Source organism: Streptomyces sp. NPDC059010 (genome assembly GCF_042740355.1).
Classification (GTDB): Bacteria; Actinomycetota; Actinomycetes; order Streptomycetales; family Streptomycetaceae; genus Streptomyces.
The window spans coordinates 1-40429 of sequence record NZ_JBHYJA010000056.1 but is presented as its reverse complement, the minus strand read 5'-3'; the positions used below and the strand labels follow the sequence as shown (position 1 = coordinate 40429).

31 protein-coding genes are annotated in these 40429 nt (G+C 67.3%); 12 read left to right on the top strand and 19 right to left on the bottom strand.

Features of this window, described 5'->3' with window-relative positions:
- Positions 1 to 170: 170 nt before the first annotated feature.
- Positions 171 to 566: a hypothetical protein gene (locus tag ACFWYS_RS40360; protein WP_384780683.1), complete on the bottom strand. Its 396-nt coding sequence runs from the start codon at positions 564 to 566 to the stop codon at positions 171 to 173.
- A 39-nt stretch (positions 567 to 605) separates the two neighbouring features.
- Between ACFWYS_RS40360 and ACFWYS_RS40355 the strand changes: the two genes are divergently transcribed.
- From ACFWYS_RS40355 to ACFWYS_RS40340, 4 genes are all read left to right on the top strand, one after another.
- Positions 606 to 1259 carry a hypothetical protein gene (locus ACFWYS_RS40355; protein ID WP_384780680.1) on the top strand — a complete coding sequence of 218 codons (654 nt, stop codon included), beginning with the start codon at positions 606 to 608 and terminating at the stop codon, positions 1257 to 1259.
- A gap of 198 nt (positions 1260 to 1457) precedes the next feature.
- On the top strand, positions 1458 to 5849 hold the full coding sequence (locus ACFWYS_RS40350) for a toxin glutamine deamidase domain-containing protein (RefSeq protein WP_384780677.1): 4392 nt from the start codon (positions 1458 to 1460) through the stop codon (positions 5847 to 5849).
- A 269-nt stretch (positions 5850 to 6118) separates the two neighbouring features.
- Positions 6119 to 8137 carry an SUKH-4 family immunity protein gene (locus ACFWYS_RS40345; protein ID WP_384780674.1) on the top strand — a complete coding sequence of 673 codons (2019 nt, stop codon included), beginning with the start codon at positions 6119 to 6121 and terminating at the stop codon, positions 8135 to 8137.
- Between the two features lie 305 nt (positions 8138 to 8442).
- The gene (locus ACFWYS_RS40340) at positions 8443 to 10686 is read left to right on the top strand and encodes an SUKH-4 family immunity protein (protein WP_384780671.1); all 2244 of its coding nucleotides are present in this window, start codon (positions 8443 to 8445) and stop codon (positions 10684 to 10686) included.
- A 48-nt stretch (positions 10687 to 10734) separates the two neighbouring features.
- Here ACFWYS_RS40340 and ACFWYS_RS40335 read toward each other — a convergent pair whose 3' ends face one another.
- On the bottom strand, positions 10735 to 11328 hold the full coding sequence (locus ACFWYS_RS40335; protein WP_384780668.1) for a hypothetical protein: 594 nt from the start codon (positions 11326 to 11328) through the stop codon (positions 10735 to 10737).
- A gap of 116 nt (positions 11329 to 11444) precedes the next feature.
- Here ACFWYS_RS40335 and ACFWYS_RS40330 point away from each other — a divergent pair, with 116 nt between their 5' ends.
- Together ACFWYS_RS40330 and ACFWYS_RS40325 are read left to right on the top strand one after the other, a co-directional pair.
- Positions 11445 to 13004, top strand: a complete 1560-nt coding sequence (locus ACFWYS_RS40330) for a hypothetical protein (protein WP_384780665.1) — start codon at positions 11445 to 11447, stop codon at positions 13002 to 13004.
- 273 nt (positions 13005 to 13277) lie between these two features.
- Positions 13278 to 13835 carry a hypothetical protein gene (locus ACFWYS_RS40325; protein WP_384780662.1) on the top strand — a complete coding sequence of 186 codons (558 nt, stop codon included), beginning with the start codon at positions 13278 to 13280 and terminating at the stop codon, positions 13833 to 13835.
- A 70-nt stretch (positions 13836 to 13905) separates the two neighbouring features.
- On the opposite strand, the gene ACFWYS_RS40320 is transcribed toward ACFWYS_RS40325, so the two are convergent.
- Positions 13906 to 14355 (bottom strand): hypothetical protein, encoded by a 450-nt coding sequence (locus ACFWYS_RS40320; RefSeq protein WP_384780658.1) that lies wholly within the window; start codon positions 14353 to 14355, stop codon positions 13906 to 13908.
- An 80-nt stretch (positions 14356 to 14435) separates the two neighbouring features.
- On the opposite strand from ACFWYS_RS40320, the gene ACFWYS_RS40315 reads away from it, so the two are divergent.
- Complete coding sequence (locus ACFWYS_RS40315; RefSeq protein ID WP_384780655.1) at positions 14436 to 15101, top strand: hypothetical protein; 666 nt, start codon at positions 14436 to 14438, stop codon at positions 15099 to 15101.
- Positions 15102 to 15171: 70 nt separating this feature from the next.
- Here ACFWYS_RS40315 and ACFWYS_RS40310 read toward each other — a convergent pair whose 3' ends face one another.
- Genes ACFWYS_RS40310 through ACFWYS_RS40300 form a run of 3 tightly spaced genes read right to left on the bottom strand, consistent with a single transcriptional unit; the run spans position 15172 to position 17172 of the window.
- Positions 15172 to 15561: a hypothetical protein gene (locus ACFWYS_RS40310; protein WP_384780653.1), complete on the bottom strand. Its 390-nt coding sequence runs from the start codon at positions 15559 to 15561 to the stop codon at positions 15172 to 15174.
- 56 nt (positions 15562 to 15617) lie between these two features.
- Positions 15618 to 16805: a PE-PGRS family protein gene (locus ACFWYS_RS40305; protein ID WP_384780650.1), complete on the bottom strand. Its 1188-nt coding sequence runs from the start codon at positions 16803 to 16805 to the stop codon at positions 15618 to 15620.
- A gap of 40 nt (positions 16806 to 16845) precedes the next feature.
- The gene (locus ACFWYS_RS40300) at positions 16846 to 17172 is read right to left on the bottom strand and encodes a hypothetical protein (RefSeq protein ID WP_384780647.1); all 327 of its coding nucleotides are present in this window, start codon (positions 17170 to 17172) and stop codon (positions 16846 to 16848) included.
- 174 nt (positions 17173 to 17346) lie between these two features.
- On the opposite strand from ACFWYS_RS40300, the gene ACFWYS_RS40295 reads away from it, so the two are divergent.
- Both ACFWYS_RS40295 and ACFWYS_RS40290 read left to right on the top strand, forming a co-directional pair.
- Positions 17347 to 17883, top strand: a complete 537-nt coding sequence (locus ACFWYS_RS40295) for a hypothetical protein (RefSeq protein ID WP_384780644.1) — start codon at positions 17347 to 17349, stop codon at positions 17881 to 17883.
- A 51-nt stretch (positions 17884 to 17934) separates the two neighbouring features.
- A complete protein-coding gene (locus ACFWYS_RS40290) occupies positions 17935 to 18519 on the top strand; it encodes a hypothetical protein (protein ID WP_384780640.1) in 585 nt (194 codons plus the stop codon).
- Positions 18520 to 18643: 124 nt separating this feature from the next.
- Here the strand turns inward: ACFWYS_RS40290 and ACFWYS_RS40285 are convergent, their stop codons facing one another.
- From ACFWYS_RS40285 to eccB, 13 genes are all read right to left on the bottom strand, one after another.
- Positions 18644 to 20236 carry a PQQ-binding-like beta-propeller repeat protein gene (locus tag ACFWYS_RS40285; protein WP_384780637.1) on the bottom strand — a complete coding sequence of 531 codons (1593 nt, stop codon included), beginning with the start codon at positions 20234 to 20236 and terminating at the stop codon, positions 18644 to 18646.
- Positions 20236 to 21720 carry a hypothetical protein gene (locus ACFWYS_RS40280; protein ID WP_384780634.1) on the bottom strand — a complete coding sequence of 495 codons (1485 nt, stop codon included), beginning with the start codon at positions 21718 to 21720 and terminating at the stop codon, positions 20236 to 20238. Before ACFWYS_RS40280 ends, ACFWYS_RS40285 begins: the two co-directional genes overlap by 1 nt.
- A gap of 1420 nt (positions 21721 to 23140) precedes the next feature.
- On the bottom strand, positions 23141 to 24142 hold the full coding sequence (locus ACFWYS_RS40275) for a hypothetical protein (protein ID WP_384780631.1): 1002 nt from the start codon (positions 24140 to 24142) through the stop codon (positions 23141 to 23143).
- A gap of 341 nt (positions 24143 to 24483) precedes the next feature.
- Positions 24484 to 25647: a WXG100 family type VII secretion target gene (locus tag ACFWYS_RS40270; RefSeq protein ID WP_384780628.1), complete on the bottom strand. Its 1164-nt coding sequence runs from the start codon at positions 25645 to 25647 to the stop codon at positions 24484 to 24486.
- A complete protein-coding gene (locus ACFWYS_RS40265; RefSeq protein ID WP_384780625.1) occupies positions 25644 to 25979 on the bottom strand; it encodes a hypothetical protein in 336 nt (111 codons plus the stop codon). The genes ACFWYS_RS40270 and ACFWYS_RS40265 overlap by 4 nt, the downstream gene beginning before the upstream one ends.
- A 542-nt stretch (positions 25980 to 26521) precedes the next feature.
- Positions 26522 to 26827: a hypothetical protein gene (locus tag ACFWYS_RS40260; RefSeq protein ID WP_384780622.1), complete on the bottom strand. Its 306-nt coding sequence runs from the start codon at positions 26825 to 26827 to the stop codon at positions 26522 to 26524.
- A gap of 24 nt (positions 26828 to 26851) precedes the next feature.
- Positions 26852 to 28228 (bottom strand): type VII secretion-associated serine protease mycosin, encoded by a 1377-nt coding sequence (gene mycP / locus ACFWYS_RS40255; RefSeq protein WP_384780618.1) that lies wholly within the window; start codon positions 28226 to 28228, stop codon positions 26852 to 26854.
- Positions 28229 to 28300: 72 nt separating this feature from the next.
- Entirely contained in the window at positions 28301 to 29863 is a 1563-nt protein-coding gene (locus ACFWYS_RS40250; RefSeq protein WP_384780615.1) for a hypothetical protein, read from the bottom strand.
- Between the two features lie 44 nt (positions 29864 to 29907).
- On the bottom strand, positions 29908 to 30267 hold the full coding sequence (locus ACFWYS_RS40245; protein ID WP_384780612.1) for a hypothetical protein: 360 nt from the start codon (positions 30265 to 30267) through the stop codon (positions 29908 to 29910).
- A gap of 86 nt (positions 30268 to 30353) precedes the next feature.
- Positions 30354 to 31586: a type VII secretion-associated serine protease mycosin gene (mycP, locus tag ACFWYS_RS40240; protein WP_384780608.1), complete on the bottom strand. Its 1233-nt coding sequence runs from the start codon at positions 31584 to 31586 to the stop codon at positions 30354 to 30356.
- Between the two features lie 315 nt (positions 31587 to 31901).
- Positions 31902 to 32192, bottom strand: coding sequence for a WXG100 family type VII secretion target (locus tag ACFWYS_RS40235; RefSeq protein WP_384780605.1), 291 nt, complete (start codon positions 32190 to 32192; stop codon positions 31902 to 31904).
- 141 nt (positions 32193 to 32333) lie between these two features.
- Positions 32334 to 32645 carry a WXG100 family type VII secretion target gene (locus ACFWYS_RS40230; protein WP_272123247.1) on the bottom strand — a complete coding sequence of 104 codons (312 nt, stop codon included), beginning with the start codon at positions 32643 to 32645 and terminating at the stop codon, positions 32334 to 32336.
- Positions 32646 to 32862: 217 nt separating this feature from the next.
- On the bottom strand, positions 32863 to 34443 hold the full coding sequence (gene eccB, locus ACFWYS_RS40225; protein ID WP_384780602.1) for a type VII secretion protein EccB: 1581 nt from the start codon (positions 34441 to 34443) through the stop codon (positions 32863 to 32865).
- 397 nt (positions 34444 to 34840) lie between these two features.
- On the opposite strand from eccB, the gene eccE reads away from it, so the two are divergent.
- The 3 genes from eccE (at position 34841) to ACFWYS_RS40210 (ending at position 40401) form a co-directional block, all read left to right on the top strand.
- Positions 34841 to 36160: a type VII secretion protein EccE gene (eccE, locus tag ACFWYS_RS40220; RefSeq protein WP_384780599.1), complete on the top strand. Its 1320-nt coding sequence runs from the start codon at positions 34841 to 34843 to the stop codon at positions 36158 to 36160.
- Complete coding sequence (locus tag ACFWYS_RS40215; RefSeq protein WP_384780596.1) at positions 36160 to 37002, top strand: hypothetical protein; 843 nt, start codon at positions 36160 to 36162, stop codon at positions 37000 to 37002. The genes eccE and ACFWYS_RS40215 overlap by 1 nt, the downstream gene beginning before the upstream one ends.
- Positions 37003 to 37236: 234 nt before the next feature.
- Positions 37237 to 40401 carry an SCO5717 family growth-regulating ATPase gene (locus tag ACFWYS_RS40210; protein WP_384780593.1) on the top strand — a complete coding sequence of 1055 codons (3165 nt, stop codon included), beginning with the start codon at positions 37237 to 37239 and terminating at the stop codon, positions 40399 to 40401.
- The last annotated feature ends 28 nt before the right edge of the window (positions 40402 to 40429 follow it).

Below are 40429 nucleotides of genomic sequence, written 5' to 3'. Positions count from 1 at the left end.
CCCCAATCTAGGGTGTTACTCACCCTGTCTTCACTACCGTCTTGGGGCGCGGGCCCCCTGGCTCCCGCTCCCGCCGGGGCGAGCACGCGCTGGGGGGGCCCCCCCCCCCCGCTTCTGTCTCAAGTTCTCTCTCAAGCGGACAGAAACGGTCCAGAGAACGGCCCAGAGGGTCAGGGCAGCGCGTCCGCCAGCGACGCGCCGGCCGCCGCGAGAATGATCGCCACCATGGCCCAGCGGGTGCGGGCGCGCCGTGCCCACTCCACGCTGAGACCGGCGAGGACGAAGGCCAGGCCGTACACCACGGTCCCCACGCCGGCCGGCGTACCGCTGTTGAGTCCTGCCACCATCGCGAAGAGGCAGACGAGCGCCACCAACGCCCCTACGACCATGAGGCTGCCGCGAGCGCTCCGCGCCTGCTGTGACCGCTGTCTCGCGAACCCCGGGTCCGCTTGCTCTGCGAAACTCACCCTGAGTTCATCCACGCCGGGCTGGGTCGGCTCGCCCTCGCCGTCTCGCATCTGCATCTCTACCTGTTCCCCGCCGAGTTCCCGGCCGTGCGTAGTCATGACGAGGCAGCGTAGGTGAATTCGCTAGGCTCACGCACCATGTTGCCATCGCACACGCCCTCCCCCGCGCCGGACGCCACGGTCATACGTACCGGCCGCCGAGGTGCCACGGTCGGACTCCCCTGTTCCGTCCTCCTCATCGCGATGGGTGCCGTCGGCGTCTTCGGTGCCGTCGTCATTGCCACCGGGAACCAGAAGGGCCAGTCCACCCCGGGCGGGTACGCGGGCCTGGTGTTCATGCTGGCGCTGGGTGTGCTCGGCGTGTTCCTCTTCATCGCAAACTGGGCGAACCGCAAGTCGCGGATCCTCGTCGACAGCACCGGCCTGTGGCTCGACGGCGGGAGGCTGCGGAACGTCATCCCCTGGCAGAGCCTCGCCGGGGTCGGCCTCTACTGGAGCAAGCTCGGCCAGCGCCAGAAGCTCTACTCCCTGGAGCTGTTCCCCACCGGCCCCATCGACCGGGACGACCCGGTCCTGTGGACGCTGGTCCGCGACGAGGAGCCGCTCCATCCCGGCCTGCCCCGCCTGCACTACCGCGTCCCCTTCCCCAGCGGCTGCCAACAGCAGGTGGTAGCGGCGGTCCAGCAGTACGCCCCCCACATCTGGCTCGGTGAGTCGGAGCGCGCGCAGGGCCACATCGGCCGACCGGACGTCAAGGGACACAAGGAGCGGACCCGGGGCCGTACGCAGTGACACGGCTGCTCGTACGGGTCGAGTGGCGCCGGGCGCAACGACCCTGCCCTGGAACGAATTTGTGACAGCAACACTCTGAAGTCGCCTGCGGATGAGTCCGTAAGCTATGGGCACGGCTGTACATCTGTGTGGTTTCCCTCGGCTGGTGAGGGAGTTGTGCGGCCGTGCTGTCTGACGGGGGTGCTTTCTGCTGTGGCGATGATGTTGCCGGACGAGCTCGAATGGGTTCTCGAAATGCTGGGCTACAAGTGGCCCACGGCGAACGAGGACAAGCTCAGGGACTGCGCCACCGTGTGGCGGGAGTTCGGCGAGAAGGTCAACGAGTTCCACACCAAGGCGAACACCAGCGCGCGTCAGGTCACGGCCCACAACGCCGGTGAATCGATCGACAAGTTCACCAAGACCTACGAGAAGTTCGACGGTGGCGGCGGCAACGACGGCTACCTCCGCAGCGCCGCCGAGGCCGCCTTCCTCATCGCGAACGTGCTGGAGGCCTGCGCCTACCTCGTCGAGTTCGCCAAGTGGGCGGTGATCGCCCAGCTCATCGCCCTGGCGATCGAGATCGTCGCCGCCCACGCCGCCGCGCCCTTCACCTTCGGCCTGTCCGAGGTCGCCGGCCTCGGCGCCACCCAGGTCACGCGCCTGATCGTCCGACGCCTCCTCGACGAGCTCAAGAAAGCCATGATCGAGGCGCTCATCGAGACGCTGAAGGAGCCCGCGATCTCGGCGGTCGAGGCGATGGTCTCCGATCTCATCCGGCAGACGGTGAACGTCGGCTTCGGCGCCCAGGAGGGCTACAACGTCGGTGCCACCCTCAAGGCCGGCGGCGAGGCAGGCCTCGACGCCCTCAGGCAGAGCCCGCAGACCTTCGCCGAAGGCGTGCGCGACAGCCTGGGCCAGAAGGCGGGCAGCCGAGCCCGGCACGCGGTCGACAGCCGGATCGACGGGTACGACTTCGGTTCGGGGCCGTCGGGGGGCGACGTCGGCAGCGACTCCGGGGCGGGGAATTCCAACTCCTCGTCCTCTTCGTCCTCGGATTCCTCGTCCTCGGATTCGTCCTCCACGGACTCGTCGTCCTCCGACTCCTCTTCCTCCAACTCGTCGTCCTCCGACTCAAGTTCGTCAGGGTCGGACTCCTCCAACTCGACGCGCTCGGGCAACGGCAACATCCCCGGGGCGAACATAGGCAGCGGCATATCCGCCGACACAGGCGGCGCCGACATCCCCGCACCCAATATCGGCGCGGGCCCCGACTCCGGCTCCGGACCGGGATCCGACTCCGGGAATCCGTCCTCATCGGACAGCCCGTACTCCAGGCCGACGCCGTCCACAGGGCCGTCCCTGTCCGACTTCGACGACCCCTCGTCCGGCGGTCCGTCGTCCGGCAGTCCCTCGTCAAACGGCTCCGACTCCAACGGTTCGTCCAGTACACCGAGCACGTCCGGCCCCTCGCACTCCGGCGGCGGCTCCCCCGTGTCCGGTCTGTCGTCCCCGAGCCTGCAGTCCACGCCCACTCCCGGGCCCGCGTCGTCCGGCGGTACGTCGTCCTCGCCGGGGGGCGGCTCGCTCGGCACCCAGATCGACGGCCTGGCCGCCAGTGCGCCCACGCAGTCCAACGCGGCGCCGACGCCGACGGCCGACTCGTCTCCCTCCAGTACCGGCGGCCGTTCGGACAGTGGCGGCTCGGCCATGCCGACGTCGCCCACGGCGCCTTCGACTGGGGGGCCGGCTCCGGGTGGGCACCACAGCACGGGCGCTTCCGGCGGCGCCGGCACGCCGTCCGCGACGAGCCCGAATCCCAACTCAAGTCCGGCGAGGAACCCTTCCACCGGTACGCCGTCCACCACGGGGACCGGCCCGGCATCCACGCCGAGCCCCACGTCGCCGACGACGCCTCGCAGTACGCCGACACCGACGCCGGACGGCCGGACACCCGGTACGACGGATGGGCGTACGCCAGGGACCCAGGGCACGCCGGACGGTCGAATACCGACCCAGCGCCCCGGGGCTACGACCCCGGGGGACGGCAGCACGCCGCGGAACACTCCGGGTACGACGCCGGGCGACCGCACTCCGCCGCGCAACAGCCCGGGGACCGCCACGCCGGGTGACGGCACCCCACCCCGCAACACCGGGGACTCGTCCGGCGGCACCCGTACCAACACACCGGGCCAGAACCCGAGTACGACCACCCCGAACCAGACTCCGGGCCAGTCGACTTCCCCCAGGGCCGCTTCGCCGTCCACCAGCACCCCCGCGCCGACGCCCTCCACCTCGACCGGTACCGGATCCGGCCACACGTCGACACCGAGCAGCAGTACGCCGAGTTCCTCGACCCCGGGCAACGCTGCGCCGGGCTCCTCGACACCGAGCAACAGCACCCCGAACGCCTCGACCCAGCCCGGCCCCGCCACTCAGGGCACACCCGGCACCCCGAACCAGCCGAGCGGCGGCCAGTCCCCCACCAGGCCACCCCAGCAGCCCTCGGGCAACACGCCAAACACTCCGAACACCCCGAACCAGCCGGGCTCGCAGCCCACCACCCAGCAGCCCCCGGCAAACACTCCGAACCAACAGCAGCAGCCTCAGGTCGTCCCGGTCCCGGTCCACCACGTGACCACGGTGCCGAACAACCAGCCTGGGCAGTCCATCCCACGGAACCCGGACTCCGCCCCTCACCACGCCAACCAGCAGGACTCCTCGGACAACCCGAAGCCGAAGGAGACCCCGACCCCGGCCTCACAGACCCGCAACACCAACCCCCCGGGCGGCGTCACCGACCCCACCCGCGCCGAGCAGGACGCCCTGGAGAACTCGGTCCCACGGGACGAGAACGGCGACCCGACCCGACCGCCGAACCCGGCGGACGGCCGTTGGGTCGAGCGCATCAACGGCGAAGGCCGGGACGCCCCCGGCCGCAACAACAACTGTGTCGACGTGGCCCTGTCCACGGTGGACACCTACGCGGGCAACCCCACGGCAGCGGCCAGCCGTACGCCCGACCTGGACGCGGACGGCAACCCCTCTGACCGCGGCGAGAAGGGCGGCCGCGACCGCATCGAGAACACCCTCGGCGCCCGCTTCAACGACATGGGCAACGGGTCCGACGCCTTCAACCGCCTGGAGAACACCCTCCGCGACAGCGGCCACGGCTCCCAGGCCGTGATCATCACGCAGGACGCCAACGGACGGGCGCACGCGTGGAACGCCGTCAACCACAACGGCGAGATCACCTACATCGACGCCCAGACAGGGCAGCAGAGCTCGAAGCCGCTGCACAGCGGGGACAACGGGGTCTTCGCGATTCCGCTGGACTCTGACCGGCAGCCGGTGACGCCCAACCGGCCCGGTGCCTCGGACTCCAACAGCCCTGATACCAACCGCAGCAACCCTCGAATCACCCCGGAATCATCTGCCGACACAGCGCGGAGACCAGCTGCCGAACCGGCCGGCCAGCCAACCGCCGGCCAGAACGCAGACGGCAAGGATCCGAACGACAAGGACGACAGCGGCGACAAGGACGGCAAGGACAAGAAGGCCGGACTCGAACCACACCCCGACGACTCTCATCCACGTCTGGACCGCGAGTTCGGCGACAAGAAGGAGCAACAGGGCAACCTGGACCCGGACGATTCCCAGCAGCGTGTCCGCCAGACCAATCCTGTTTTCCGCCTACAGCAGGGCCACGTCGACCAACAGTTGCGGGACTGGGCCCAGAACGGTGAGCTCGCTCATGTCCTGAATGTGGCTGCGGGTTCCGAGTCGGACTCGAATGCCTCCGCGGACCGACCCCGTACCTTCACATCCGATGGGTTGAACAAGGCCCTGCCCGGATTCGAGTCCCTCAACCGGGGCGAGAAGATGCTGGTCATCTCCACATTGGCCCGTCTCAGCCAATCGGCTCATGAGCAGTACGGCGTGAACAGCAATCCGATGGACACCGATAAGGAGTCGGAAGGCGCCGCCAAGCACAAGACACCCGGCGAACGCGTCAGAAAGTTGATGACGAAGCTCGGAGTTCCGGAGACACACACTCCGGACCTGACTCAACGAAACTTCGCAGTAGTCGAGTTGCAGCGGGACGACGGCACCATCGAATACGTGACGGACTCATCGTTCCCAAGCCGGTCAGGGGTTACCGGTCTGCATTCGGAACGACACATCGCCGACTGGATCGACGACGTCAACAAGGCCAATGAGGGCACTGGGCGCAACTACACGATCACCGCCCTGTACACCGAACGCGAGCCGTGTGGCGACAAGAAGGGCGGACTCGGGAGTTCCAACTGCTCAAATCTGCTGGGTGAACGTCTGGCCGGTGCGCCTGTTTACTACAGCACCACGTACCGGGCCGACCCAGCAGATCAGCAGCGATCCGAACTCACCAGGGAACTCCAGAAACAGCGCCGGGCAGAGCTCGGGTTGGACCCAAGAGCCGCTCTTCCCGATGACGAGAAGAAAAAGATCACGGCTGAGGTCAAGAAGAAATTCCCGGTTACGGCCAATGAGAAGGCCCGCGACCGCGAGATGGTCAGACATGTCAGAAAGGTCGAAGCCCTCTGGAAGGGGATCGCACCGCAGCTAAAGTAGCCCCCTAGCCCGTCCCTGCGTGAACACACCGAAAGTCAGCAGATTCAGCGATGAGCCGTCAGACACCCACCCCTTCGCCCGTACCGCCCGAACAAGCCCTGGCCGAGCTCCTGGAGTGGTCGGACAATGGGACCCAGCGAGTGGCCGAGTTGACCGGTCCTCCTGGGTCCGGACGGACAGAGACGCTGTTGCGGCTGAGTGAGGCCCGCAGTGAGGCGATGCTTGTGGATGCCACCGGGCTGACCTGTGAGGACCTCATCGATCGGGTCATGACGGCTGCTGGGTTCACCGCCATGCCGGAGAAGCGGGCGGACTGGGGATTCGAACTTGAAGACTCCCCGCTCGGTGGCGGTTTGGTCATCATCGTCAATGCCCACCGTGCGGGCCGTACTCGGCGCTCCACGGAGCCCGAGCGCATGGTGCACCGCTTCACCGGTGAACTGGCCGTTGGCGGCGGTCTCAAGGTCGTGATCGAACGGGACCTGCCGGATGTCCGGTTGGCACACGATCACTTGGTCGTGGCACTGCACCCGAGCAGTTCCGAAGAGGCTCAAGAGGCTGTGGGACACCTGCCCGACGGCACGGACACTGAAGCGTTGCGTGCACTGGCACTGGCCGAGGTCCGTCGTGTTCCCTTCCCCGTGTGGACCGCCCTCGCCCAGGCGCTGGGTTCCCATGTGGGCCGGTCTCCGGATGTCGCCACAGCGCTGGAGGCTTCTGGCGGGCTGCTGGAAGTGGAGGACGACGGCTGGGTCCGCTTCCGTGACGAGCGGCACGCCGAGAGGCTGCGTCTGACCACCGATGCCGAGATCGTACGAGCCGTGAATGTGGAACTGGTCGCCTGGCTGCGCGATCAGCCCGCGGCAGCGACGGCCGGCCAGTACCTGGCACAAGGACTGGCGATGCACGCCGTGCAGGCCGGTGAGTTCGACTCCGTTCAGCGCTCCGGCCGGCTCGTCGCCCGTATCGATCAAGTCGCCCTGATCGACGCGGCCCACGCCGACGACTCGTATGTCGTGAGTGGTGCGTCCCCAGCCGGGGACGCGGTCAACTTGTGGATGTGCGGCGTCGATTCCCTGTCCCAGGGTGAATGGGCATCGTGGTTGCATCTGATGAGTACGGTGCGTGGCGACACGGAGACCGCCGCCCAGATCGCCTCGTCCGGCCAGCCGCTGCCGTGGCAGGTGCGCTGGGCCCATTGGCGGCCGCCGGGTGCCGTGAACGCCGCGTACGTTCGGCCCGGTCCACTGGGGGACCCGGTCGTGGCCCCTGAGGACTATCTCCCCGGTCTGCACGCCGTTTCCGCTCCGGGGGAATGGGACGAGCGATACCGGGTCTGGGACGCCGAGACCGGCGAGGAGCTGGCCGGCCCCTGGCCGGAGGCGATGCCGGCACCGGGGCGGCGCGAGCCGCTCTGGCTCACCGACGTGGAACGCAACGTCACACCCGACTGGGACGATCTGACCGTGTTCGACACCCTGGAACCTCCCTTCGTGTCGGATCAGGTGAGGGTCGGCGATCTCCTGGTCGTGACGGGGCTCGGCGGCATTTTCGCGGTCGAGCTCCACGACCCCGCCGCAAGTCCGCGCCTCAGCAAGGTGCACGGGGAGCCGCTCTTCGACGACTCCGGTTTCCTCCCCGCACTGCACCACGGGACAGCACGGCGCCGAGGCACGTACGACCCCGACCTCTTCGAACCGGGCGTCGTACGCCGCCTGCCCACCGGCCTGCTGCCCGAGGGGGTGACGGACGCCGAGGCACGCCGCGTTCTCACGGACGTCGGACTGCCCGCCTTCGAAGGCGCCGCGATCCGGCTGGAGGCTCTGGACGAAGTGGGTCTGCCCCGGCTCGCCCCTGGCGACCTGTCGGCAGACGCCGTCCCAGGTGCGTACTTCAAGATCGGTACGTGGGGTGCCGGCGACCTGGTCCTGCACGGCGGAACGGGGCAGGTCATCCTGTTCGGTGCGGACGACTGGAGCAGCGTCGACGACGACTTCGATGCCTACTTCGACGACGAGCCCGATGAGGCCGACGACGGCGACGGCGACGGCGAGCAGCAGACCAGCGCCGTGTTGATCGCCGGCAGTCTGGCCGCGTTCATCGACCTGCTCCAGCACTACCTTGTGGCCCGATGCATGTTGGCCTCGGCGGGGAGCCGTATCGAGCGCGTCGCGATCAGGGACGATCTGGAGTACACGCTGCCCGACCTCGACGGCGGCGCAGAGACAGGCCCAGACACAGACGCAGACACCACTTTCTGGACTGCTGCACTGCGAACCACCGGCTGATCGCCCCCCTGACCGACCCCGACGCCGAGAAGATCTGACGGTGGACAAGACCCGACGCATGACCACCACCGCCACCCCGAACCCCGCTGAAGTCACGGCAGAACTCGCGCTGGACCGTGTGGTGGCGCGCCTCCGACTGGTCGACCGAGGACACGGAGACGGATGTACAGCATTGGCTGAACCTCATCGACCCTCGGGCATTCCAGACACAGGGCTGGCAAAGGGGCTTCGAGGACTACAACTTCGAGGACCGGGTCTGACGGACCGGGGGTCCGCCGCCCACGGAATGGAAGGAATTCACCCCAGTGCGCGAGATCAACGCCGAGGACTGGGCTCGCGTCGAGATCTGGCGGGAGCTGCCCGCACAGCAGCGGCGTGTGTTCTCCGTTCTCGGTCCGGCGCTGAGCGGCAAGACCGCGTATCTACAAGCAGTTCGGAACCGCTGGCCCAGCGCCACACTCATCGACTGCCGGGGTCTGAGTGCCGACACGGTGGCCACTCGCATGCGCGAAGAGTGCAGTGCCGCCCCTGCCGGTCGTCCCTGTGTCCTCCTCCTCGCCAATGTGCAGTACGCGGGTGAGGTCCTGACGTCGACCGAACCGGCCCGCGTGGCGGAGATCCTGGCTCCGGGGTTCCGACGGTTCGAGGGCCGTGAGGTCTGGGTCATGGCGGAGTACGACCCAGACCTCGTATCCCCTCCCCGGGTCGCCGAATACGAAGTCGTCCTACCCACGCCGACTTCGGCCGAGGGGGCTGCCCAGGAGGAACCGGCTGCGGCTCGCCGGCTGGGAGCACTGGCCGCCGCCGAGCTGCGCCAGGTGCCGCTGCCCGTCTGGCAGTTGCTGTCCTCCGCGGGCGGTGCGCCCACAGCGGCGCAAGCCCTTCTCTCCTTCGCCGAGCGGCAACCGGACGTCCTGGTCGTGGAGGAGGGCCGGTCATCGGTCGCTTTCCGATCCGAGGCCCTCCTCCACACATGGCGGCACAGACAGCCCTGGGATTCCGTGGCCCAGTCCCGCGCCGTCGAGAGGCTGGTGGCCGAGGCCGCGGACGGCAGACCGGGACTCTGGTCCCAGCAGGGACCGGTGAGCCGGTACGCCGCCCACGCTCTCCCCCTCCATGCAGCGCTGGCCTGTGCGCTCCCCCGCGTTTTGGGCGACGGGCGGCTGCTGGCCCAGTGCTCGGCCACCGCGCTGCGCGAGGCACTTGCCATCGCCCACCCCGACGGAGTGCCGTATGCGAGCGTGGCCGCGATGCTGCACTATCTGGAGGTTCAGGGCATCTCCCCCTCGTCACAGGGTGAGTGGGTGGCCTGGCTCCATCACGCGGCACTCAGCGCGGGGCGCGCAGAGCTGGCCGAACAGCTACTGGCTTCGGGGGTTCCGTTGCCGTGGCGTACCACTTGGAGCCATTGGCGCCCCGCGGGCATCTTCGGCCGAATCCAGGACGAGGCCGGTCGTGTCGACGAACTCGGCGTGGCAGTCGGCGAGTCCGGCCTGACCATCGTTACGGCCCGGGACGTGACCACGGGCAAGAACGCCTACCCGAAATACCGATACCTCCGTCAGGAGTGGAGCCCTGTGACCGGGGAGCCTGCCTCAGCTCCGGTCGAGGTGCGCGCCTCCCTGTCGGAAGGCGATCTCCCCTGGAGTAACGCACGCCGCCCTCCGGGTCCCGGGGCATCCACCGTTACCTTCGCCGAACACACGGACAGCGGCTGGCGACTGGGGACGGACACCCTCCCTCATCCGCCCAACTGCCCGTCCGCGGTGACACAAGGCCTTTACGTCGACGGGCGCTGGGTACTCACCGGCACCGGGGACCTCTTCGCCGTATCCGTCCAGGCGGCTGGAAGCGCAGCGCAGGACACATATCTCAAGCGGCCCCTGGTCGCCGCACATACCCGGTCTGCTCCATGGCCGCTGCCGCCGTCCGCGTCCGCTGCTCTGCGGGGTGACGGAATGCGGGACTGGCTCCAGGAAACGTTTGGCGTCGGGGCCTGCCATCGGCTGGCCGAGGATCAGCTCCCCAAAGGGCTGGACGACCCTGCCGCGCGTCGCTTCCTCACCGAGACCGGCCTGCCTGAGATCAGCGACTTCCTGCATCTCGCCATCACCCCGCGCAGCGACCGCCCCCTGCCCGAAGTGGCCTGGCCCGGTCGGGGCCGGGACGTGCCCCGGCAACGCCGAGCCAGGAGCGAGGCACCCAGCAGCGGCCCGTTCTACGAGCTCGGAACCTGGATGTACTCCAGACTCCTACTCGACGGCCGCACGGGCCGGCTCTTCAGGGACACCACGGGTGGCTCGCCCGACCCCGTCGCCGGCAGCAGCCTCACACAGTTCTTCGCCATGGTCCGGTTGTACGACGAGTTCCGCAGGACACACTTCCCCTACCTCGCCGACCACAAGGACGCTCAGCACAGCCTCGCCAGGTGGTGCGAGCAGATCGATGGCGCCGCCGCCCGCGCCGAGGCGTGGACCCTCATCCTTGAGGGGCACGACTTCGAGGACAGCACTTGGGACTTGGCCTCCTACGGGGATGAACGGGGCTGACATCCGGGCAGCCGCACCCACGACGCGCCATGCCCTCAAGGATGGCCCCTAAAGGAACACGGAGCTCACAAAGACGCAGAGGCCACACCCCAACAGACCGCCGAACAGCAGGCTGAGCGCGGTGATTCGCGTCCCGCGCCGGATGGGCCGGCTCCCGGAACGGACCGCAGCGCTCAGCGGGAAGATGGCCACGCCGAACATCGCCGTGCCGACGCACCAGAACCGCACAGCCTCTACGTAGTACGACGCGAACGAGCCGGGGCGGAACGACCCCCACCTGTCGGCCACTGCCTGCACCTCCTCTCCCCTGTCACGGTCCGCACCGGGTTCGAAGTCCTCCACGTCGAGGCGGGCTCCGCCGTCGTCAGGTCGGAAGGTCCCGGAGCACTCCACGTCGTCCCCGATGACGTCCTTGCCGCACCGCTCGATGGTGACCGTCCCTTGCGTGGCGCCACGCACCTTCGCGGGGCCTTCCTCGTAGCCCGACGCGATGAGGACCAAGCCGAAGAAAACGAAGAAGATGCCCACCGCTCCGGCCCCGATGCGGCTGCCGACACCCCGTTTCGCAGCAGCCGGGCCTACCCCGGGAACTCCGGTTCCGACCTTTCGCAGGTTCGGCCGGCCGTTCGCGTCCGTCTTCATCGTTGTCCCGTCCCCTTGGTGGCGTCGTAGGCCGTAGGTGTGCCGCGTACCGTACGTGCGCCGTACGCGGAGCTTGCGCGGCAACCGCCATCGCCGATCGCACGTCGTTAGAGGACATGATCCACACCCCAGAGAACCCCGAGAGCTCCGACGCATCTCCTACGGCCAATCTGCTCGAAACCTTCCAATCCTCCTCCGAAACCTGGAGCAGGGTCGGCGCGGACACCAGCCCCGACGAGGCCGACCCCCTCGTACTCGACTGCGCACGCCTCCTGATCGCCGACCCCGGTGGCGATACGGCGCATGTGTGGGTGGCCGGGCTGGCGGAGATGGTGCGGTATCTCGCCGGGCAGCCAACGGCTGAGGCCGAACGAGCTGCGGTCGAGGCGCTGCTGGCCGCCGCGTCGGCGTTCGGCGAGCGCGGCTGCGCGCACGAGACCCACCCGTACGAGGAGGAGTTCGGCGAGCTGGCCGAGGACGACCCGGCCTGGTTCGGGCTTCCCACCTCGTATCTCTTCGCCGACTGGCCCGAACGCCCCCGCCAGGAGGCCGATCTGTGTCCGGCCAACATCGCCGGAATCGCCCGTGTCACCGCCGACATGATCAGGCCCTTCTCGGCCGACGGCATCCCCGCGGTCGTACCGGAGGACCACACCTCGTCGGTGGAGAGCCTGTCCTCGATCCTCAGCGACTATCCCAACTGGGAGCCCGGCCCCACCCTTGAGTCCAACGCGGGCGTCGACGACTGGCTCGCCACCAAGGGGGCACGAGCGGGCTACGTCATCACCCAGCACGCGAGCTGCTGGTACGCCGTCTACCGGATCGCCGAGCGGTCGGTCTTCGACGCGATGATCGAGGGCTTGGAAGCTGTGCTGCCGAAGCTCGGGGACCCGTCGCTCTGCGCACACGGCGACGACGAGCATCCGGACCCCGAGTTCGAGTCGGCCGACATCGCAGAGATCGGCTTCCACCTGCGCAGCCCCGGAGGCCGGGCGGAGCTTCGGGAGACGCTCGACGAATACCCGCCCGATGCGTGGCTGTGCCCGCGTTATCTGCGCGGCCTCGCCGACGAGGCACTCACCGAGCTGCGCACCGCGTACGCGTCGAAGTTCGGGATACGCGACACCAGTTCCCTGGGCCACACCTATGTGCTGCCGGAGGGAACCCTCGACATCGTCGCGTTGACCAAGTACGTCGTCGACGGCGACGACTTCGACGAGGGCGCGGAGAACATCGCCGTGTGGGCCGCCCGCCGGCATCCCACGACGGACGACCCGCACGAGCGACTCGTCCTGCTGCTCCTCGCCCTCTGGGTCACCGAGGTCCGCGATCTGCCGTACGGCGTCGGCCGCGAGGTCCGCGCGCTGCTTCGCGCCGTCGACCGGACGCCACTCGAAGCCGACTGCCCGCACGGCGACGACCACCCGGACAAGGACGTCAAGCGCTACAACCGCCGCGAGTTCGCGGCACACCTCCAGCACCTGTATACGTCCCGGACGTCCGCTGTCCCTGAGGCCGCCTGGCCCGCCGACGTGTGGGGCTGTCCGCGCTTCCTCGCCGTCTGGGCCCGTGATCTCGTCCTCGGACTGGACGAGGAGTACCGGTACATGGACCAGGAGGACGGCGACGGCGGGAGTGGGTTCGGCGCAGAGGCCGGCTCCAGCGCCTTCACGTAGCCCGCTCCGGCTCCGACGCCCCCCTCCTGATCTCACTGATAGCTTGCTGCTTCTGCCAATTCACTCAGTGGGAATTCGATGAGCCAGCCGCCCTTCCAACCGCCCCCGCAGCCACCGCAGCAGCCACAGCAACCGCCGCAGCAACCTCCGAACGCCTACAACCCGTACAACCAGCCGGCCCCACCGCAGCAGTCACCGGGCTTCGGGCCGGCAGCCGCCCCTGGCCAGCCCCCGATGCCGGCCGGGCCGCCGCCTGTTCCAGGACAGCCGCCGATGCCCGCCCCGGGCCAGCCCCCGATGCAGCCGATGCACCCGATGCACCCCGCGCCGCCGTACCAGGGGATGCCCTACGGCCAAGGGCCGAACGCAAGCGGCCATCCGGTGGGCGCGGTCTTCCTCGGGCTCTTCGCCTCGCTCATCGTCTCGATGCTCTACAGCGGCCTCATCATGCTCACGTACAAGGACCAGACCCTCACCATGGCGAACACCATGTACTTGGGCCACGCCTTGATCAACGGAGCGATCGTCGGCGCCTTGATCGGTGCGGTGGGTCACCGCAGCCACGGCGCCTGGATCTGGGGCTCCGTGATCGCCGCGCTCGGCGCCTTCTTCGGCTACACCAACGCCTTTCCGCTCGTCATCGCCGACGACCAATCGCCCGCCGCCATCGGCGACATGATGGAGGCCGACCCCTTCATCCCCGCCAAGGCATGGTGGAACGACGAAATCAACGGCGGAGTCGACTGGTTCTCCCCGCTCGGGCTCGTGCTCGCCGCGGTCGTCGCCTTCGGGCTCGCCTACCTCGTCGGTAACAGGCGCCGCCAGGCCTGACTTCCCCTCAGGCACGTCTCAGAGGTACGTCCCTCAGGTGCGTCTCTGAGGCATGTCTCTGAGGCACGTCTCAGTGAAAGGCGGGGCTGTCGCCGAGCCCCGCCAAAGCTGCCCCTATGCAGGTCACTGCCAGCGCCCACCGGGTCCGCCCTATCCGCGCGAGCACGAAACCCCAACTGCTGAGGGCCACACCCAGGGCATACAGGGCCACCCAGGCACCCGCGGCGTCGCCCCTGCCGAAGCGCATAGCGGTGAGGACGAGGCAGACTACGGCGACCAGCCCGGCGAACGCCGCATACGTCCAACGTGCCTGCCGCGCATCGCGCCGCCGGTTCTCCACGAGCCCCGGTCGCCCCTGAGCCTGGAACTGCGCCCGCAACTCGTCCGCGCTCACGCTCGCCCCTGACGCGGAGGAAAACGGCCGGCCGCCCGTCCCGTCCGGCGTGTTCGCCGTCTCATAGCCGTGCGTCTCATAGCCGTGCGTCTCGTCGCCGTGCGTCTCATCGCCGTGCTTGGTCATGGCAGCGGAGCCTAGCGATCCACACCCGACCTGACGGGCGCCCTCAGACGTCCTCCGCACTCCGCCCATAGACTCCGCCCATGTCCCCTTCCCCCTCCCCTTCCCCTGGGCTCTCCCCCTCCCCCACCGCCACCGTCGTACACACCGGCCGCCGAGCCTCGCGGCGGATGCTCCCGCTGGGAATCGTGCTCACGGCCTTCAGCGCCCTGCTCCTGTTCGGCGGAATCGCGATGACTGCCGGGCTCGGAGAGGGTGGACCCGACCTCAAGGGGATCGGGGGAATCGTCATCGGGCTGTTCATGGGCTTCATCAGCGTGGGCAGCCTGATCGCCACATGGTCGGCACGGAAAGCCAGCGTAAGCGTCGACCACACGGGACTGTGGGTGAGCAACGGCAAGGAGCAGAATGTCATCCTCTGGCAGAGCCTCGCCGGAGTCGGGCTGCACTGGAGCCAGGCCAAGAACAGCATGAAGGTCTACTCCATCGAGCTGTGTCCCAACGCTCCCATCGACCGCGACGATCCGGTCCTGTGGCCTCTCGTCCGCGACGAGGAGCCACTGCACCCGACCCTCCCGCGCCTGCGCTACCGCCTCCCCCTCCAGGTGGGCTCACGGGAGGCGCTGGTCACGGCGATCCAACAGCAGGTCCCGCAACTGTGGCTCGGTGAGACCCAGCGTGAGGTCGGCCATGTCGGCATGCCGGATCGCAAGGGACACCGTGAGCGTACGCGCGGAGCCTCGCGATAGCGGGCGGGACCGGCCGATAGAGGGCGAAGTCAGCCGGTAGAGGGCGGGTCCGGCCGCCCGTCACGACGCCTCAGCGCTGAGCCCGCCGCCCTTCCCTGCCGGAGTCGTGCACGGGCGCGTCCCGCTCGGCACGTGCACGGTCCAGTTCCGCCTGCTGCTGTACGTCCCAGTCCGCGAACCGGGCCTTGGACTGCTGGCGTTCCGCGAAGGTCTGGTCGTCGGCCGCCCGGCGAATCTCGTGCATCCGCTGGAACACGGCCTCGGTGTAGCGCGGATCCTGGAACGCGTCCTTGACGTCGACGCTCCCGCTCAGCACCGCACGCGCCATGTCGCGCAGCGCCGGGTCGAGCGAGGTCGTGTCGGCGATGGTGCGCAGGGAACGGTGCAGCCGCAGGGCCTGCTCGGGGTCCTGGGCGACGCCCATGAGTTCCTCGTCCTGGATCTCGCGGTCCGCGGCCATGGGTTTGGCCCGTCCTTCCTGTGGCTGCCTGTCGTTTCCCGTACGTGGTGGGTTCGTCATCCGAACTCGCTGCGAGCCCACTCCTGGGCGTTGCCCGAGGTGTTCGAGGAGCGGGAGCCGGCGGTGGAGGCGGCGGCTGGGGTTCTGTTGGCCGCAGGCGTGGAGTTCTGGGTGCTGTTCTGCGTGCTGCTCTGCGTGCTGTTCGAAGAGCCGGAACCCGCCGCGGCAGTGCTGTCAGCGCCCCCGTCGGATGCCTGGGACGACTGACCGGCCCCCGCACCGTGCCCGGACACCGCGTCGACACCCTGCTGCACACGATCCCCGGCCGCCCCGGTGACCCGCTCCGTCGCCGCGTCGACGGCGTTGTTCACGTGCGTGCCGGGGTCGACGTAGTCGGCGAAGGTCGACCCTTCGCCGCCGGTGACCTCGTTCTTCAGCCCGTCCACATACTCGCCGGCCGCCTTCTTGGCGACGTCCGCCGTCTCGCCGAAGTCGACACCGGACCGGGCGTCGAAGTGGGCCTCGATGCTCTGCTGCCCGATGTTCTGCGCCATTCCTACGGCGGCTTCCGTGGCCTTCTCCTTGGCCGCGTCGACCACCTTCTCCTGGACGAACTGCTTGCCCTGCTCCTTGAGTTGGTCCTTGGCGAACTGCTTGACCTTCTCCTTGGTGATCTTCTCCAGCTGCTCCTTGGCGACCTTCTTGAGGGCGTCCATGGTGGCGTGCTCCATGGCCTTGGTGACCGCCTCCATGACCTCCTTCTTGAGCCTGTCGAGCAGCTCCCGGACAATCAGCCGTGTGGCCTGCGTCGCGCCCAGCGCGCCGACCTCGGACAGTCCGAAGGTGAAGGGTGCCGCCGCCTGCGCGGCGATGATCTCGATGGCCAGCGCGATGAGTTGGACGATCACGGCGATTTTCGCGGTGAGCACCGCCACCGCGGCCGCGTCGAATGCGAAGGCGATCACTTCGCACGCGGTCTTCGCATCGGGCAGATAACTGTCCTCGCCATTGGCGCCGGTATAGGCGCCCCACTCCTTGCTGAACCCCTCGACAGCCGTACCGAAGTTGTGGGAGACGACCGTGCGGGCGAGGCCCTCGCCCTCCCTCTGGATGCCTTCGAGTTCCTCGCCGAAAGCCCGCCAGGTCTCCGCGACCTTGTGCAGTGCTTCTTCGTCCACTTCGGGCCAGGTGTAGCCGAGGAGGTCGAGCACCCAGACAAGCTCACCGGGCAGTGTGAGCGACATGCCAATATCCCCCGAATTTAATTAGAGTTGACCGGCGAATTCAGAATTGGCCGGTTAGCCCGTCCATCTGACCGCTGTTCGAAGTTTCCGCCGCGTCGTAGTTGCGCGCCATGTCCTGCAGGTTGTGCCCGACCTTCTGCAGCCGTTCCGCAAGACTGTCCATCGATGTGAAGATTCCGTCGCGAATCGGCGTGTAGACCTGACCGAAGATCTCCCCGAAGTCCGCATCCGCCCACGGCTCTCCCAGCGTTTCCAGGGCGTCCTGAAGCCGCTTGGACGCGGTGGAGAAATCGCCGCCGAGGTCGACGAACTTCCCTCCCTGCCGCCGGAGTACATCCGTTTCCACGCTAAAGGTGTCGAACTCCATGACTCTCCCCCGGACTCCCCTTGCCGTAGTTCATATTGGACGACAGACCGATACCTTAGACTCCTCGCGCACTGCGCCGCCAAACCCGTAAGTCAAGAGATCGTCAAGTCATTCAAGGGGACACCAAAAGTGGTCACAACACAGCCACATATCGGCAGTACGAGAAGTCTGCGGATGGGAAGACTCCTCGGCCTGGGGCTGCTTCTCGTGGCCATGGTCGTCGCCGCGGTGACCATTCCGGAACTGCGCAGTGAACTCGCCGGGGAGGGCACCGAAGGAACCCTCACAGTCTCTTCATGCGAAACACACACGAAGACCCACTACGGCAAGCACAGGCGTTCCACCGAACTCAAGTTCAGCTGCACCGGAAACTGGCGCGCGGACGACAGTAAAGCCGCGTACGAGGACGTAGCGGTGGAAACCTCGTCGCGTTTCGAAACCGGGGCGAAAATCCCCGTGATTCAGGTGGACGACACCTTCGAGCAACCGCAGGACCGGGACCCCGGGGACGACGCCGCGATCCTCGCGTTCTGCCTCTCGCTGCTGGCCTTCGGCATCTACTGCCTGCTCACCGGCTTCGGCGCCCGGGGCGGCCCCGGCCTGGGGGCCTCCTGGCAGCGCCTGCCCGCCCGAACCGTCACCGGCCCCGTCCTGGGCGGCCTCTTCACGCTGGGCGCCTTGGGGGCACTGGTCTGCGCCCTCGTCCTGTGACGCCCGTATCTCCCTTTCCAGATTCCTGTTCCAGATCCTGAGGAACCCTCAATGACCCAAGTACACGGGAACGCCGCGCCGAACGCCGCCGCACCGGGAGACCGTTCGAGCCTCGGCCGCCTCATCGGCGCGGGCCTGATCCTCGTAGGCGTCGTCCTCATGGCCCTCGGCGCCTACCTCGGCCCTTACACCTACGCCACGTCCACCAAGGGCAAGTTGACGGTGGAGACCTGCACCGTCGACTACAAGTACCGCTCCAGCACGTCGAGCAGCTCCCGGAAGAAGACGAAGACCAGGTGGTGCTACGGCACCTTCGCGTCCAGCGACGGCTCGGTCAAGGACCTCAACGCCGAGCTCAAGAGCGACGCCCTGCACCAGCGCGGCTACGTCATCGAGGCCATCAAGACCGGCGACACGTCCTACAAGGCCGACCACGGCTGGGTCGGCGCCATCGCCACCGGGTGCGCGTGGTTCTTCGGTGGCCTGATGCCCCTCGCCATGGGCGTCTTCGCCACCATCACGGGCCTCTCCTCCAGCCAGGCACCGAACCAACGGCTGTTCCGGACCTGCCTCGCGCTGGTCGTGGTGGGCGGGCTCGGGCTCATCATCAGCTTGTTGGTGGGGTTCTTCGCGTGACGGAGGCCCCGGCGTTCCTTCATGGAGACGAAGGGCGCCGGGGCCGATGTTTGCTTGACAACTCCCTGACCGAGACAGGCCATCGCGACCTGTCTCGTCTGTCCTGCCGTCGAGTCTGCGCCTATCAGGCGGTCGTTGGCAGTGCCACGAGCGCCGGGGAATCCCCGCCGAGGCCGGCGCCGACCGAGGTGACGTAAAGCATGTCCTTGTGCCAGAACGGCCACGCGCCGACACCCATGTTCTTGTCCACCTCTTCTGGATACTCGACGAGCGTCGTCATAGCGCCGTCCTTGGGGTTGAACTCCACCAGCTTGGGCTTCTCCGTGGCCTCGGTGACGTATACCAGCAGACGCTCGCCACCGGTCTCGCGCAGGGGGATGTATTCCATCTTGGGTGATGCCTTTGACCGCCACAGTTCCTTGCCACTGTCAAGGTCGTAGGCGACCATCGACCTGGGACTGCCGGCGCCCCCCTCAGGGTCGTCGCCACCCATGAGGAAGATGTTTCCGAACCCTGCGGCCTGACGCATCGGGCTGCCGTCGTCCTCAAGCCCAAGAAGATACTTCTCCGGATTCCCTTGGAACTTACCGCCGCGCTTCTCGCCGGTTTTCTCATCGAGCACGTATACGCCGGCTTCCTCACCACTGACGACGAGGGGAGACGTGGAAATGACGCCCTCTGCCTCTCCATCAGCGAATCGCTTGGTCCACTCCGCCTTGCCACTGCCGGGGTCGATCAGCGACACCTCGTCCCAGTCCTTGTCACTGGGCTCGTCTCCCTCGCTGCACGCGCGCACCCTGATCAGGTTCTTACCACCGGTGTACGAACCGGCTGAGCAGCCGCTTCCTCCCAACTTCTGCGGATCCCAGACCTTGCTACCGTCCTCCAGCCTCTGCGTGTCCCAGGCTGCCCTGCCATCGGCCACCTTCAGAGCTACGTGCTCCTTGTCCGCTCGGATCACCACGGCCTCGCCGGAGCGAGCCACCGAAAGCCCCTTGCCCGTGTTGAACTCGTCCTTCACCTTGAAGGCCCGGTCCCACAACACCTTGCCGGAGTTCAGGTCAAATGCGGCAACGTGGTCGCACCGACCCCTGGCCCCTGCCCCACCCATGCCCGAGGCGCCATAGGCAACGATGCCGACACCGCCATCAGAAACTGAGGGAGCCACGCACGCTTGGTTACCCGCGCCCGGCAGCGGTGTGGCCCAAAGCCTCTTGCCGCTCTTGAGCTCATAGGCCTTCACACCACCGGAAAGAGTCTGAACCACCGCCTTGTCGGTGAACCAGGTGCCGTCCACTTCCTTTTCGCCCAAGGACCACTCCGCCTTCGATGGCACGCTCCACAGCGGCTTGGTGGCAGAGCTCGCCATCAGGTACCACGCGGCCCCTCCGGCCCCGCTGAGCACGACGAGGGCGACAACCAGCAGCACAATCAGCCCGGTCTTCTTCTTCCGCGGCGGCGCAGAGGGAACGGGTGCCCCAGGAAACTGCTGCGGATGGCCATAACCCCGCTGGGGAGCCATCGGGTACTGCGGGGATACGGGCTGTTGGGGGTAGCCATAGCCGGGCTGTCCCGGTGGTGCCGCGGGCGGCTGCTGCGGATAGCCGTACCCCTGCGGCGGCAGGTGCCCCTGCTGGGGTGGCATGGGAGGCTGCTGCGGCGTAGGGGGCTGCTGCCCGTAGGGGCCGGTACCCGGCACAGGTCCGTTGGCGCTCATCAGATGCTGCTCCTGACGTACTGGGCCCACGCGGTCTCGAATTCACTCTCGTTCATGCCCACTGCCTTCTGCAGTTGCTGATCGAGATTCGTAGGCTTCCTGTAGTGGTCCACGACAAACTCGAAGAGCGCTTTCTCGCCGCCCTTCTGCGCGATGAAACGCATGGCTAGGTAGCTGAGGGCATAGTTCGCGCCAACGGAGCTGTATTCCATCTCGAAGTCCTGACCAGGCAATTGGCCGTTGAACTCCTCGCCCGCCAGACCACTACGGACTCGCTCGCGGCCTTGAGCCTGGTCGAACCGGTAGGAAACGTACTCAGCAAACCCCTCGACAGCCCACGCCCGAATGCTCGTCTTCTCATCGCTGCCGTATGCGCCAGGATCCTGCGGTTGAACGAGAGCGTGCGCGATCTCATGCCGCGAGATGTCTCCGACACCCGCCTGCCATGCCGCTGAAGTGAACCGGCTCGTCGAGGTGTCCATCTTGATACGCGCGCCGCCGTATTCGAGCCGTTCCTCATCGCCGCTGCCGCCAGCGTTGAAGGCCGGCATGGGTACGCTCTCTCCAGCGTCCCAGCCCAAGTCGTCACCGTCGTTGTTGTACAGCTTCGTGTACGTTTTACGGTTCGACTCAAGTACGACGAGGAAGCCCTCAGGGGTGTTGGAAACCGACGACGTATTCGATCCCCACAGCTCTAGGTCCTTCCTCGCGCTCTGCTCGACGATGGGCGCGAAGCGGTCGGCCTGTGCAGCGTTCTTCTTCGCCGAGATCGTGATGGTGCGCGCCTGGCGCTTGACGTACATGTCGTCGTAGAGGTCCCAAGGCGCCGGGTAGAAGACCGCGTTCGCCAAGGCGGCCGCTCCCGGAGAGCCGCCCACTTCACTGATGCGCGGCTCGGCCGACTCGGACTCCTTCTCGACCGTCCACCGATACCACTCGGAGACCGGTCGAACGTCAACGCCCTTGATCTGATGCACGAAGGCGACATCCAGCGTCAGCTTCACATCAGCGCCCCACTCGTCCGAGCCGTCGCCCGTCTGGTTGAGGACCATGTACTTGCTCTCCACGAAGGGGATCTTCCGGAGATTCTTGAAGATCTTGCGCTGCTCGTCCTTTGCCGCGCCGTCGAAGGGCTCCAGGAACTCGTCTTCGTCCCCGCTCTTCAAGGCGTTCGTACGGCCGTTGAGCAACGTTTCGATCTCATCCGAGCTCAAGATCTGCTGCTCATTTTCGCCGGCACCCTGAGCAGCGGGCAGCGAACCACCGCCGACAGCCTGGTACAGCGCCACCCCACCGACTGCACAGACGGCCACCACAGCCAGCACCAGCAGACCGATGACGGCGCGCTTCAGCCCCTTGCCCCCTCCGGAGCCACCAGGAGGAGGCGGAGGTGACGGCGGTGGCGTGTACCACCCCTGCTGCTGGACCGGTGCCCCGTACGGGCCGGCGTTCCCCGGCCCTCCCGGCGGCGGCGAATAGGACATGACAACCTCTCACGCGGACATTCTGATGAGGGGCACGATGTGGTCGGCCAGACGTGGCTGAGGCCTGGGCGTCTCACCCAGGCCTCAATGCGCGATGTGTGCAGGCTCTTTGAGCGGAAGTCGTGCTGACCTACTCACCCTCCCCTTAAGTCACACCACACCCTATGGCCTTCACCAACGCAGGCCACAACGGTTGCCATGGGGCTCCCGTGCAGAAATCGTGATCAGAAGTTGCAGAGAGTCGAAGGGACGTGTCTCGGTCATTTCGCGCCAAGAGCGGGGCAGTGCGGCAGCCTAACCGGCAGATCCCACTTCCAGTACCGTCTCGCCGGGAGAAGGAGGGCGACGAGATCAGGTACCACGAGCACCGCGCCGCGGTGTCCGGCTGGTCCAATCAGATGACGGCACGCCCGTGCACGGCCGGCACACGCCCGCCGGACGGCCACGGCCGGAGTATGACGGCACCACGCCTCGTCCGCTCCCGGACGAAGTCCGCAACGGGAACGACGGGATCGGGCCCGGCGCCCACGAGGACGATCCAGGTCGCGGCCTTCCGAGGAAGCTGGCTCTGTGAGCCGGACTCGCCCTCTGCATCGCCTTAATCGCCTGGGGGGCTTGGGGGTTCCTCCAGTTCGACCAGGACATCCGCGAAGGCGACTTCTCCGGTCGGCAGTGTGACGCCGACCGCGAGACTGCGGCTCCTGACGACGCGCGGTTCCCGGCCTGATCCCGGCAGGGCGCCCCCCGATCGCCGAGGTGAAGGACTCCCGACGGCCGCCCCACGGCTGAGGGCCGGGACCCACTGGAGGAGCCACACGTCAGCCCATGAGACGACAACGCACGACCGTGCCCTCGCCCGGATCGACGTCTTCCTCTCCCTGCCCCGGATGAGGCGGAGCCTCATCCCCGCCTCCGCTGGATGCCCCTTCTACGCCGCTGTCGTCAAGCGCGAGGCTGTCGGGCGATTGCTGTTGCACACGGAGAGTGACCCTGGGGGTCGTCGGCGGAATCCGGGCCACGACCACCGTGCCATCGCCTCTGGTCGGGTTCCGCGGCGAGGCACTCAGGACGGTCGCTCCAGCTACTTTCTCCCTAGCACTGCTGACCATTGCGACTGCCCATGCCGCCAGCTCCGCCGGCCATGGCCACCCGATGTACGCCGCCACCGTGAAGGCCCTGCTCCACCACTGGAATCCCTCTGCGCGCCCCTTTCTGGATTTCCCACCCTCGCTGACGGCCCTTATTCATCCTCTTGGCCAGCTCAGATCTGTACTTCCAGAACTCCTGGAACGCCCTGCAGCATTTCTCCCACCGGATACTGAGCCACGCGTACAACGGCTCCGCTGCTCACGTGCACCCATGGCACAGAAGCCACGACACAGTGCTATCGGGGGGAACGACCGGAGCACAGTTGCAGCAATCAGGCTCGGTGGATCGTGCCCGTGCCCAAATCGCTGCCGGGCGCGAGGCTTTCCAGGTGTCGCTTCATCTGAAGTCCCGCACGCCTCCGACCCATAAGAACCGCCAGCACGGACACGCCAGCGAGAGCAACCGTCGCGACATCCCCGACGCCAAAGGGGATCACGACCAGGGCCGCGATGCCAAGTAGGAGCGCCTTCAGTACGGTGGAATTGGCGCTCGTCTCCACGGAAGAGACGGGGTGAAGAGCACGGGGTTCACCCACTGCTGGTACTTCCCGGTCCGCTGGGACAAGTGCGCTCACCGGTAGGTCGGCTGAAGCGTCAGGAGATTCAAGCCATCCGGCGACGTAACGCTGTCCGTCCAGAATCAGTACGGCATAACCGACCGAATTCGCATACGGGAGCTGCCGAGTGGGCGGTCGCCAGTAGACGTGGCCACGGACGCCCGTGAGCGGCTGCGCCAAGGGTAGGGGGTCGACGATGTCATTCAGATACAGATACAGCTCACCAAACTCCGCGCTCGTCAAGCGAATGCGGGGCTTGAGGTGCTTGGTCACAGAGGTAGACGCCGGCCGCTCGTCGACGGCTACTCCTACCCCTCTGACGGAAACGGACAGTGCGTGGAGTCTGCCCTGCTGCCGAGAACGGTGGAGGCCGGCCACGGGATCAGAGCGCCAGCGGCCGAACAGGTTCATGAACCAGCAGAAGGCAAAGCACCCCAGAGTCAGGAAGACCGTCCAGAAGTCTGCCCGCCCACCGATCTTCTCCTCAAGCGACTGCCGGTCCCCGACAAATACCTCTAGGTCGGGTGACGATGGCGCGAAGAGGACCCAGGTCTCTTCTCCTGCCTTCGGCCTATCGCTCGAGGTCATTTCTACCTCAGTGGTCTGGGGCCCCTGGTCGAAAGGCACAGATACCAGCACTGTGGAGGTGTAATGCCCGGTGCGCTGACTGCTTACGTACTCCGAGGAGAGGACCTTCTCGATCTCGGTCGCACGCATCGCGGAGCCTGCGTCAACGATCTCCCACGCTGCAGGCGTTGGAGACAGCGCTGCATAAGCCACCAGAAACGCAGGCACCATCCAGGACCAGGCTGCGAACCCGACCCAACCGTTACGTTGCTCCACCCACCAGTGCTTGCCCCCTGCGCCCATGTCATCGGCAGGGCGACGGCGGAGCAAGAGGACTCCGCCGCTGGCAGCCACTGCTGCCACTACGAGGCAGACGAAGAGGTCCCACCTGGGGGGCTGAGTGGAGGGCTGGATCAGAACTGCGACGACCGTAGCCGAAATGCTTAGGCCCAGCAGAGCCAAGCAGCGGGCCAGGGCGCTGGACCTTGTCATCATCCGAAATCTTCCTCAAGACTGCGCTGCTTACGGCCGAATGAGGTCTTCGGCTCTTCCGCGCCCAGTTGCTTGCCGTCCTCGTCGTCACTCCCGGCTAGCTCTCCACCTGCGCCTGCCAGTCCGGCACCCACACCGCCAGCGGGTACTTCAACGGCGAAGTCAGGGTTCTGGCCGCGCTGCCCGTAACGTGACGTGTCCCAACCTTCCACAACAGGGATGTTGTCCCTGTAATGTCCGGCGCCACCGACGGTTGCTCCGCCAATGGCCCCACCAGCTGCATTGATCAGGGCGTTCTTACCCCACTCGGGGTCTTCGTCTGTCGTGAGCGCGGTATGGCCATCCACGGCAAGTCCACCCGCCACATTGCCGACAACCCCACCCGTGATGTTCTCGGTGAGACTCTTGGCAAGATCACTCGGCGGTGTGGCCATGTCATCCATGATCTTGCTGGCCTTGCCCGCTGCTGCCGCACCCGCAGGGGTGCCGACGGCTGCGGCTAGTCCTCCCTGCCAGGTCGCTTCCCAGACTTTGGCACCATCGATGTCCTGGCCGGAGAGTCCGGCACCGAGCAGCGTTCCACCCGTGTTGCCAGCCCAGTTGACGAAAAAGCTGGCAGCCAGCTTGGTCATCTTCCCGGCCTGTTGGTATGCGCGGATTGCCGACGCGATACGCCGGAGCAACGCACCGAGGCGGGCTGAAATGCGGACCGCCTGAGCGGCGAGGCGAGTGACATTCGCGGCGGCGGCACCACCCGCGACGCCGAAGCTCACAAAGGACAAAGCCACGCCAACACCGATCGAGACACCAATTTCGGTGTAGATAGCGTGAATCTCATCGTTGACGGTCTCGATCTCATCGGCCACATGATCGAGCTGCTTGGCGATGTCGTCGTACTCTTCGACGCCCTGCTCGACTGCAGCTTTGACCTTGCGCCAATGTTCCCTGAAGGCTTCGGCCGCTTCACCGCGCCAGGTGTGACCCACCGTGTCTTCGACGTTTCTGTCGAGCGCCTTGAGGAGTCCGTCCGCGCCCGCCACTTCAGCCTTGAGCTGGCGCCATGCCTTGGCAGCCTGCCTCAACTCGTCCGGCCGGCCACCGGGGTTGACGATCTCCAGGCCTAGTTCGACAAGCTCCTCTGCACCCGACTCATTACCGCTCACTTGTCTCCCCCGGAGCCCTTACCGAAGAGCACAGCAACATCGTCATCAGTTACTTCGGTGCTCTTGTTGATCTTTCGCAGTGCATCAGCGATAGCATCCAGATGCTCGTGAACTGCCTTCATCGCGGAAGCCGCAGTCGTTGAGTACTCGATGTAAGCGTTTCGGACCTCGTCCGATTCCGTGAGAAGCCCAAAGCCGTCAGAGATTGCCTCTTCCCCGGTCTCGTTCTCGAACTTCTTGAGATAGGCGCGCAGATCGTATGCCTGGAGCTCAAAGTTCTTGGCGAGACCCCTGCCTGCCCCGTCCGCGTAGTATGCCTCGTCGTCAGTCATTTGTTTCCCCGTTCATGAACGACTCTCGAGAATCGGATGATATAGGCCGTCCACTAATACGGTGGCCGTCTCCTCGATCGAGCCTGGCGTGCCCTTGCTGATCCTGAAGTGGGTGTCGCATGCCGTACCCGCCCCTGCGTCTGTCTGCCTCGACGCAAATTCAAGGACCTCGGAATCACTCACCCGCTCGTCCATTCGTTCGCTACTCATCTACCGGCCTCAGCACGGATGTGGCGATCTTTTACTGCCCTCGGTACGGAGGCGACTGCTGGGTGTAGAAGTTGGGGTGCTGCACGGGCGGTCCTGAAGGCGTGGGGTACCTCTGATTGGAAGTTGCCAGGTACGGCTGCTGAGGCGGGTACCCCAAGTTCTGGGGGTAAGTACCGACGCCCGGGCTGAACTGGCCGACGCCGGAATTACGGCGGTTGCGCAGTACAGCGAAGACGACGACGGCGCCAATTACGGCTCCGAGGCCGATAACACCTGCCACAAGGACAACGGCACCCATTGAAGAGGACCCCTTCTCATTCTCGGCATGTGCGTCACAACATCTGGGCTACGACGAGACAGAGCAGCATGGTCGTCGCATGAGCCCCTGTCCCCCACCTTTTCAAGGCTCGATTGTCATCGCGGTAACCACGCAGCATGACCAAGAGGCCCACATGCGTGCCGATCAAATTGAGCGCTGTCAGCCACCAAAGCGTGCCAGAAATGATCGATACGACGAAGAGCAGCCAAGGGACAAGGATGCCGAGCCCGAGCAGGATGGTGGTGAATTGGCTCGTCGTGCGCGACATCATCTCGTCTGCAGCGGTCGAGTGATCCAGGTCCGGTAGTTCCGGATTCACAACTCCTCCGAGGGGGAGTTACCTCTACTGCCCCTGGTGCGGGGGCTGTTGGGCGTAGGGGTTGGGGTGCTGCGGGGACTGTCCCGGAGGGGTGGGGTAGCCCTGGTTGGGAGGCGTGTTGGGGTACTGCTGGTAGCCCGTCGGGGGCTGGGGCGGGTAACCAGTGCCAGTGCCGTGAGGAGGTGTTCCGCCGCCGGAGCCGGGGCCGCCGCTACCGCCGTTGCGGCGGCTGCGGATTACTGCGATGGCAATGCCGACGACGACCACGGCGGCTGCGATGCCGCCGATCAGAAGGATGCTGCCCGAGGAGGACTTCTTCTTCTTTTTCTTGGCGGCCTGGCTCCTGCTGTCGTTGTCGTCGGAGGCGGCACCTGAATTCGTGGACGTGGATGGCGATGCCTGGGCCAGGGGGCCCTGCTTGGGGCCCTTGGGGATGTCCTTCGTCAATGCCGCGTACGGGCGGATGATGCCGTAGCCGTACTCATCGTCAGGGACCTTCTTGACGTCGTGGTCGAGCAGCGTGGCCGATTTGATCAGGCGGTTGATGACCTGGCCTGCAGTGAGGTCAGGGTACTTGGCACGGATGAGGGCTGCGGTGGCGGAGACGTAGGCAGCAGCATCCGATGTACCCGTTCCCTCTGCGTAGCCGCTGGACTGGGTAGGGTCTGCTTCCACAATACTGACGCCGGGAGCGGTTAGTGTCATGCCTTCACCGAAATTGGAGTTAGACCAAATTTTCAGTGATTCATCAATAGCTCCGACCGCTACCACACCTGGAAGCTTCGCTGGATACGCCAGACCTGCGTCTCCATCATTTCCTGTCGCGGCGACGACAACAACATTGTGCTGCTGTGCGTAATTGATTGCTTCGGCACCCTCAGAACCAGGAGTAGCCAGAGAATCACCAAATGACATATTGATGACGTCTGCACCCTGATCAACTGCGTATCGCACTCCTTCTGCCCACTGATCGTCATCGAAGTCATCACTCTCGGCTGCCTTAATGGGCAGGATCTTGGCCTTCGGCGCCAAGCCGATCACGCCTGAAGCATTGCTCGTCCCATGTCCGTGCCCAGCGATGAGACTTGCCATGCCGGTGCCATGCCCGTCGGTGTCGTTCTGGGCATCACCGCCTCCGGTGACGTCTTTGCCCTTCAATACCTGTCCGGTCAGATCGGGATGACTACCGTCCACCCCGCTGTCAACGACGGCAACTGTCACACCCTGCCCCTGTGACTCTGACCAGACTTTCTTAAAGTCAATGACATCAATGACCCACTGCTTGTCGCGGATGTAATCCGCTGAGGCAGTAGGGGCCGAAGTGAGGAGCAAGGCTCCTGTCAACGTCACGACTCCTGTCGTGGACCAGAATCGCTTGACACCCAATTCCTTGCTCCTCACTCAACTATGACTGGTTCCGCCAGTCTTCATGCAGCGAGCCGCACGTATTCTCCGTGCGGCTCGCTGGTATGCCTACTCGATGGTCCGCGGCACGTTCCGGTTGCGGTCCTCTTCCGAAATCCAGGTCTCTTCGTCCTCGACCAGGTAGTCGGGACGGTCACCCTGGCTGTTCTCCTCAGACCTTCGGCCGTTGCGACCGCCCATGCCGCCGGCCATTCCGCCTGCTCCGGCGCCGCGCTGAGTTCCGCCACGGCTGCCGTGCAGGCCGGCGCCGCCGCCGGCGCCCTTGCCCGTGACCCCCTTGGCTGCACCCACCACGCCGCCACGAGACTTCGCGAGGGCTCCACGACCGCCAGCCCCGGCACCGCCTCGGCCAGCCGCACCGGCTCCGCCGCCACCCATGCCGCCCATACCGGCTCGGCCTCCTGCGCCGCGACCTGCCGCCGCGCCACCGCCAGTCAGACCACCGCGACCGCCCGTGGCTCCGATGCCGCCCCGTGCTGCAGCGCCTCGCCCAAGTCCGGAGACTCCACCAGGAGCAACGGCCCCTGGGCCCTGAGTCCCTCCGGTACCGAGGCCACCGCTACCGCCGCTGACACCGGCAGGGCCCGTGCTCGGGCCAGTCCCCGTCAGGCCCGGAGAGATGCCGTCCACCTTCGTGCGGGCTGACGGGAGCTGAGAGCCTCCCGTGATTCCTGCATCCCGAGGCACCCCAGGAGCTGGCTTGATGCTGGCGGTGGAACCTGCGCTCCACGGCTTGTTACCCGAACGAGCTGTACCAGGCCCTCCCCCCGAAGGACTCGGCATTGTGATCGGAGGAGGCATTGTCACGTTATTACTCGGAGGAGTGACGCCCTCCTTCTCGTTAAAGCTTCCGCCACTCTTGAGGTTCTGCCCATAAACCTTGTAGTTGGCCGCCAGTTCCTCCATCACCGCCATGGCCTGCAGGCGGCGCTCCATCCCCAGCGACAAGTTCTTCTCGTTCGCCTCGGCAACGGTGCCAGCGCTGACGCCCGCAGCCAGGTCCTTGTGTGCCTGGGAGTCATCGCGGTTGTCGTTGTCATTCATTTTGTCGCCCGCGCTCTCCAGCTTGGACGGTTCGTGAATGTCTGCCATCTTGCTCTTGGCGGCGTCGAGGTCCTTGCTGATCGCAAAGAGTTGCTCCGCCGTGAAGTTGGCGTGTGCAGCACCGTTTCGAATCTGGACGCCGATTTCGTCCGCCCGACGCTGAAATGCCTCGGCTGCTGCACCCTCCCAGTGTTCGCGGACGGTTTCGACAGCTTTCTTGAGCATCCCGGCGACGCTGTCATTCGCGGAAACCTGGTCCACACCGCCGGTCGCGCCGTCACCGTCGCCGCCGGACAGGATGTTGTGGACCATTTTCCAGTGGGTTCCAACCTCCGAAATCTTTCCGGGTTGAGAATCCATGATCATCTTACGCAAGCCGTTGACCGAGTACTCGACGAACGGCGTCTTCCCATTCTCGGTCGAGCGGTCGTAGGCGACGTTCTTACGTGCGACCTTGTCGGACTCAAGGAGGCGGTCATGATTACTCTTCTGCTCGGCCGCCCTAGCCTTGTTGTTGTTTTCCTCCTGGATCTTGCTGGACGCTCTTTCCTCGGCAGCGCTGGCCATGGTCCACTCCCCTCGTCAATGCTTTCCGGAACCCAAAAGTTCGTCTACGTCAGCCGGCCCTTGGTAGAGCCACCCGAGTCGCCCCCAACGCCCTTCTTGATCTCGTGCTCCTCGTCGTTGTACTTGTCCCGGACCTTCGAGGTTTTCGTGCTGAAGTCGTCGATCAACTCGTGGAGCTTCTTGATGATGCCCTCGATCTTGGTCTTCATTTCGGTCGAAGCCCCGTGGAGATTCTTGGCCTCCTGGAACACAACTTCTCCACCAGTCTGGCCGAAGGCGTGTTCCGGAATTGCCGTGTCGTACTTCGACGTGTTGCCGGCCTTGTCCATGTCGTCCAGCAACCGCCAGAGCTTCCGGATGACCTCATCCATCTCGCTCAGATCAACCCGCATACCGTTACTCATACCCCGTTGTCCTCTCCCCTGTTTCTCAAGTTGTCAGCACCCACTCGGTGCCCGCGCCAAGCCATCGCCGTCATCGCCCAGACCCGCTAAACGGCCCGACGGGCCCGGCCAACCCGCTTACTACGCCAGTCCCGCACAGCCACCCCACCCCCCGCAACCACAAGCGCAAGCGCAACTCCCGTACCCAGCACATAGATAGCCACCCGGCGCTCCCGCTCCGCCTCGCTCTCCCCCATGGTCACAGCCATCGGGACGACCTTGCCCACTCCAGCCGCAACCGGCGGATCCGGCTCAGGAGACTCACCCGGCGTCGTCTCCTCCGACAGCGCGGCGACCGGGTCGACGACGCCCCATCCGATGAAGGGGTTGGCCTTGCGGCCCGGGCGCTGGGCGGTTTCTTCGATTCGGGTGGCGATCTGGGCCGCGGTCCACTCCGGGTACTTCTGCTTCAACAGTGCCGCGACTCCAGCGACATACGGCGCCGCGAAGCTCGTGCCGTCCGCCGTGCACTGGCCGTCGAGGGGGACCGTGGACACCATGCTGACGCCGGGTGCCGCGACGTCCACGAAGTTGCCCGACTGTGAGAAGACGGCGCGTTCGTCGTTGCGGTCGGAGGCCGCCACCGCCAGGACGCCGTCGTAGGCGGCGGGGTAGGTGTTCGCGAGCTTGCCGTCGGCTCCGTCGTTACCTGCGGCTGCCACGATCAGGGCGCCCGCCTTCACCGCGTCCGCCACGGCGGCCGCGAGTGTGGGGTCGTCCTTCTTGTTCTGGGTGTCCGAGGAGATGTTGATGATCTTCGCGTCCTGGGCGACCGCGTATCGGATCGCGTCGGCCATGGTCCCCGCGTTGCCCTGCTTCTCCTGTCCGCCCGTGTAACGGAGCGAGAGAATCTTGGCGTCCTTGGCGATGCCCACGAAACCCGTGCCCTTGAGCGGGCGGGCCGCGATGATGCCCGCGACCCGGGTGCCGTGCCCCTCGATGTCCTTGGTGGGGGCGCCGTCGACGAAGGTCTTGCTGCCCGAGGCCACGGCTTTGGTCAGTTGACTGTTGGAGGCGTCGACCCCGGTGTCGATCACCGCGACCGTGACGTCCTTGCCCGTCGCCTGTCCCCACAGCTGGTCCAGCAGGATCCGCTGGAGCGACCACGGCGTGGACTTGATGACATTGCCGCCGAAGACGCATTCCGAGCTGTCCGCCAGGCCGAAATTCGTGTCGGCCGAGACGGTGCCGCTCGAACCAGTCGAACCAGGAGCGCCCGCAGCCGCGTCCGCGAATGCCGGCGGCGTCGACGCGCAGAGGATCCCGGTCACCGCAAGCACGCCAAAAACCCGCTGCAGTGCGCGGGTTCCACTGTTACGGCTGCGCGAGCGGGCTGTCCGGCCCTTCACGTTCAGGCCCCCCATGTTCAGGCCCCCAGGGCTTCCTTGCTTCTCTCGAAGCTGGGCCAAGTGTGTGTGACGGATGTAGCGATAGGTGTGAAGATTTGCAGGATTTGCTGCGAACGGCTTCACAGGAGCTGTTCGCGATCCCGCAGAAGTTGCGTACGACCCCGAAGCAGAGGTCGGCCCAGCGGACGCCATCACGTCAGCTGGGCCGATTCCCTTCACCTCATGTCCCTCGGGGCGCCGACGGGCTCAAGACCAGGTGTTGGCGTTGCTCTTCTCAGTGGCCTGGTAGTTCTCGGCCGCGCTCTGCAGAGCGGTGGAGATCTTCAGCAGGGTCGCGTGCAGGTCGGCGGCGGTCTTGTCCCACTCGCTCTGCTTGCGCTGGTAACCCTCCTGCGCCTCACCTTCCCAGGTGCTGGCAACGCGCTTGACGGCGGCCTCAAGGTCGTCCAGCTGCTGCTTGATGCGGCCGGCGGTCGACTTCACGTCCGTGGACGCGTTGGTGATCGTTGCGTAATTGACGAGGATCGACATCGTCATTCCCTTTCAGGAGGAAATCAAAGGAAGTCTGTGGAGATCAGTGATGATCAGCGAAGATCAGTCGTGATCGGGAAGGGCTGGAGCCTGATGGAGGCTGGAGCACTCGGACAGAGCCGAAGCACCCAGGACCAAGCGGCTCGATCAGCCGAAGTCCGACATGATCTTGCTGATCTCGGAGTTCTGCTGCTCTTCCGACGCGGAGTAGTTGCTCCGCGTGGAGTCCACGGCTTCCTTGATGTCGTTGAGGATGTCGCTCATCTTCTTCGCGTCCGCGTTCCAGCGGTCCTGCAGCTGGCGGTACGACTGCGCCGCCTGGCCCTTCCAGCCGCCGGCGATCTGGTCGATCACTCCGTTGAGTCGGCGGATCTCGCCCTGCAGCTGACCGTTGGCGGTGTTGATGTCACCGGAGAGCTTGGTGAGTTCGTCCTCTGTTACCCGGAATTGGCCGGCCATGTTGAACCTTCCCCCATGTCGTCGTTGATCCGGGAAACCTGCACTGGTGCCCGGAGAAGCTTCGCACCGTTGAGCGCTGCAAACACTCTATCGTCAGCCTGCCACTGGACCACAGGCACGGCCAATCAGTTACACGGCTCACACACTTGAGCGATCATCTTGTGACTCACGCGCCGTCTTACTGTCAAGTACGCCTGGCCACAACCCCGTTGGCGGGTCACTGGCTCTGTTCCTGCGACGCGCTGCCGGTGTCCAGAGTGGGCCCCTTCGGGATGAATGCCGCCCACGTCTGCGGCACGATCGCGGGCTTGGAGACGTCCTCGTACCCCAGCCGCGTACGGGCCTTGTCCGTCTCGCTCGCGTCACCGCCCGAAGCGCCCGACGACGAGCCGCCGCCCTTCGCCGCGCTGTCGTTGCTCTTCGGCAGCGCGTACCGCAGGCCCGTGTCCGTCAGCAGGTACTGCGCACCACCGCCCTGGGCGGTACCGGCGATCTCCGTGAAGAGGAGGCCCGACCCGGACGAGACGTAGGCGCTCAGCGAGTCGGCGACGATCCGCTTCGGGTACGCCGTCCCGGCCCAGGCGGCGAGCTGCGGCTTGTTGTCCGGGCCGATGGTGCCGTCGTAGACGCTGCACGAGGTGGTACGGGCCTCGCCGTTCGCCGAGGCCGCGGGGTTGGCCTGCTGCGGAACGGTCAGGGGCCAGCCCTGGTCGGCGTAGAAGCGGTTCGCCTCGCCGTCGTTGGCCTGGGCGATGGTCTGGGTGTCGACCTGGATGTCCTCGATCCGGTCCGTCCCGTACGCCGTCTGCGCGGAGGGCGACGCCTTGAGCAGGGCGGCGACGAAGGGTGTGATGGCGGCGACCTGGTCCTTGAGGACGACGTAGTACTGGTCGCCCTGAGCGTCCGGCGCCTTGAGCACCCGGCCCACCCTGCTCGCCTCGTCGGGCAGGCCCTGGACCGAGGTCGTGGCGCCGACGGACGGGACCTTCGGGAAGGTGATGACCCCACCCTCGTTGAGCGTGCGCAGCCACTCGCGGCTCACGGGTTGCGGCTGGGCGTCCCGGCCGACGACCGCGGCACGCAACTGCGCCATGGTGGGCTTGTCGAGACCCGCCTTGTCGCCCAGCAGGAAGAGCATGCCCTTGCCGTCGACCAGGAATTCCCGTCCGGTCTGGCGGTCGGTGACGTACAGGATCTTGCTGGCGTCGACCTTCCCCGAGTTCTGGAGCGACTTGGCGTCCTCGGCGTCGAAGACGAAGACGGCACGGTCGATGGCGCCGGCCGATCCGGTCGCCGGCCGCTCGCACACCGCCCAGGTCTTCGTCTCCTGCGCGTCCTCCTTGGACGGCAGCCGGTCCGGGGCGTAGGGGATGCCGATCGTCGCGCCGTGCCGGATGCCGCTCTTGTCGATCTCCTTGCCGGGGACCTCAAGGACGGTGCCCTTGCCCTTGTCGAGGAGGAGCTTGGCGGAGGCGTAGTTGAGGACGGGGTGGAGGACCTTCTCCACCTTGCTGTCCTTGGGGTCCGGGTCGAGGACCACGTACCGCGTCGTGGAGTCGCTGTCGACGATGATGTACTCGCCCGGGGTGTCCCAGCCCTTGGGCGCCGTGGGCTTGATGACGCCCCAGGCGAGGAAGCCGAGCACCAGTACCAGGCCGACACCGAGGCTGGGCATCACCGTACGAATGGGACGCGGCGAGCCTTCCTCGGAGCCTCCCGGCGACGGCGCCAGGAACGCCGCGACGGTGCGCTTGCGAGCGAACGTGTAGGCGGCGAGCTCGTCCTGACGCTTTGCCATGGTCCCCGTATCTCCCGTTGTGTGATGCTCGATTGCTCGATCGCGGTATGAGAGGCGATCGCGTTCCGTGAGGCCGCTGCGGGCCGCGCGGCCACGTGCGCCGCGCAGGCCCCTACTATGCCCTGCGTCGCCGTACGGCGATTCATCAGGTGGGCGGCCGCCCCCGCATCTTCACAGAGCTTCACGACAGCGCTCCACCATGCGGGGCCGGTCCGTGACACTCTGGCCACCTGGGGTTTCGGTGTCCCCTGTGTCGCCTCGCGTTCGGCAGCGGGTACCGTGAGCCACTCGCATGGATGTTGTGGGCCATCGGTGCCCCTGGCCCGTCGACGGGATCCCGGACAACGGAATCCGTCCGACGAACGGCCAATACTTCGCGAAAGGGATGTCCCGGGGGATGACCAGCGCTACGAGCACTCGGCGCGGACGCCGCGCACAGCAGCAACAGGGAGGGCCGAACGGCAGACGTACGCCGGCCCCCCAGGCCGCCCCCGTCACCGCTTCGCCGCGCACGCTGCCCCGCCCCGGTGGGCTGGGCCCGGTGCGGCTGCAGCAACTCATCCTGGTGGAGCTCGCGGCGGCGGTCATGCTGGCCGCCTGGGCCTCCGACCAGTCATGGCTGCTGGTCCCGGCCGGTGTCGTGGCGGCGCTGCTGCTCCTCCTCGCCGTGCTGCGCCGCGGCCGCCGTCCGCTGCCCGAGTGGTACGAGACGACGCGTGCCCTGCGGCAGCGCCGGCGCGATGCCAAGACGCCCGTGCCGCCGGGGACGGACGCGATGCTGGCCCCGGTCGTGGAGTGCGACCCCGCCCTGCGGACGTACAGCTTCGTGTCCCGTGACGACCGTTCGATCGGCCTGATCGGCGACGGCACCTTCCTGACCGCCGTGCTCTTCGTGCAGCCGGGCGACGAGCCGCTGCGCCCCGCGGCCGCCGGACGGCAGCTGCCGCTGCGGCTGATCCAGGACGCCCTGGAGGTCGACGGGATCCGGCTGGCCTCCGTGCAGGTCGTGCAGCACACGCAGCCGGCGCCCGCGCCGCATCTGCCGCAGCAGTCGCTGGCCGCGCGGTCGTACGGCCCCCTTCAGGCGCAGGCCGGTTCTCCCGCGCTGCGGCTCACCTGGGTCGCCCTCAAGCTCGACCCGGAGCTGTGCCCGGAGGCCGTCCAGGCCCGCGGTGACGGCGTGCCCGGTGCGCAGCGTGCGCTGCTGCGGGTGGCCGACCAGCTGGCGAGCCGGCTGGCCGGGGCCGGCTTCAAGGCGACCATCCTGGACGAGACCGAGCTAGTGCACGCCCTCGCGACCTCCAGCTGTCTGAACCCGCGCGCCAACGCGCAGCACGGCCAGGACGGCCGGACCCAGCGCCGTACCGTCGAGGCGGTGCGGACCTGGCGCGTGGACGACCGCTGGCACACAACGTACTGGGTGTCCCGCTGGCCGCAGTTGGGCACCGGCGGTGTGGCGCTGCCCGAGTTGGTGACGAGGTTCACCTCGCTGCCGGTGCTCGCTACGACGTTCAGCATGACTCTGAGCAAGGCCGGCAACCGGGGTGTCTCGCTCACCGGGCACGTCCGGGTCACCGCCCGTGGTGACAGCGAACTCGGTCAGGTGGGGCGCGAGTTGGAGCGGGCCGCGAGTGCCGCGAAGGTCGGCCTCGTCCGTCTCGACCGGGAGCAGGTCCCCGGAGCTCTCGCCACTCTGCCGCTCGGAGGTACGTACTGATGTCCTTCCCCGCCCAGACCATGCCCCCGGGACAGCAGGGCCGGAACCCCGGACGCACGCCCGCGCACGTGGCCTCGCCCACCGACACCGGCATGATCCCGATCATCCGGCAGCCGGAGACCCCGCAGCAGCAACGCCGTATCTTCAGCCCGGGCTTCGGGTTGCGCGGGCCGCGCCGGAACCGGCATGTGGTCACCGCCGACGAGCTCTCGGCGATGAGCATGCCGATCGGTGACGACGGCGTGATCATCGGCACCGACCCGGAGTCGCAGCCGGCCGTGCTCGGTCTGTCCCGTCCGACCGCGTTCGACGTCGTCCTCGTGGGTGGTCTGTGGCTCGCCCAGATGCTGGCGTTGCGGGCCGCCGCGACCGGGGCGCGCGTCGGTGTCGAGACCGGCCGTCCGCAGGCCTGGCAGCAGTTGGCCCAGGCGGCCGGCGGCGGCCAGCAGTGTGTGACGGTCTACCCGGTGGGCCGGGTGCCCGCGCAGGGACCGTCGGTGTCGAGTCCGGTCGTACTGATCCGGGACTGCGGTATCCGCCCGCCACGCGGACGGGTGACGTCCGTGCCGTGGCAGGCCGTGGTGACGGTACTGCCCTTCGTCAGTGAGCACGCGCCCCGTTGGCTGGCCCAGGCCCATCTGGTCGGGATCCAGCGCATCTCGCCGTACGAGACCGAAGTGGTGAAGGACACGCTGGGTGTTCCCGAGGAGCATCTCCAGCACCTTCCGACCCTTCACGACGGCGTCGCCCTGTGGTGCACTCGCAAGCACCACAAGTTCGTCATGACCGAACCCACGGACGCGGAGACGGGTCTGCTCGGCGTGGCCCGCCGTATGGACTGACGAGTTCGGCCCGCCGTACGGGCTGACGGGTCGTCGTCTCCCGTGGCGGGAGCGGACAAGTCGCACCCATCGGGCGTTTCCGTCCGCGCCCATGGGGGCTTTTCCGTCCCGCCATGCGAGTGATTAGGCTTCTGGTGGTGCGGTGACGATCGCAGTCGCGTGGGACTCGCCACTCGGTCCGCCCGACCGCGACGACGACCAGCTCAGCAGCAGTGGCTGACCAGGAGGCAAGCAGTGAACAGGGATCGGTCCGAGTACAACGGCGGGAGCCATACCTCGGACGGGGACGATCACGAGGTGGATCTCACCGGTGAGTTCGAAATCGTCTACACACCTCCCGCCTGGTACGCCCAAGGCACGCAGTCCGGTTCCGCGGAAAGCGGACAGCCGGACTCCGCCCAGACATCGCCACCACCACCGACCGGTCCACCCCTAGGGTCGCCCACCGGTCCGCCGGGTGGCCCCGCACAGCAGGGGCCGCACACGCCCGCACCGGCGCAGACGCCCCCACAGGGTGTCCCGCAGCCGCCCGCGCAGCACACCCCGGCCCAGGGCACGCCCGGCGCCGACCAGCAGGGCCCCGGCACGGGTGGCTACGGCTTCCCGCAGCAGCAGTCCGCGCCGGGTGCCCCCGCGGCCGGCGGCGCGGTGCCCGGCGGATACGGCTATCCCCAGCAGTCCGGCGCCGGTGCGCCGCAGCCGGGGCAGGACACGTCGGGTGGCTTCGGCGTGCCTCAGCCCGGTCAGGACACCTCCGGCGGTTTCGGGGTGCCCCAGCAGCACACGCCCGCCCAGCAGCCCGCTCCGGTCCAGCCCCCCGCCGCACCTCAGCAGCCCGCTCCGGTCCAGCATCCCGTCGTACCGCAGCAGCACACCCCCGCCCAGCCGCCGGCCGCGCCTCAGCAGCACTCCCCTGCCGCTCAGTCGCCCGCCGCGCCGGGCTTCCCCGTGCTGCGCCCGGTCGGTGACGAGGACCAGGCCGGTCAAGCCCCGACGCCGCCCCCGCCCCCGAGCGCGACCCCGGCGGCCGGTGTCCCTGCGGCGGCCGCACCCGAACAGCCCGCCCCCGCGCAGCCCGCGGCGGAGGAGCCGGAAGTCGAGCTCAACCACGCGGCGGCCGACGCCGAGGCGGCCCTGTTGTTCGGCGGTGGCGACGACGACGAGCCGGAGGCACGGCAGGACGACGAGGCGGAGTCCGCCGACGTCGCCGCGTCCGTGACCGGCGCGGAGGGCGACGAGCCGACCCAGGACCGGCCCGACGCGGACTCCTCCGCGCAGCCCGACCCCCAGGCCGCACCGGCGACGCCGGAAGCCCAGCCCGAGGCACCGGCGGAGCCGGAGGCACAGACCCCGCCGACGCCGGCCCCCGCTGCCCCCGCGCAGCCGCCGGCCGCTCAGGCACTGCCGCCTCAGCAGCCGCAGGCCCAGCACCCCGCTCCGCCCCAGGCCAACCAGGCCCTGCCCCCGCTGCCGCAGGGCTTCGTCCCGGCGAACCCCGCGCACGGGGTACCGCAGCAGGGCGGTCAGCCGGACCCGCAGGCCGCGGCCGCCGCACAGGCCGCCGCCGCGCAGGCCGGCGGATACGGCTACCCGCAGCAGCCGCCCGCCCAGCAGCCCGTCCACCCCGGGCAGCAGCCCCCGCAGCAGGGCGCGTTCGGCCCGGCCCAGCAGGCCGGCTACCCGGCGCAGCAGCAGCCCGGGCACCCGGCGGCGCAGGGCGGACAGCCCGCACCGGTCGATCCGCGGCAGGCGGGCCAGCCCGCACCTCCGCAGGGCGCTCAGCCGCACGCCGCCGGTTACGGCTACCCGCAGCAGGCTCCTCAGCCCGGGCAGCCGCAGGGTGTCCAGCCGCCCGCCGGTTACGGCTACCCGCAGCAGGCACCGGCCCAGCCGCAGCCCGGTTACGGCTACCCGCCCCAGCAGGCACCGCAGCAGGCCGGTTACGGCTACCCGCAGCAGGCACCGCAACAGGCCCCGCAGCAGCACGCACCCCAGCAGCCGACGCCCCAGCAGCAGCCTCCGGCCCAGCCCGAGCAGCAGGCTCCGCAGCAGCACGCGCCTCAGCAACCGGCGCCTCAGCAGCCCGCACCGCAGCAGCAGCCCCAGCAGAACCCCGCCGCCTACGGCAATCAGGGCAACCAGGGCAACCAGGGCTGGAGTGCCCCGCCCGGTCCGCAGGCCGGCCCCGGCGCTCCCCAGCAGCAGCAAGCCGCGCCCGGCACGCCGCTCGGCTACAACGCCGCAGTGGAGCTGTCGTCGGACCGGCTGCTGCGCAACCAGCCGAAGGCCCGCAAGAACAACCAGGGCCCGTCCCGCTTCAAGCTCGGCGCCAAGAAGGAACTGGCGGAGCGGGAGCGGAAGCTGGGGCTCATCCGCACACCGGTGATGTCCTGCTACCGGATCGCGGTGATCAGCCTCAAGGGCGGCGTCGGCAAGACCACGACGACGATGGCGCTCGGCGCCACGCTCGCCAGTGAGCGGCAGGACAAGATCCTGGCGATCGACGCCAACCCGGACGCCGGCACCCTCGGCCGCCGCGTGCGGCGTGAGACGGGCGCGACCATCCGCGACCTGGTGCAGGCGATCCCGCAGCTCAACAGCTACATGGACATCCGCCGCTTCACCTCGCAGGCGCCCTCGGGCCTGGAGATCATCGCCAACGACGTGGACCCGGCGGTCTCCACCACCTTCAACGACCAGGACTATCGCAGCGCGCTCGACGTGCTGGGCCGCCAGTACCCGATCATCCTCACGGACTCGGGCACCGGTCTGCTCTACAGCGCGATGCGCGGAGTGCTGGATCTGGCCCATCAGTTGATCATCATCTCGACCCCCTCGGTGGACGGTGCGAGCAGCGCCTCGACGACGCTCGACTGGCTGTCGGCGAACGGGTTCGCCGATCTCGTCCAGCGGTCGATCACCGTGATCTCGGGTGTCCGCGAGACGGGCAAGATGATCAAGGTCGAGGACATCGTCGCGCACTTCGAGACCCGGTGCCGCGGTGTCGTCGTGATCCCCTTCGACGAGCACCTCGCGGCGGGCGCCGAGGTCGACCTCGAAATGATGCGTCCCAAGACCCGCGAGGCCTACTTCGACCTCGCGTCCGTCATCGCCGAGGACATCGCCGGTACCCAGCAGGGCTTCGGCAACCCGAACATGCAGTACCAGCAGCCTCAGCAGGGGTACCCGCCGCAGCAGCACCCGCAGCAGCAGCCCCAGCAGCCCTACGCCCAGCCCGGTGGCACCCCGCAGCCGGGTCAGGGCTGGGGTCAGGCCCCGCAGCAGCCCGCTCCGGGCCAGGACTGGCAGCAGCAGGCGCCGCCCCAGGACCCGCAGCAGCACCCACAGCAGCAGTATCCGCAGCAGGGTGCCGTACCGCCGGGCTGGACGCAGCAGTAGCGCGTGGACGACGCCGAAGGGCGGCCGG

Excerpts from the sequence above, each read along its gene's own strand:
- ACFWYS_RS40295 (WP_384780644.1), top strand. The coding sequence starts at position 17,347 with ATGGGAAGACTCCTCGGCCTGGGGCTGCTTCTCGTGGCCATGGTCGTC.
- ACFWYS_RS40350 (WP_384780677.1), top strand. The coding sequence starts at position 1,458 with ATGATGTTGCCGGACGAGCTCGAATGGGTTCTCGAAATGCTGGGCTAC.
- ACFWYS_RS40360 (WP_384780683.1), bottom strand. The coding sequence starts at position 566 with ATGACTACGCACGGCCGGGAACTCGGCGGGGAACAGGTAGAGATGCAG.
- ACFWYS_RS40285 (WP_384780637.1), bottom strand. The coding sequence starts at position 20,236 with ATGAGCGCCAACGGACCTGTGCCGGGTACCGGCCCCTACGGGCAGCAG.
- eccE (WP_384780599.1), top strand. The coding sequence starts at position 34,841 with ATGACCAGCGCTACGAGCACTCGGCGCGGACGCCGCGCACAGCAGCAA.
- ACFWYS_RS40305 (WP_384780650.1), bottom strand. The coding sequence starts at position 16,805 with ATGTCGCTCACACTGCCCGGTGAGCTTGTCTGGGTGCTCGACCTCCTC.
- ACFWYS_RS40300 (WP_384780647.1), bottom strand. The coding sequence starts at position 17,172 with ATGGAGTTCGACACCTTTAGCGTGGAAACGGATGTACTCCGGCGGCAG.
- ACFWYS_RS40355 (WP_384780680.1), top strand. The coding sequence starts at position 606 with ATGTTGCCATCGCACACGCCCTCCCCCGCGCCGGACGCCACGGTCATA.
- ACFWYS_RS40245 (WP_384780612.1), bottom strand. The coding sequence starts at position 30,267 with ATGAGTAACGGTATGCGGGTTGATCTGAGCGAGATGGATGAGGTCATC.
- ACFWYS_RS40345 (WP_384780674.1), top strand. The coding sequence starts at position 6,119 with ATGACGGCTGCTGGGTTCACCGCCATGCCGGAGAAGCGGGCGGACTGG.
- ACFWYS_RS40310 (WP_384780653.1), bottom strand. The coding sequence starts at position 15,561 with ATGGCCGCGGACCGCGAGATCCAGGACGAGGAACTCATGGGCGTCGCC.
- ACFWYS_RS40215 (WP_384780596.1), top strand. The coding sequence starts at position 36,160 with ATGTCCTTCCCCGCCCAGACCATGCCCCCGGGACAGCAGGGCCGGAAC.
- ACFWYS_RS40315 (WP_384780655.1), top strand. The coding sequence starts at position 14,436 with ATGTCCCCTTCCCCCTCCCCTTCCCCTGGGCTCTCCCCCTCCCCCACC.
- ACFWYS_RS40320 (WP_384780658.1), bottom strand. The coding sequence starts at position 14,355 with ATGACCAAGCACGGCGATGAGACGCACGGCGACGAGACGCACGGCTAT.
- ACFWYS_RS40235 (WP_384780605.1), bottom strand. The coding sequence starts at position 32,192 with ATGACGATGTCGATCCTCGTCAATTACGCAACGATCACCAACGCGTCC.
- ACFWYS_RS40325 (WP_384780662.1), top strand. The coding sequence starts at position 13,278 with ATGCCCGCCCCGGGCCAGCCCCCGATGCAGCCGATGCACCCGATGCAC.
- ACFWYS_RS40280 (WP_384780634.1), bottom strand. The coding sequence starts at position 21,720 with ATGTCCTATTCGCCGCCGCCGGGAGGGCCGGGGAACGCCGGCCCGTAC.
- ACFWYS_RS40330 (WP_384780665.1), top strand. The coding sequence starts at position 11,445 with ATGATCCACACCCCAGAGAACCCCGAGAGCTCCGACGCATCTCCTACG.
- ACFWYS_RS40335 (WP_384780668.1), bottom strand. The coding sequence starts at position 11,328 with ATGAAGACGGACGCGAACGGCCGGCCGAACCTGCGAAAGGTCGGAACC.
- eccB (WP_384780602.1), bottom strand. The coding sequence starts at position 34,443 with ATGGCAAAGCGTCAGGACGAGCTCGCCGCCTACACGTTCGCTCGCAAG.
- ACFWYS_RS40290 (WP_384780640.1), top strand. The coding sequence starts at position 17,935 with ATGACCCAAGTACACGGGAACGCCGCGCCGAACGCCGCCGCACCGGGA.
- ACFWYS_RS40250 (WP_384780615.1), bottom strand. The coding sequence starts at position 29,863 with ATGGCCAGCGCTGCCGAGGAAAGAGCGTCCAGCAAGATCCAGGAGGAA.
- ACFWYS_RS40275 (WP_384780631.1), bottom strand. The coding sequence starts at position 24,142 with ATGCGTGCGACCGAGATCGAGAAGGTCCTCTCCTCGGAGTACGTAAGC.
- ACFWYS_RS40230 (WP_272123247.1), bottom strand. The coding sequence starts at position 32,645 with ATGGCCGGCCAATTCCGGGTAACAGAGGACGAACTCACCAAGCTCTCC.
- ACFWYS_RS40265 (WP_384780625.1), bottom strand. The coding sequence starts at position 25,979 with ATGACTGACGACGAGGCATACTACGCGGACGGGGCAGGCAGGGGTCTC.